Origin of the sequence: Proteus penneri, from assembly GCF_003144535.1 — a bacterium.
Classification (GTDB): domain Bacteria; phylum Pseudomonadota; class Gammaproteobacteria; order Enterobacterales; family Enterobacteriaceae; genus Proteus; species Proteus penneri.
Genome location: NZ_PHFJ01000003.1, coordinates 115,343 through 173,013, shown reverse-complemented (window position 1 = coordinate 173,013; position 57,671 = coordinate 115,343). Strand labels below are relative to the sequence as shown.

56 protein-coding genes and 1 other annotated feature (1 of these 57 cut by a window edge) are annotated in these 57,671 nt (G+C 36.9%); of the genes, 32 read left to right on the top strand and 24 right to left on the bottom strand.

The features are described from left to right. Positions 1–23: 23 nt before the first annotated feature. A complete protein-coding gene (locus CUB63_RS05630) occupies positions 24–404 on the bottom strand; it encodes a DUF2628 domain-containing protein (RefSeq protein ID WP_109400285.1) in 381 nt (126 codons plus the stop codon). A gap of 314 nt (positions 405–718) precedes the next feature. Beyond that, on the bottom strand, positions 719–1,153 hold the full coding sequence (locus CUB63_RS05625) for a universal stress protein (protein ID WP_072062602.1): 435 nt from the start codon (positions 1,151–1,153) through the stop codon (positions 719–721). Between the two features lie 684 nt (positions 1,154–1,837). On the opposite strand from CUB63_RS05625, the gene ftnA reads away from it, so the two are divergent. From ftnA to CUB63_RS05605, 4 genes are all read left to right on the top strand, one after another. Next, entirely contained in the window at positions 1,838–2,341 is a 504-nt protein-coding gene (gene ftnA / locus CUB63_RS05620; RefSeq protein ID WP_006537159.1) for a non-heme ferritin, read from the top strand. 437 nt (positions 2,342–2,778) lie between these two features. After that, positions 2,779–3,171, top strand: a complete 393-nt coding sequence (gene copC / locus CUB63_RS05615) for a copper homeostasis periplasmic binding protein CopC (protein ID WP_109847634.1) — start codon at positions 2,779–2,781, stop codon at positions 3,169–3,171. Next, complete coding sequence (copD, locus tag CUB63_RS05610) at positions 3,171–4,067, top strand: copper homeostasis membrane protein CopD (RefSeq protein WP_072062601.1); 897 nt, start codon at positions 3,171–3,173, stop codon at positions 4,065–4,067. The genes copC and copD overlap by 1 nt, the downstream gene beginning before the upstream one ends. 47 nt (positions 4,068–4,114) lie before the next feature. Continuing rightward, on the top strand, positions 4,115–4,459 hold the full coding sequence (locus tag CUB63_RS05605) for a YebY family protein (protein ID WP_072062600.1): 345 nt from the start codon (positions 4,115–4,117) through the stop codon (positions 4,457–4,459). Between the two features lie 313 nt (positions 4,460–4,772). Here CUB63_RS05605 and CUB63_RS05600 read toward each other — a convergent pair whose 3' ends face one another. The 3 genes from CUB63_RS05600 to yebS all read right to left on the bottom strand — a co-directional run bounded on the left by CUB63_RS05600 (position 4,773) and on the right by yebS (position 8,738). Further along, a complete protein-coding gene (locus CUB63_RS05600) occupies positions 4,773–5,015 on the bottom strand; it encodes a DUF1480 family protein (RefSeq protein ID WP_006537154.1) in 243 nt (80 codons plus the stop codon). 206 nt (positions 5,016–5,221) lie between these two features. Then, positions 5,222–7,540, bottom strand: a complete 2,319-nt coding sequence (locus CUB63_RS05595) for a PqiB family protein (RefSeq protein ID WP_109847633.1) — start codon at positions 7,538–7,540, stop codon at positions 5,222–5,224. After that, positions 7,482–8,738, bottom strand: coding sequence for a membrane integrity lipid transport subunit YebS (gene yebS / locus CUB63_RS05590; protein ID WP_109847632.1), 1,257 nt, complete (start codon positions 8,736–8,738; stop codon positions 7,482–7,484). The genes CUB63_RS05595 and yebS overlap by 59 nt, the downstream gene beginning before the upstream one ends. Positions 8,739–9,016: 278 nt before the next feature. Between yebS and CUB63_RS05585 the strand changes: the two genes are divergently transcribed. From CUB63_RS05585 to htpX, 5 genes are all read left to right on the top strand, one after another. After that, a complete protein-coding gene (locus CUB63_RS05585; RefSeq protein WP_072062597.1) occupies positions 9,017–9,514 on the top strand; it encodes a GAF domain-containing protein in 498 nt (165 codons plus the stop codon). Between the two features lie 95 nt (positions 9,515–9,609). Then, complete coding sequence (proQ, locus tag CUB63_RS05580) at positions 9,610–10,305, top strand: RNA chaperone ProQ (RefSeq protein ID WP_006537148.1); 696 nt, start codon at positions 9,610–9,612, stop codon at positions 10,303–10,305. Positions 10,306–10,324: 19 nt separating this feature from the next. Further along, positions 10,325–12,385 carry a carboxy terminal-processing peptidase gene (gene prc / locus CUB63_RS05575; RefSeq protein ID WP_109847631.1) on the top strand — a complete coding sequence of 687 codons (2,061 nt, stop codon included), beginning with the start codon at positions 10,325–10,327 and terminating at the stop codon, positions 12,383–12,385. A 900-nt stretch (positions 12,386–13,285) separates the two neighbouring features. Further along, positions 13,286–14,638, top strand: a complete 1,353-nt coding sequence (locus CUB63_RS05570) for an OprD family outer membrane porin (RefSeq protein WP_109847630.1) — start codon at positions 13,286–13,288, stop codon at positions 14,636–14,638. Between the two features lie 426 nt (positions 14,639–15,064). Then, positions 15,065–15,943 carry a protease HtpX gene (gene htpX / locus CUB63_RS05565; RefSeq protein ID WP_023582403.1) on the top strand — a complete coding sequence of 293 codons (879 nt, stop codon included), beginning with the start codon at positions 15,065–15,067 and terminating at the stop codon, positions 15,941–15,943. A gap of 85 nt (positions 15,944–16,028) precedes the next feature. Here the strand turns inward: htpX and CUB63_RS05560 are convergent, their stop codons facing one another. The 4 genes from CUB63_RS05560 to hxpB all read right to left on the bottom strand — a co-directional run bounded on the left by CUB63_RS05560 (position 16,029) and on the right by hxpB (position 20,213). Beyond that, positions 16,029–16,892 carry a hypothetical protein gene (locus CUB63_RS05560; protein ID WP_232240048.1) on the bottom strand — a complete coding sequence of 288 codons (864 nt, stop codon included), beginning with the start codon at positions 16,890–16,892 and terminating at the stop codon, positions 16,029–16,031. A 138-nt stretch (positions 16,893–17,030) separates the two neighbouring features. Continuing rightward, positions 17,031–18,422, bottom strand: coding sequence for an L-cystine transporter (locus tag CUB63_RS05555; protein ID WP_072062594.1), 1,392 nt, complete (start codon positions 18,420–18,422; stop codon positions 17,031–17,033). 283 nt (positions 18,423–18,705) lie between these two features. After that, entirely contained in the window at positions 18,706–19,233 is a 528-nt protein-coding gene (locus CUB63_RS05550) for a metal-dependent hydrolase (RefSeq protein ID WP_232240047.1), read from the bottom strand. A gap of 311 nt (positions 19,234–19,544) precedes the next feature. Next, positions 19,545–20,213 (bottom strand): hexitol phosphatase HxpB, encoded by a 669-nt coding sequence (hxpB, locus tag CUB63_RS05545; protein WP_072062592.1) that lies wholly within the window; start codon positions 20,211–20,213, stop codon positions 19,545–19,547. Between the two features lie 199 nt (positions 20,214–20,412). Here hxpB and CUB63_RS05540 point away from each other — a divergent pair, with 199 nt between their 5' ends. After that, entirely contained in the window at positions 20,413–20,952 is a 540-nt protein-coding gene (locus CUB63_RS05540) for a YniB family protein (RefSeq protein WP_006537133.1), read from the top strand. 132 nt (positions 20,953–21,084) lie between these two features. Here the strand turns inward: CUB63_RS05540 and CUB63_RS05535 are convergent, their stop codons facing one another. The 5 genes from CUB63_RS05535 to CUB63_RS05515 all read right to left on the bottom strand — a co-directional run bounded on the left by CUB63_RS05535 (position 21,085) and on the right by CUB63_RS05515 (position 25,621). Continuing rightward, the gene (locus CUB63_RS05535) at positions 21,085–21,957 is read right to left on the bottom strand and encodes a fructosamine kinase family protein (protein WP_006537132.1); all 873 of its coding nucleotides are present in this window, start codon (positions 21,955–21,957) and stop codon (positions 21,085–21,087) included. Positions 21,958–22,111: 154 nt separating this feature from the next. Further along, the gene (locus CUB63_RS05530; protein ID WP_006537131.1) at positions 22,112–22,969 is read right to left on the bottom strand and encodes a metal ABC transporter permease; all 858 of its coding nucleotides are present in this window, start codon (positions 22,967–22,969) and stop codon (positions 22,112–22,114) included. Continuing rightward, positions 22,966–23,877: a metal ABC transporter permease gene (locus CUB63_RS05525; protein WP_072062589.1), complete on the bottom strand. Its 912-nt coding sequence runs from the start codon at positions 23,875–23,877 to the stop codon at positions 22,966–22,968. Before CUB63_RS05525 ends, CUB63_RS05530 begins: the two co-directional genes overlap by 4 nt. Before the next feature lie 2 nt (positions 23,878–23,879). Further along, positions 23,880–24,767 (bottom strand): manganese/iron ABC transporter ATP-binding protein, encoded by an 888-nt coding sequence (locus CUB63_RS05520; protein ID WP_006537128.1) that lies wholly within the window; start codon positions 24,765–24,767, stop codon positions 23,880–23,882. After that, on the bottom strand, positions 24,764–25,621 hold the full coding sequence (locus CUB63_RS05515) for a metal ABC transporter substrate-binding protein (protein WP_229096578.1): 858 nt from the start codon (positions 25,619–25,621) through the stop codon (positions 24,764–24,766). Before CUB63_RS05515 ends, CUB63_RS05520 begins: the two co-directional genes overlap by 4 nt. A 636-nt stretch (positions 25,622–26,257) precedes the next feature. Here CUB63_RS05515 and CUB63_RS05510 point away from each other — a divergent pair. Further along, positions 26,258–26,929, top strand: coding sequence for a transglycosylase SLT domain-containing protein (locus CUB63_RS05510; protein WP_109847629.1), 672 nt, complete (start codon positions 26,258–26,260; stop codon positions 26,927–26,929). Here CUB63_RS05510 and CUB63_RS05505 read toward each other — a convergent pair. Together CUB63_RS05505 and CUB63_RS05500 are read right to left on the bottom strand one after the other, a co-directional pair. Continuing rightward, positions 26,926–27,639: a MarC family NAAT transporter gene (locus CUB63_RS05505; protein WP_072062586.1), complete on the bottom strand. Its 714-nt coding sequence runs from the start codon at positions 27,637–27,639 to the stop codon at positions 26,926–26,928. The genes CUB63_RS05510 and CUB63_RS05505 overlap by 4 nt on opposite strands. A 98-nt stretch (positions 27,640–27,737) precedes the next feature. After that, positions 27,738–28,334 (bottom strand): GNAT family N-acetyltransferase, encoded by a 597-nt coding sequence (locus CUB63_RS05500; RefSeq protein ID WP_109847712.1) that lies wholly within the window; start codon positions 28,332–28,334, stop codon positions 27,738–27,740. A 251-nt stretch (positions 28,335–28,585) separates the two neighbouring features. Here CUB63_RS05500 and CUB63_RS05495 point away from each other — a divergent pair, with 251 nt between their 5' ends. Together CUB63_RS05495 and CUB63_RS05490 are read left to right on the top strand one after the other, a co-directional pair. Continuing rightward, entirely contained in the window at positions 28,586–28,924 is a 339-nt protein-coding gene (locus CUB63_RS05495) for a tRNA-binding protein (RefSeq protein ID WP_006537121.1), read from the top strand. A gap of 96 nt (positions 28,925–29,020) precedes the next feature. Further along, positions 29,021–29,710, top strand: a complete 690-nt coding sequence (locus tag CUB63_RS05490; protein WP_109847628.1) for a helix-turn-helix transcriptional regulator — start codon at positions 29,021–29,023, stop codon at positions 29,708–29,710. A 4-nt stretch (positions 29,711–29,714) separates the two neighbouring features. On the opposite strand, the gene CUB63_RS05485 is transcribed toward CUB63_RS05490, so the two are convergent. After that, entirely contained in the window at positions 29,715–30,155 is a 441-nt protein-coding gene (locus tag CUB63_RS05485) for a PACE efflux transporter (RefSeq protein WP_006537118.1), read from the bottom strand. A 368-nt stretch (positions 30,156–30,523) separates the two neighbouring features. Between CUB63_RS05485 and thrS the strand changes: the two genes are divergently transcribed. The 19 genes from thrS (at position 30,524) to CUB63_RS05395 (ending at position 49,123) form a co-directional block, all read left to right on the top strand. Then, positions 30,524–32,452 (top strand): threonine--tRNA ligase, encoded by a 1,929-nt coding sequence (gene thrS, locus CUB63_RS05480; protein WP_109847627.1) that lies wholly within the window; start codon positions 30,524–30,526, stop codon positions 32,450–32,452. A 3-nt stretch (positions 32,453–32,455) separates the two neighbouring features. Beyond that, on the top strand, positions 32,456–32,995 hold the full coding sequence (infC, locus tag CUB63_RS05475; protein WP_036937410.1) for a translation initiation factor IF-3: 540 nt from the start codon (positions 32,456–32,458) through the stop codon (positions 32,993–32,995). Positions 32,996–33,088: 93 nt separating this feature from the next. After that, positions 33,089–33,286, top strand: a complete 198-nt coding sequence (rpmI, locus tag CUB63_RS05470; RefSeq protein ID WP_004263702.1) for a 50S ribosomal protein L35 — start codon at positions 33,089–33,091, stop codon at positions 33,284–33,286. A 42-nt stretch (positions 33,287–33,328) separates the two neighbouring features. After that, positions 33,329–33,685 (top strand): 50S ribosomal protein L20, encoded by a 357-nt coding sequence (rplT, locus tag CUB63_RS05465; RefSeq protein ID WP_006537111.1) that lies wholly within the window; start codon positions 33,329–33,331, stop codon positions 33,683–33,685. 105 nt (positions 33,686–33,790) lie between these two features. Then, positions 33,791–33,914 (top strand) — a sequence feature (Phe leader region). Further along, on the top strand, positions 33,792–33,839 hold the full coding sequence (pheM, locus tag CUB63_RS17960; protein ID WP_120655563.1) for a pheST operon leader peptide PheM: 48 nt from the start codon (positions 33,792–33,794) through the stop codon (positions 33,837–33,839). Its footprint overlaps the feature before it by 48 nt. A 98-nt stretch (positions 33,915–34,012) precedes the next feature. After that, the gene (gene pheS, locus CUB63_RS05460; protein WP_006537109.1) at positions 34,013–34,996 is read left to right on the top strand and encodes a phenylalanine--tRNA ligase subunit alpha; all 984 of its coding nucleotides are present in this window, start codon (positions 34,013–34,015) and stop codon (positions 34,994–34,996) included. Positions 34,997–35,010: 14 nt separating this feature from the next. After that, positions 35,011–37,398, top strand: a complete 2,388-nt coding sequence (pheT, locus tag CUB63_RS05455; RefSeq protein WP_109847626.1) for a phenylalanine--tRNA ligase subunit beta — start codon at positions 35,011–35,013, stop codon at positions 37,396–37,398. A 4-nt stretch (positions 37,399–37,402) separates the two neighbouring features. Continuing rightward, positions 37,403–37,699: an integration host factor subunit alpha gene (gene ihfA / locus CUB63_RS05450; RefSeq protein WP_023582381.1), complete on the top strand. Its 297-nt coding sequence runs from the start codon at positions 37,403–37,405 to the stop codon at positions 37,697–37,699. 371 nt (positions 37,700–38,070) lie between these two features. Then, positions 38,071–39,081, top strand: coding sequence for a vitamin B12 ABC transporter permease BtuC (gene btuC / locus CUB63_RS05445; RefSeq protein WP_170110781.1), 1,011 nt, complete (start codon positions 38,071–38,073; stop codon positions 39,079–39,081). A 1-nt stretch (position 39,082) separates the two neighbouring features. Beyond that, positions 39,083–39,832, top strand: coding sequence for a vitamin B12 ABC transporter ATP-binding protein BtuD (locus CUB63_RS05440; RefSeq protein ID WP_006537105.1), 750 nt, complete (start codon positions 39,083–39,085; stop codon positions 39,830–39,832). A gap of 134 nt (positions 39,833–39,966) precedes the next feature. Continuing rightward, entirely contained in the window at positions 39,967–41,112 is a 1,146-nt protein-coding gene (gene arnB / locus CUB63_RS05435; protein WP_072062578.1) for a UDP-4-amino-4-deoxy-L-arabinose aminotransferase, read from the top strand. Beyond that, on the top strand, positions 41,113–42,093 hold the full coding sequence (gene arnC, locus CUB63_RS05430; RefSeq protein ID WP_072062577.1) for an undecaprenyl-phosphate 4-deoxy-4-formamido-L-arabinose transferase: 981 nt from the start codon (positions 41,113–41,115) through the stop codon (positions 42,091–42,093). Then, a complete protein-coding gene (gene arnA, locus CUB63_RS05425; RefSeq protein WP_109400313.1) occupies positions 42,093–44,075 on the top strand; it encodes a bifunctional UDP-4-amino-4-deoxy-L-arabinose formyltransferase/UDP-glucuronic acid oxidase ArnA in 1,983 nt (660 codons plus the stop codon). Before arnC ends, arnA begins: the two co-directional genes overlap by 1 nt. Positions 44,076–44,084: 9 nt before the next feature. Continuing rightward, positions 44,085–44,978, top strand: a complete 894-nt coding sequence (arnD, locus tag CUB63_RS05420; RefSeq protein ID WP_109847624.1) for a 4-deoxy-4-formamido-L-arabinose-phosphoundecaprenol deformylase — start codon at positions 44,085–44,087, stop codon at positions 44,976–44,978. A gap of 7 nt (positions 44,979–44,985) precedes the next feature. After that, positions 44,986–46,650: a lipid IV(A) 4-amino-4-deoxy-L-arabinosyltransferase gene (gene arnT, locus CUB63_RS05415; protein ID WP_109847623.1), complete on the top strand. Its 1,665-nt coding sequence runs from the start codon at positions 44,986–44,988 to the stop codon at positions 46,648–46,650. Then, complete coding sequence (gene arnE / locus CUB63_RS05410) at positions 46,650–46,991, top strand: 4-amino-4-deoxy-L-arabinose-phosphoundecaprenol flippase subunit ArnE (RefSeq protein ID WP_072062573.1); 342 nt, start codon at positions 46,650–46,652, stop codon at positions 46,989–46,991. Before arnT ends, arnE begins: the two co-directional genes overlap by 1 nt. Continuing rightward, entirely contained in the window at positions 46,988–47,386 is a 399-nt protein-coding gene (gene arnF, locus CUB63_RS05405) for a 4-amino-4-deoxy-L-arabinose-phosphoundecaprenol flippase subunit ArnF (protein ID WP_109847622.1), read from the top strand. Before arnE ends, arnF begins: the two co-directional genes overlap by 4 nt. Before the next feature lie 148 nt (positions 47,387–47,534). Continuing rightward, positions 47,535–48,026 (top strand): C40 family peptidase, encoded by a 492-nt coding sequence (locus CUB63_RS05400; RefSeq protein WP_036913240.1) that lies wholly within the window; start codon positions 47,535–47,537, stop codon positions 48,024–48,026. 77 nt (positions 48,027–48,103) lie between these two features. Further along, the gene (locus CUB63_RS05395; protein ID WP_109847621.1) at positions 48,104–49,123 is read left to right on the top strand and encodes a lipoate--protein ligase; all 1,020 of its coding nucleotides are present in this window, start codon (positions 48,104–48,106) and stop codon (positions 49,121–49,123) included. Between the two features lie 80 nt (positions 49,124–49,203). Here the strand turns inward: CUB63_RS05395 and CUB63_RS05390 are convergent, their stop codons facing one another. The 7 genes from CUB63_RS05390 to CUB63_RS05360 form a co-directional block, all read right to left on the bottom strand. Next, a complete protein-coding gene (locus tag CUB63_RS05390) occupies positions 49,204–49,572 on the bottom strand; it encodes a helix-turn-helix domain-containing protein (protein WP_109847620.1) in 369 nt (122 codons plus the stop codon). Between the two features lie 513 nt (positions 49,573–50,085). Then, a complete protein-coding gene (locus tag CUB63_RS05385) occupies positions 50,086–50,880 on the bottom strand; it encodes a heme ABC transporter ATP-binding protein (RefSeq protein ID WP_072062570.1) in 795 nt (264 codons plus the stop codon). After that, positions 50,877–51,881 (bottom strand): FecCD family ABC transporter permease, encoded by a 1,005-nt coding sequence (locus CUB63_RS05380; protein ID WP_109847619.1) that lies wholly within the window; start codon positions 51,879–51,881, stop codon positions 50,877–50,879. The genes CUB63_RS05385 and CUB63_RS05380 overlap by 4 nt, the downstream gene beginning before the upstream one ends. After that, entirely contained in the window at positions 51,881–52,696 is an 816-nt protein-coding gene (locus tag CUB63_RS05375; protein ID WP_109847618.1) for a heme/hemin ABC transporter substrate-binding protein, read from the bottom strand. The genes CUB63_RS05380 and CUB63_RS05375 overlap by 1 nt, the downstream gene beginning before the upstream one ends. 15 nt (positions 52,697–52,711) lie before the next feature. Then, entirely contained in the window at positions 52,712–53,761 is a 1,050-nt protein-coding gene (locus CUB63_RS05370; protein WP_170110780.1) for a hemin-degrading factor, read from the bottom strand. 35 nt (positions 53,762–53,796) lie between these two features. Further along, positions 53,797–55,827 (bottom strand): TonB-dependent hemoglobin/transferrin/lactoferrin family receptor, encoded by a 2,031-nt coding sequence (locus CUB63_RS05365; protein WP_109847616.1) that lies wholly within the window; start codon positions 55,825–55,827, stop codon positions 53,797–53,799. A 70-nt stretch (positions 55,828–55,897) separates the two neighbouring features. Beyond that, positions 55,898–57,671: the 3' portion of a TonB-dependent receptor domain-containing protein gene (locus tag CUB63_RS05360; protein ID WP_109847615.1), read on the bottom strand. Its footprint extends 398 nt past the window's final position; only the last 1,774 of its 2,172 coding nucleotides appear in the window; its start codon lies off the right edge, out of view; its stop codon occupies positions 55,898–55,900.

Below are 57,671 nucleotides of genomic sequence, written 5' to 3'. Positions count from 1 at the left end.
AAGGGGCATTGCCCCCTTTATTATTACAGAACACCTTCAAATGGGTTCCAACTTTGATCATTTTTAGTTTCTTTTAAATAATAGGCATAGTTGGCTGTTATGGCCCATAAAATGTTAACTGCAATACCCACCGCATTGATAACACCATTATTTACAGGTAAAAAGCCAATAATTGTGAAAATAGCAATATTAATAGCAAATAATGTTAATGCTTTGCGCCATAAACCTAAAATAAGAAAATAAATAAAACCAAAGAAAAATGCCCAGATATTCATTCCAATAAGAATACGTTTACCAAAGGTAAGCTCTTTATACGCAGCTTTAAATTCTGGTGTTTTAGGTGAACCATATTTATCAAAAAATGAAAAACGTTCTTGCCATTTTTCAGAAAGTTCTTTATTCATTTTAATTCCTTTTACCCTGTTGATTAAAATTAGCTTTAATAGAAAAAGTATCTTTACATAATTTAACATTATGAACAATATAAATTTATTATGAGATGATGAATTTATTGGTTTATATAAAAAGCATTAAAGTGAATGTGTTTTGGTTTTTTTTAATAATTATCTTATTGCTTCAGAATATATTTTTAATCATTACTCTTAAAGATAATAACGATAAAATAAAATACCATTTTGAATTGATTTTATGGTGAAAAGAATAAGAAATCTGGCTTATGAGAAATACCAGATTTCTTATGGAAGATGGAAGTGGGCGATTAGCGCACGACTAATACAGATGATTCTGCGTAACTGACCACAGAAGATGCGGTAGAACCTAGAAGATAAGTTTTCATACCAGGGTTACGAGAACCAATGACAATCAGCTCTGCTTGAATTTTTTTTGCGGTTTCTAAAATTTTATCGCGAGGATTACCTATAGACACATAAAATTGAGTTGTACTATTTGGAATATCAATGTGCGATAAATTTTCTTTTAGTGTGGATAATGCAATTTCAATCCGTTGTTTATCACTTGCTAGTCTGTCTTGTCCTGCGAATGCAAATCCGACAAAAGACTCATAACTTGGGATGACTGATAAAAAATGAATATTCAATTTGTCAGCGACAGACAATGCTTTTAGATGAGACACAACCTTGTCTAATAAACCAAGCTCTGTAAAATCAACGGGTACTAACACTGTTTTTGTCATAGTGGCTCCTAATTAACCTTTTATTATGATTAGGGCTTTAATATTAATTTTTTGTACATACAAATATGAGTTACCTACTAATCTTATCAGTCAAAACGAAAAACTGCACAAAAATTGAAATTATTTTTATTTTTTGAGAGATATGTATTTTTTCATATGAAAAAAAATGAAAAAGAATTGCTGTCTGAAAAAATAAATGTGTCGCAATATCAAATAGAAATTATAAAAAATAGAGAATAATAATAGCTAATGGGTGAATGTTTTATTTTTTTAATAACGATTGTTGTAGATATTGTTTTATATATACTTGTTGATATATGACAAAGCTTATTTTTATATTTTTCATGGGTAAAATATAATTTTTATTTAATATTAATTTGAATTTCTTGGGTTATAAAAAATTCAATAAATATAAAAAATCAAAGCCAAAAAATAATACTTATATATTTCAATTGGTTGCTATATTTACCTTGACAGTTAAATACAAGTTTACTCTTAATGATAATAAGTGTTATTTAGCTTTATAAGAGTATTTAAAACATATTACAAATGAGATTGGTTTTTATTTTTATTACAGGTAATTAATTGAAAAAAACAAATAAATCACACCTAAATCGCTATATTTTTATTTTTAACCGTGCATAATACCCATAATGTTAATTTTCATCGCAAAGGACGTAAAATATGTTACATCAAGATATGATCAATAAATTGAATGAACAGCTAAATTTAGAGTTTTACTCGGCAAATCTGTATTTGCAAATGAGTGCTTGGTGCGACGATAAAGGATTTGATGGCGCTGCTAAATTTTTAAAAGCTCACTCTCGTGAAGAAATGGAACATATGCACCGTTTATTTGATTACTTAAGTGATACAGGTGCAATGCCTTTACTTGGAGCGATTGAAGCTCCACCTGCTGAGTTTTCATCATTAGCTGAGTTGTTCGATAAAACTTACAAACATGAAAAACATATTACATCTGAGATTAATAAATTAGCACATGTTGCAATGACAACTCAGGATTATTCAACATTTAACTTCTTACAATGGTATGTTGCAGAGCAGCATGAAGAAGAAAAATTATTCAAATCAATCCTAGATAAATTAGCAATGGTCGGTGATAGTGGCAAAGCTTTATTCTTATTAGATAAAGATCTGAACACATTATCAGCATCTGCACATGTTTAATTATTAGTAAAGCTTTTAGATAGCTTAAATTACTAAATAACTTATTACGCTCTGCTGTGAATGAATAGCAGGGCGTTTTTTATTCTTTTGTATTGCCTTCTTTACGATTCTTATCTTTTATTTTTTTCCTTACTTATATTGTTTGTTCTTGCCCCTAAAAAAATACTTATTGAATGCTATTTATACAGGGGGATTATTTTACTTTTAGTTTTATTTGGTTATGTATTGAACTGTTTAGACTGTCAATATGGGTATTATATTTTTTCAAAGTGTAAAAATGGGTGATATTTGAAACAGAAACTGCTCTAAATAACATATATTTTGAGTGCTAGTTCACAACCTTTTATTTCTAATATCAAGAAGCAAAGATCTTGACGTAAAATTGCTATAAAATATTTTCATAAATAAAAAAATCACCTGTAATTTAAGAGGTTATTATGTCATTAAATACACTTAAGACATCTTGGGGTAAATTATCGGCTATTGCTGTTTTATTCCTTGGTATGTCATACCAACAAGCATTAGCACATGCACACTTAAAATCACAGTTACCTGCTGAAGGTGCTGCGATTGAACAAGCGCAAGCGCCTAAAGTTATCACGCTAGACTTCTCTGAAGGTATTGAATTAGCCTTTAGTAAAATCAAAGTCACTAATAGTGATGGTAAAGAAATCACCGTAGGAAAGCTGAGTTTAGATCCTGTTAACAATGCGAAATTATTATTGCCTTTAGAAAGTGATTTATCAGAAGGTGATTATTTAGTTAATTGGAACGTTGTTTCTGTTGATGGGCACAAGACAAAAGGTTCTTATCAATTTAGTGTAAAATAATGACACCTGAAGACGTTTATATTTTATGTCGCTTTTCCCATTTCGTGGCAGTCATGTTTATGTTCGGACTGAGCTTCTCGGCTGCCATTCTTGCTAAAGATAAGTTCATTCCTCTTATTCAGGTTCGTTTGCGCCCCGCATTAGCTATTAGCACAGTTATCGTCTTTATTACGACTTATTTATGGATGATTGTGCAATCTGGTATTATGGGAGAGGGTTGGGAAGATGCCTGGTCAATTATAATATGGCGAGCGATCTTAGATACTTCATTTGGTCAAGTTTGGCAATGGCAATTGGTATTAGCAACCGTTGCATTGGCTATTTTATTTATACACCAACGCTATATTCGCAACTTTTCTTTATTAATTATTTCTTCAGTTATGTTGATCTTACATGCATCAATTGGTCATGGTGCCATGTTTACAGGATCAGAAGCCGTATTCTATAAAGTTAATCAAAGTGTTCATCTTATTAGTGCTGCGTATTGGTTTGGTGGTCTATGGCCATTTGTCGCTTGTTTGCAGTTTTTACGGAATAAAGATGAGCTTGCAGATGGGATGATCAAGCCTATCATTGGTACAATGAAGAAGTTTTCACTTTTTGGTCATCTTGCTGTTTTATTGGTGACAATTACCGGTATTATCAGTGCTATTATGTTAATTCCTGGATGGCCGGCAGTACAATTATCATCTGAATACCAAAGCATGTTATGGCTTAAAATTAGTTTAGTGTTGTTAATGCTTGGTTTAGCTGTAATCAATCGTTATGTCTTAGTTCCTCATATTCGTAAGAAAAATAACTTTCAATGGCTGCTAGTAAATAGTTGGCTTGAACTATTATTTGGAACAATGGTTATTTTTACCGTAGCCATCTTTGCGATTAACTCACCTGTATAGATTGCGATATAATTTAAAAAACCTAATTTCTTAAGTGAGATATCTACATGAAACGTTTCTTATTCGCGGGAATGTTAATGCTCTTTACTTTTCAAGCATTCTCGGCGGCACCTATTTCAACGGTCAGTAAGCTTCAATTTGGTGACGATTGGCCATTTACACGTGAAGAAGTGATGCTTAATTGTCGTGCTGATGGAGCTTGGTTTGTGATTAATCCAGCAACACTGATGCAGTATCCTCTTAATGAAATTGCAATGAAACAAATGGAAAGTGGCAAAGTAAAAGCGCAGCTAATTGATGTTATTTTGCTACCAGATCCTCATTCACCTGAAAAGAAAAAATCAGTAGAAGTGATACAGAACGCGATTAAGTCGCTTTGTGAGAACAATTAATCAATTGATTGATAATATAGATAAGAATTTTTTATTTTTATCATGTTGATTTAAATAATAAAAATAAATAACAACGATTTTTTGAGTAGAAAATAGTGTGCTACTAGGCTGTTTACTGGATCTTTACATATTGTTAGCTAATATTTAACAGTAGGTTGTGAGATAGAAAAGTCTGAGAAAGTCTGAGTGAGTTCTCGATTTTTGTTTATGCCGTAAGCAACATTTTACTTTTTAGCGCACGGCTCAAAATGAGCCATTTCCCTAAGCCAGATAAATGATTTATCTGGCTTTTTTTATTTCGCTTTAGCATCTCTTATGCCACTTTTAAGATCCAATGGTGGTTTTCTTTGTCATAAGCATGACGATAAAGCAGAATATTTTGATCTTTCAATTGGGCTGGAATGCTGGTGTTTTCATCCCATCCATCTAATTGCATGCAAAATTCTTTGTCATAATCACATGGTATATGAATATAAGCTAATTGATTATCGACAGAGTGTTTTAAAGTAATATCTTCAATTTCATAGCAAGCAATTTTCAACGTTATCTTTTTCATAATAAAACTCCGGTTTAAGCGATGTTGTGTTCTGTTATGTTTTGTTAGAGGCATTTATTTCAAAGAATGCTTTTTGACCAAACAGAATTAAGCATAGTATAAATGGAATCGATTTCCAAAATTTTTTTTGAAAATAAAAAAAGCGGATCATTTTTTGTGATCCGCTTTAAATAAATCTTCTGAAATAGGGTAGAATTATCTAATTTTTAAGGTTTAGGTATTGCCGTTCCCCATTCATTCCAATCTTTAGGCTCTTTTGCATTTAAAATGAAATTCTGTTCCTGTTTCGCTTTTGATTGTAATGGCGTGGAAGGTGGTGTTGCAAATGTAATGCCTCCACGTATAAATTGTTTAAATGTTCCACTTCGTATAACACCACCCGTTAAACCAAAGGAAAAGTTATATCCAGAGGAAAGCCAGAATTCGGTATTATTTCTAACAAGATATTGATATTTTTTACTGATTCGAATGTGAATTAAGACTCTATCAGACATGTTTCCTAATTCAAGGCCTGTCACAGCACCAACTTCAAGACCTCGATAATAAATAGGCGTACCAATTTGTACTGAGCCGGCTTCTGTAGCATTTAAAACAAGATTTAATCCATCAAGATAGCGAGAGTCTGTAATATTGGATGTTTGTAATTCAAATTTACGATATACGCCCCCATTGCCGGGCTCTGCTTTAATATAAGGTTGAATAAGTGAATCTAAGTTATCTAATCCCGATGCTGTTAACTCAGGAGTAACAACAGCGAAGCGACTGCCTGATCTCGCAAAGGTTTTGACATAATCAGGGTAGAGTACTGCTGAAACAGTCACGGCTTTTCTATCAGGTGAAAGGATTAATGATTCGACTTGTCCAATATCAATGCCTAAATAACGAATAGGCATCCCTTCAGAAAGCTTACTCGCATCGTAAGTTTTTAAAGTGATTTGAGCACCAATAGCCCTAGCACTGGTTTCTGATGAATAGAGTTTGTAACGTGAGGCGTTATTATTGATATTTTCAAAGTTATCGAAGCTAATAGCCCCTTTTAAGGCTCGATTTAATGGTGTCGCTTCAACGGTTAATCCTGAACCATTGACGGAAACTTTTGCCGCACCTTCAGTCCAGAAAACACTTTTTTCAGTAAGAAGGTGGCGATATTGTTTGGAAATATAAATATCAATATCAAACTCATCAATTAATGGCCTGACATCAGTGATTTCACCAACTTGAAATTGATGGTAAAGCACAACAGAGCCTTTTTGAATACCTGGAAGGCTGGAGGCTTTTAGCGTTAATGTCACTGGTAATTCATTACCATTGATGCTTGCTTTAGCAAAAAAATCATTGCGATACAGACGGTACTGTTCTTTAGGGGTACCTTTGTTACCTTGAATAAGATGAATACCGCCTTCAAGCCATTCTTGAGGAGAAGCACCTTGAATATCAATACCATTTAAACCCATATTGACGTTTATTCGGCTATTGGCAACAAACTTGCTGTTTTCATAAATATAATGTTTATATTCAGGGGCGATAATAGCATCGAAGATAACACCATCATCACTTATATTACGTTGTATGACTTGGCCAATAGTTATGCCTCTAAAGAGAATAGGTTGTCCTGCATCGACGCCCCAACTTTCTTCACTGGTTAAAGAAATAATTAACCCATCTTCACCATATATTGCTTTACCCGCCTCAACAGAGGTAGCCGATTGTAAAACAAACTGCTGGTTTTCTTGTGCGGGTTGACTGTTTTCTGGGGAGTCAAAGGCTATCGCACCGTTAATTAAAGCAGAAACACTTTCCATTTTAATGGATACACCACTTTTTAAATTAAAATTACCTTGGAATCCAGATACATTCCAAAAATGGCTGTCTTGACGAATTAAGTGCGCATATTGTTTATCAATACTTAATTCAATAAAAACGCCTTGGTTGTCAGGACGAATTGCGTAGCTATAAACTTTCCCTACGGGAACTTGGCGGTAATAAACTTGAGAGTCAACATTGAGTGATCCTAGTTTATCTGCTGTTAAGGTAATTAATTGCTGGTTTTTATCAATATTTGCTTGAGGGCGAACTTCTTGAGCAATAAATTTAAACTGCTTTTCACCATCACCGGGTAGCATATTGATGTAGTTACCACCTACTAAAGCATCTAGCCCTGATACACCTGATAGGCTCGCTTTAGGTGTAACAAGCCAAAATTGTGTATTTTTCCGTAATGCGGTGGCAAGGTTTTTTCGTACATCAGCTGTAACAATAACTCTGCGTAAGTCATCGCTTAGAGTGACATCTTTAACTATTCCTACATCAACGCCTTGATAGCGGATTGGTGTTCTACCAGAGACAATCCCTGAAGCAGATTGAAAATCAATCGTGATTTGTATACCTTTATCTTGCCAATGTTGGAAAAGCAACCAACTAGCAATAAACATGGCGATAACAGGGAGCAGCCAAAATGTCGAAATTTTACGCTTGCGGCGTATTTGGGCTTGTGTGTCCTGAATGTCGTTTTCTTCTTGTTGCATAAGTATCCCATAATAAACGACTATCCAACCATTCAACGGCAAGGATAGTAAGAATAACCGCAGTACCAAAATAAAAAGCCGCTGGCCCCATTGTAAAAGTCATCAATTGATCTCGATTAATCAATGACATCATCAGCCCAATCACAAAGAGATCAAGCATTGACCATCGCCCTATCCAAGAGACGAAACGGTATAATTTCATTCGAAGTAGGGGATCAATACTAGAATTAAAATGAATGCTTAATAATAAGCCCAGCATAATTATAATCTTAAAAAAAGGTACAAAAATACTGGCAATAAAAACAATAATCGCAATTGGGGTATTGCCTGAATTCACTAACGAAAGTACACCTGAAAAAATAGTATCTTCACTACGTTGACCATTTAAATAGAAAATAGAAATAGGCAATAAATTTGCAGGTATTAGCAGAATTATTGCTGAAATTAATGCTGCCCATGTTTTTTGTAAACTCATTGGCTGCCTTGGGGTATAGCAAGTTTTACAACGTGGGCACTGTGTTGATGGTGTTCTTTTAAAATGATAATGGCAAGAATGGCAAGTTGCAGGACTTTTTTCTATTTCTTTTTGCGGATAAAAGCGTTGCCAAAGCTGGTCCATATTAATGTTAATTAGCATTAATAAGCTAAGTATCATTAAAGAAACAAAAGCAATTAGACCATTGCCAATATAGACGGTTGCATAATCGCCTAATTTTATTGTTGCAACAGCAAGCCCAATTAAATAGACATCTAGCATTACCCATTCTTTTAATTTTCCTAACATTAATAAGACTGGGCGAAGATTAAGGCGTAAGCGTGTTCCTAAATGGAGATATAAAATAGCGATAGGGAGGCTAAGAGGGGCTACGATAGCACAAAAGGCGACCATTGTTGCAGTAAGAGGAGAACCTTGCTCTGACATTATGCGAATGCCATCAACCACATTCGCCGTTATCATTGTACCTAATAGGTGAATTTTAATTAATGGCTGAGTAAATGCTATTGATGCCAAAATGAGCATTGTAATAGAGAGAATAAGTAGACGAGTTAATGACCAATATCGATAAGATGCGAGTTTGGCTTGGCAACGAGGGCAATAAGCATCCTCCCCACGCTTTAATGCAAGAGGTAGTGTCACGAGGTGATCACACTCTTGACAGCGTATTGATTTCTTTTCCTTTGTTGCAATATTGTTCACTATGTTGCTCGTTAATTCGCCTAAGTTGGTTTTTTCAAGAGTTATCGTTTGATTAAGTTAAAAAAAAGTACCTATACTCAATGGTTCACAAGTTATCATTTTTATTATATTTATGCCTTTCATTTTACAATACAAAGTGTCTGATTTTTTTTGTGGGTGTTAAGGAGATATTATCGTTTTTTTGCCCAATTCTTGAAGATAGAGTATTCAACCCCAAGATAAAATAGGCTAAATTACGAGTTTGTTATCTATTTTAGTTACGTAAATAAGGTTTAATGATGCCAAAATCGCTTTTTTATCAGGAGCTCACTGATAATTTGTCAGCCTTGTTGTCTGGTGAAAATGATCTTATCGCATCACTTGCTAATACCAGCGCACTTCTTTACGAGAAGTTAGATACGATAAATTGGGTTGGATTTTATCTTAATGATGGTGATTCATTAGTTCTTGGCCCATTTCAAGGCAAAATTGCTTGTGTCAGAATAGGTTTTGGGAAAGGAGTTTGTGGAACTGCATACTCCGAAAACAGAATTTTAAGAGTGGATGACGTTCATCAATTTAGTGGACATATTGCTTGTGACAGTGCAAGTCAGTCTGAAATTGTTTTACCTTTAAAAGTAAATGGACAAATTATCGGCGTTCTCGATATTGATAGTCCTATTTTTGATCGTTTTGATAAAAAAGATGAAATTGGGCTTAAAGCGTTGTGTGACGTGCTCTGCGAGCATTTAAAAACTTGTCATACAGCAAAATATTGTGAATTTTATGTAAGTTAACAGGCGTTTGCCATAGAAATTGTTGGCAACACTATTATAATGTCGCTTGTTCATGCCTGCGCTGGTTGGCAAAACCGTTGTAATCAGGAAATTTCATGGAAAATCAACCTAAGTTGAATAGTAGTAAAGAAATCATCGCTTTTTTAGCTGAACGTTTCCCTAAGTGTTTTATTGCTGAGGGTGAAGCTCGCCCTTTGAAAGTTGGCATTTTTCAAGATCTTGTTGAAGATCTAAAAGATGAAACTCAACTGAGCAAAACACAGTTACGTTCGGCATTACGCTTGTATACCTCAAGTTGGCGCTACCTTTATGGAGTTAAAGAAGGAGCAAAACGTGTCGATTTGAATGGTAATGACTGCGGCGAACTGGAAGCTGAGCATATTGAACATGCTCGTACACAATTAGCAGAAGCTAAGGCGCGTGTTCAAGCTCAGAGAGCAGAGCAACGTGCTAAGAAGCGTGAAGCTGAGGGTGATAAAGAGACCAGTAAACGTCCGGCAGCGAAAAAGCCAAATAATACGCGTCGTCAGCCACCTAAAGATGGTGAAAAACGACAGCCTCGTCCTCAAAAAGCGACTCAAGCACCTCGCAAAGCACCACCACGCAAAAATACTGAAAAGTTAATTCCAGTGAAAGACACATCAGTTCTTACTGTTGGTCAATCGTTGAAAGTTAACGTTGGTAGTAGCGTAATGGACGCGACAGTGCTAGAGATAGCAAAAGAGGGTGTACGTGTACAATTGCCTAACGGTTTGGCAATGAATGTACGCACGGAACATTTAAAGTTCTGATACGGAGGCCAACCAGAGCATGAACAAACTTCTAAATGTGGCTTTTGCTATCGGATTAACGTTAATAGGCACTTCTGTTGTAATGGCTGAGAAACCAGCCACTCCAGCAATGGTAACCATTGATCAGTTACCCGAATTAAAGCAAGAGCCGCAGCATTCTACCGTGAGCGAGCGAGTAACCTCTCGTTTTGAACGTTCTCATTACCGTCAATTTTCGCTAGATGCGAACTTTTCTGAAAAAATTTTTAATCGCTATCTTAATTTATTAGATTATAGCCACAATGTATTGTTAGCATCAGATATTGCCCAATTTGATAAAGAAAAAACCAAAGTAGGTGAATATCTGAAAAAAGGTGAGCTTCAGCCCCTTTATGATCTCTTTAATTTAGCGCAAAAAAGACGTTTTGAACGTTTTCAATACGCCTTAAACCGCCTAGATAAACCCATGGATTTAACTGGTCAAGATAAATTTGAGTTAGATAGAACAAAAGCACCATGGCCACAGACTCAAGCTGAGCTAGATAAACTTTGGGATGAAAAAGTAAAATATGATTGGTTAACGCTGAAATTATCTGACAAAACAGATAGCGAAATTAAAGAGACATTAACTAAGCGTTATAAAGCTGCGCTACGTCGTCAAACGCAAAGCCAAAGTGAAGATGTTTTCCAAATCATTATGTCGGCATTCGCCCGCGAAATCGACCCTCATACAAGTTATCTATCACCAAGAAATACTGAAGCCTTTGATTCTGAAATGAGTCTATCCTTAGAAGGAATTGGCGCTGTATTACAGATGGATGATGATTATCCTATGATCAACTCTATGGTAACCGGGGGGCCGGCTGCAAAAAGTAAAGAGTTGAAAGTGGGTGATAAAATTATTGCAGTAGGGCAACAAAATAAACCGATGGTTGATGTTGTCGGTTGGCGACTTGATGATATCGTTGCTTTGATTAAAGGGCCGAAAGGTAGCCAAGTAAAATTAGAAGTTATTTCTGATGAGAAAGGCGCTAAACCAAGAACAATTACTTTAGTCAGAGAGCAAATCCGTTTAGAAGACAGAGCTGTTAAGCTAACTGAAAAAGTAATTAACGGTGATAAAGTCGCAATTTTGGATATTCCAAGTTTTTATGTTGGTTTAACTAATGACGTAAAAACGCAGTTACAAAGAGTGGCGAAAGATAATGTTTCATCTTTAGTCATTGATTTGCGTGGTAACGGTGGTGGTGCTTTAACAGAGGCGATTTCACTTTCAGGATTATTTATTCCAAGTGGTCCTGTTGTGCAAGTCAGAGATAACAATGGTCGTGTTCGACAAGATTTTGATAAAGATGATGTCGTGTATTATAAAGGGCCACTGGTTGTTATCGTAAATCGCTTTAGTGCTTCTGCTTCTGAAATTTTTGCAGCAGCAATGCAAGACTACGGACGTGCATTAATTGTCGGTGAGCAAACGTTCGGTAAAGGAACGGTTCAGCAATATCGCCCATTAACTCGAGTCTACGATCAAATGCTAAGTCCTGATTGGCCGGGTCTAGGTTCAGTGCAATATACTATTCAAAAATTCTATCGAATTAACGGTGGTAGTACTCAGCTTAAAGGAGTAACACCAGATTTGCTGTTACCAAGCTTTGATAGTGCTGAAATGGGGGAGAGTTTTGAAGATAACGCGTTGCCTTGGGATAGTATCTCTCCAGCAAGCTATCAGCTATCTGAATATTCAGACAAATTAAAGGCGGCGTTAGTACCGTTAACTGAACAACATACTAAGCGTATTGCAAATGATAGAGAATTTTCATACATCTTTGCAGATATTCAGCGTTATAACGATGCTAAAGCAAAAGGTGAAGACAAATTTGTTGTTTTAAACTTCGCTGAAAGAGAGAAAGAAAACAAAGAGTTAGAAACCATAAAATTAAATCGTATTAATGAGCGTTTTAAATTAGAAGGTAAACCAGCATTGAAGTCACTCGATGATTTACCTAAGGATTATGAAGGTCCAGATCCTTATTTAGATGAGACGGCTAAAATTGCGGTTGATCTCTCAAAAGTGCTTAAACCTAAGAAATTATTAAATTAAGTTATCTTTTATAACAACTGATACTTAAAATCAGCCCCAATAGTTGGATAACCAATTGTTGGGGTTTTTTATATTTATTTTAATCAAGATATAAATTTGTTATTGCTAATCAATATTTATCAAGTTTTCTATTAAAAATTGTTTAAGAAAACCAATAGTATGTTTTTGGATGGGAGCATTCATATTTTTAGTTATTCACTATATTAAGTTACCAGTAATATAAATTTTTTTAATAAAAGGATAGTTAAATTTAGCTTTATGTCACTTTATTTTTAATTCGAAATACATTTTGAGTAAATTTTGTAAGCTATAAAAGAGAATGTTAGGCTAATTTTTAGATAAGAAGTGAGTTTCTTATTTGATAAGTTGAATAAAGAGATAAAGCGACTTTTAATTGTGATTAATATCTCATTTAATGGTGCTTGAATTGTAATAAATGTAACATATTGTGACAACGATCTCTTAAATTGACAAAAAATTACTATAACATACAGATTATGAAGATCTCGCGTCACTTTGGAATATTGACGCATTAGCTAAAATCACTACCTAAATAATGACTCATTTTTATTCTATGAGTCAAAAATGTATTTTTAGAGAAATAATCATAACTAAAATATTATATTTTCAGATTAAGGATCTCTACGTAAGGAATGATGATTAAAGGAAATTGATTTATAATTTTCTTATCGAATTTTATTAAGAAAAATACGTAAATATAAATATGGTGAGATATCCATATTCGTTTCCTGCGCCAAAAAATGACTCTATTGCTTGAAGTTAGTGCAACTTTAAATTAATCAAAGGTTATTTTTTAGCTAAATAAAGAATGGTGCTTTATTAAACTTGCTGAGTATAAATCAGCATAATTTAAATATTTATTAACCAGGTTGCATTAAGATGAAAGTAACAAAATTAGTATTGTTTATGCTGTCTCCTTGTTTCTTAGCAGTAAGCGTTGCTAATGCTGCGAATTGGGAAAATTCAATTAAAGAAAGTGCATTTATTTCAGATTCAGAACTTGAGCTTTCTACAATTAATATGTGGAAGTATTTGAAAACTGAAAACCGTTTTGATAAACAAGAGCAACGTTATAGAAAGCAAGTTGCTAATGCTTGGGGGCAAAACTTCCAAGCTGATTTCAAATCAGGTTATTTAGGTGGCATTCTAGGATTTGATGTTTCTTATTATGGTGGTATCAAATTAGGCGCAAGTAAAGACTTCGCCTCTCGTGCAATTTTATACAATGATGATGGTGAAGCAAAAGGCTATAACAAAATTGGTCAACGTTTCGCAAAAGTTAAATTTGATTTAGATCCTGTGTTAATTAACGGTAAAGCAGGTTGGTTTACATTAAAAAATACCGGTATTTTTACGAACTCACAGCGCTTATCATTAAACAGTTATAATGGTTATGCGACTAATACAGCAATGGGTGATTGGAGCTTAGATTTATTGTTCCTTGACGGTAAAGTAATGCGTCGTGATAGCCCAAATATCGACAGAATGTATTTCAGTGATGGTAATGGTGTTAGACATAATATCGATCATGTTCTTACCGGTGGCATTAACTACAACACTAAACCGTTAAAAGTATTTTATTTCTATGGTCAAGCGGATGATGTATTTCGTCAACATGGTTTAGAAGCAAAATATAAATTAACTTCAGATGTGACCATGGGTGGCGTCTTTTATTATCATGATTATGGTAGTGATGGTAAACGTACATTAAGTGATGCCAATAAGGGTAAGCGTAACTTTGATCATGACGCATGGCACGTTGCAGGTACCCTGGAGTGGCGCATTCCAGAGTCACCATGGACACTGCGTACAGGTGTGACATATACCGATGCTGAAAAAGCTAATGGTGTTGGTCAATTTGCTCGTAATCCAATTGGTAATACCCGTGGGCGTTTTAACTCACCAGCTTACGCAGATATCGACTATGTTCGTGATGGCGAGGTTATGGGCGCATTAGAAGCTGAATACAGAGTTAGTAAAGAGCTGTCTGTTGGTGCGCGTACCAACTATAGTGAATTCAGCTATTCTGGTGAAAGATTAAAACAAGGACAGTTTGGTTTATTTAGCTACTGGAAACCAACCGCAAATCTTTCTGTTTCTTTAAGCGGTGGGATCGGTTGGCACCACCAGCAAGAAAACGACTATACCACACCAAAACTTTATGATGGTCACTCACAACGAGCTCATTCATTATCTGGCTCGATGACAACCACATATCGCTTCAAAATGTAATTTATAGCGGTAATTGAGTCCATTATTACTGGTATAAAATGCACGGCTTGCATATGTTGTGAGTCGTGCATAAAAAACAGAGATAGTTGCTCTATCGAGCACGGTAAATCGTGGCGTCTACATATTACGGTGCTTTTTATGATAAACTTGTTGTCACAATATTAAACGATACCGGTCTTTCCTAAATAAATCCCTTCCGTTTGAAAAAATAGAAAATTCATATCATCTATTATCAATCTTACTTTATACTTAAGTTCTAAATGATGCTTAATATTAGGCGTTCACTGACTATTTTTTTATCAAAATGTAAAGTTATATCGTTTTTAATATTAAATAAGTTAAAAGGCTTGATAAAATCTAAAAAAGCCTTATTTATAAGACAGTTTTAGCAATGTGATAATTAGATAAAATAGGAACAATATCAATATGATGAGAATTGCTTTATTCCTGTTAACAAACTTAGCTGTTATGTTTGTTTTTGGGATCATCTTATCTTTAACAGGCATACAAGGTCGTAGTGTTCAAGGCTTGATGATCATGGCGGGCTTATTTGGCTTTGGTGGTGCATTTATCTCACTATTAATGTCCAAATGGATGGCATTACGTTCAGTGGGTGGCCAAGTTATTGAAAACCCAACTTCAGAAGTAGAACGTTGGTTATTAGATACGGTAAGACGCCAGTCTGAACAAGTTGGTATCAAAATGCCACAAGTGGCAATTTATGATGCGCCTGATATTAATGCGTTTGCAACAGGTGCTCGTCGCGATGCTTCGCTGGTGGCTGTCAGTACTGGTTTGTTAGCCAGTATGAGTCGTGATGAAGCAGAAGCCGTTATTGCCCATGAGATTAGCCATGTTGCTAATGGTGACATGGTAACCATGACTTTACTGCAAGGTGTTGTGAATACCTTCGTTATCTTTATTTCTCGTATTATCGCTCAATTTGTTGCTAATTTTGTCTCTAATGATGAAGAGAGTGAAAATAGCAATGGAAACCCATGGGTCTATATGGGGGTTTCAATGGTTCTGGAAATTGTATTCGGTATTCTTGCCAGCATTATAACAATGTGGTTTTCACGTTATCGTGAATTCCATGCGGATGCAGGTTCTGCAAAGCTTGTTGGTCGTGAGAAAATGATAGCTGCATTACAACGTTTGAAAACGAGCTATGAGCCACAAGAAGAAAGTAGCATGATGGCTTTTTGTATTAATGGCCGTAATAAGTCATTTAGTGAGTTATTTTTATCTCACCCACCATTAGATAAGCGTATTGAAGCACTGCGCAATGGTGAGTACCTGAAATAAGGTTGAGAGTTTAATCGCGAACACTCAAATAAAAGCGCTCAATATGAAAGTATTGGGCGCTTTCTATGTATGAAGAATAGGGGGATTAATTTAAATATTCATCAAAGTATGTTGCCATTTTTTCTTCATCAATTTTTAGGTTGCCTTTCCAGCCTGCCCATGGCATTTCCATATCAGAGCGACCTTTGGTGTTATTAAGTTGATTTTCTGCAATGGTAATATCGCCAAAATTAGCCCAGCTATTTAAAGATAATGGAATATAGGCATTAGGAATAATCCCCACTAAGGCAAGTGAGTGCAAAATACCTCGTTTGGTATATCTATCACCCGAAATTAATTTAGCCTCGTTCAACCGTTTTTCAAATTTACCCGGAGTTTCATCTTCAGGAGCGCTACGTAATAAATGAAGTAATTGCTTAAAGATCTCTTTATCTTCCTGCGTTGGACTAACGGGAGGGGCTGTTAGTAAGTGCTTTAAATTCAAATAAGCATAAGTGGGATTGCTCGTATAAGAATTACCGTAATAGAGGCAATATTGAAAATAGCTGTCATTAATATATTTTTGTTGATTTCTATCACTACAAATCCAACAACAGGCATATTGAGGTTTTTCTTCATAATTATGTAGTGGCAAATTTTGTAGTTTATGAAAAGCACCTAAAACAGAACGACCTCTAAGATAGCTGCCACCCACACCAGCCACAAATCCATCTAAGCAACGCTTTTGGGTGAGTGATGGATTATTTTTTAAGCTATTTAATTTTGAAATAACATCAGAATGATCAGCAAATCTTTCTATAACATTAGGTCGCCAATTGACTTCTGATAACAAGACTCGTTCTTTTTCTGAAAGAGTATCAAGCTGATACAATGAAACTTGGCGTTCAGGATCATACTGACTGTTTTCATACTTATAGAGTTTTCGCAAAATTCGCATAATTTTTTGCACGATTTTACCTTGTTATGTTTATAGGTTTTTAATTGATATTGGTGGGTAACATAAATAGAAGATATGTAACTTAATACAGATACAAAAAAAAGCCAGTTCAAATGATGAACTGACTTTATTAATAGAGGCAGATAAAGTTTATTTTACTGTAAGTTCAGTTTCTTCATCTTGGTTAAAGACAGTTTTATCCGTTTGTCCCATAATTTGACTCGTGATTGTACCCGCTGTCATTGAGCCACTGACGTTTAATGCGGTACGTCCCATATCAATTAATGGCTCTACAGAGATTAATAGGGCAACTAATGTCACAGGTAAACCCATTGCAGGCAGAACGATAAGAGCTGCAAATGTAGCACCACCACCAACGCCCGCAACACCTGCAGAGCTGACGGTTACGATAGCAACTAAAGTGGCAATCCACATTGGATCTAATGGGTTAATTCCCACTGTAGGCGCAACCATAACGGCCAACATCGCAGGGTAAATACCCGCACAACCATTTTGACCAATTGTTGTACCAAAAGATGATGAGAAGCTTGCGATAGATTCTGGCACACCCACACGCTTAATTTGAGTTTCAATATTTAATGGAATACTTGCAGCACTTGAACGACTTGTAAATGCGAATGCTAATAAAGGCCCCGCTTTTTTGAAGAATTTAATAGGATTCAAACCCGTAAAGCTGACTAGTAATCCATGAACCACAAACATTAAGCCAATAGCAACATAGGAGGCAACAACAAAGCTTCCTAATTGAATGATGTCGTGCATATTTGAGCTTGCAACAACCTTAGTCATCAGCGCCATTACACCATAAGGTGTTAACATCATAACAATACGAACCAGTTTCATGATCCATGATTGTAAGCAATCAATTGCAACTAAAACTTTCTCACCACGAGGTTGGTCTTCTTTGAGCAGTTTCAGTGCAGCCATACCTAAGAAAGTAGCAAAGATAACGACGCTAATAATTGATGTTGAGCTTGCACCTGTTAAATCAGCAAATGGATTTTTAGGAATAAATGACAAAATAAGCTGTGGCATCGTTAAGTCAGAAACTTTGCCCATGTAATTTTGCTCAAGTGCAATTAAGCGCTGTGCTTCTTGTTCACCTTGTACTAGGCCTTCTGCTGTTAAGCCAAATAAATTAGCAATAACAATACCTATTAATGCAGAAATAGCTGTGGTGAATAATAGTGTGCCAATAGTGAGTCCACTAATTTTTCCTAGTGATGATGCTTGGTGTAATCGAGCTACGGCACTAAGAATAGAGGCAAATACTAATGGCATAATGATCATTTGTAACAGCTGTACATAGCCATTACCCACGATATTAAACCAAAGAATAGATTCTTTAATAATAGGATCGTGTGAGTCATAGAATGCGTGTAGTGCTAGCCCAAAAGCAACACCAAAAACTAAACCAACAAGAACTTTCTTTGAAAGGCTCCACTGACGTTGACTTAATTTAGCCAAGATGAGTAATAGCACAACAAAGACGAGTACGTTAATGATTAACGGAAAATTCATCTTAACTCTCCAACGAGATCTTTATTTATATAATTTCGACGATTGTATGCGATATGAGTTCTTAGGCAATAAGAAAGGATATAACAGCACCAATGCGATATAGGGTAACAGAACTGTTAATAACTTTTTATAATTAATTATTATTTTATATAATCATTTGGTTATAAAAACAAGGAAAGTTGGTATAAAAAGAAGTAAGAATTTATAAATAAATAGAGAAACGTAGGTTTTTGTCAGGCTGTGTTAAAAATTAGTACGCTTATCGTGGTACATCTGTAACCAGTTATTGATTTGTGAAGGCAGGGTAACAGTAAGGTGAGGAGGTAAAAAAAAGTGCGCCAACAAGGATCAAAACAGAGATAAATCTCTCGCCTTTTTTATTGTTCTTTTTGCCTAAAATGGGTAATGCAAAGCGTATTTTTAAAGGCCACAGGAAAGGAACGCCAGCGGGAGTTAACATATCTGCAATAAGGTGGCTAAGATAACCGAATAAAAGGGCATGAAAGATATCGGCGGAAATATCCCACTGTGGTGAAACTTGTGTTTCCCATAAAATAGCTAAACCACAAAACGCAAGTAAACTATGCGTAAAACCTCGATGACCACAGAGTTTTGATAGAGGCAGTGAGATAATACGGAATAATCGCCCGAGAATAGAGCCAGGGTGGTCTAAGTCAGGTAGAAGTGAGCCTAATAAGACAGCAGGGATCATGTGAAACCAATCACCATGAGCAAGAGCTGGCGTTATTTCAAGTTTCTGCGCTAACACAAGTGTCGCCACAGAAAAAAGTAGATGTCCTTCTGCTGTCATTCCATGTCTGTTTATTTGCTGTTCATTTATACAGTAATTAAAGTATAAAAGGTTTTGACGATAACTAACAGACAAAAAAGATAAAAATTGTCTTAAATATTAAGCAATAACAGGAATATTTTATTTGATTGATTTAAAAATGATCGAATTTAGGATAAGGAACCAAAAAGTAAGATCACGGCGAGAGGAAGCAAAAGAAATATACAAGAGGAATACTTAAAAATAGAGAAGAGGTTAATGAGCTTATGTTTATTAAAAGCAGAATAAAAAGGATATCTTATAAAGTAGAATATCCTTTTTATTTATGGAAATTAGCCTAATAAATGTAGTTGCGTTAGTTCATTGAGTGACGCAATTTTTACATCAGCTAAGCCCCATTGTTTATCATTAAATTGTTCTATTGCAGGGACAACGATAGAGCGCATTCTGGCGCCTTTACAAGCAATCATACCATTGCGAGAATCTTCTAATGAAACACAGTGAATAGGGTCAAGATTAAGCGCTTTAGCTGCATTTAGATAAACTTCAGGGTGTGGTTTGCTGTGTGGTAGCTCATCAGCAGACACGACAGCTGAGAAGTAATGACGAATATTAAACAACTCCAGGACACGCTCAAGCATAAAATCAGGAGATGCTGATGCTAGTGCAATTTTTAACCCTGATGATTTGCAAAGTTCTAAGGCATGCTCAACACCTGGTAATAGTGGTTTTGTTTCTTCAACTAATTTGACAACACGAGAAACCATTTTTTGTTTTGCTTCTTGTTTTGAAACGCCTTGCCAAGGTGATGCTCTATACCATAAATCAATGACTTCGTTTATTCTTAACCCAACCATATCGGGCATTGCCGATGCAAGGGATAGATCGACGCCTAATTCAGCAAAGACCTCATGTTCTGCTTGCTGCCAAAATGGTTCAGAGTCGATTAATAAACCATCCATATCAAATATTGCAGCTTCAATAGGGAATTTAAAAGACATGTTACTCTCCATAAATAAGGTCTATGTTGTCGAGTGGCGATTGTAGCAAGAGTTACAGGGAAAATCTTTTTAATCAGTTTCTTATTTATTTTGTAAAATAAATAGAGAGAATAGCTACTATTAATTTATTGTCGTGTTAGCCGTTAATTAGACTACGATAAACAGATAAATATTGACGAATTCGACTAGTGAGGATGTGATGAGTTATCAATATGCAGGATTATATGCCATTTTAAAGCGTGTACTTGGCTGGCTTATTTTTATTCCTGCCTTTATTTCGACAGCTGTATCATTGATAGGATTGGCTGCAATTCAACGCCCAAGTGGTGATGGTGTAAATGCCGTGATTAATGATTTTTTTCGTGTATTAGCGGAAATGGTGCAATTTAACACACCTTTTTTAGGTTTTTTCTGGCGAAATTCACCTATCCCCAATACACAAATGGGATTTAGCCAAGAAAATATCACTTTTTTTGTTATTTTTCTTTTTATGTTCATAGGATTAGCATTCAGCGCATCAGGATTACGAATTTATCGTCAAGTGAAATATTTAAAAGAAAATATACAAGATCAGCTTATTATTGAACGCGCAATGAAAAGTGGTGTAACGGCTGAAGAATTGCAACAAAATATCAAGTTACCGCGACATACTATATTTACTCAAATTATGGTGCTTTATTTATCACCTCTGATTGTCATTGCAATTGGCTATTTCTTAATGAAATTTTTAGGATGGTAACACTATTTTAAAGTGAGCGAGGACTGTTCACTTATATTAATTGAAAGGAAAAATAAACCTCGCATCACTGAATCTGGCGAGGTTATATTTTTTAGTTTTTTATTATCTCAATACTATTTCACTTTATTCCTATTAAGGTGTTGCTAATAGATCATCAATGATTTTTCTGACTTCTAAATAATTTTCTTCGCCCCCAAATAAATTACAACGGTTGAGGAAGAAATAGAGTTGGTAAATAGGCTGACGTGATAAAAACTTATCGGATAGTGGCCAAACACTTTGGTAACCGTCGAAAATATTTGCAGGTACTGCAGTACAAAGCGGTAACATTGCGATATCACACTCTCGATCACCCCAATAACAAGCTGGATCGAACACGGTACCTTCTGATTGACCAATTGCAGCACAGTTTTTAGGCCATAGATTGCCGTGAAGCAAAGAGGGTTGTGGATTATGATCAGCAAGGCGATGAGTGATAATTTGAGTGACCTCATCGATATCTCCAAAAACCATACCTTTCTCAGAAGCTAGTTGTAGCTGAAAACCAATACGTTTTTCAGAATAAAAGTGATTCCAGCGTTTTTCCCAGCTATTGAGTTGAGGGGTTGTATCGATTTGGGTATCGAAATCAAAGCCATAACTAGGTTGTTCTTCCCACTGATGTAGTCTTGCTAGTTGTTGTCCAAAACAGTAGGCGCTATGAGGTGTAAATGGTTGAACAGGCAAAAATTCAAGGAGTAGAAAGCTGGTATCTTTACTATTACCGATACCAAGAACTCGAGGAGTTCGAATTGTTTGGCTTTTTGCCAGCATTTCGAGTTGTTCTGCCTCATTTTTAAAGTTAGGCAGAAATTCACGCAAATTAGATTTCACAAAAACAGGCGTATCACCATAATAAATTTTCCATGTATGATGAATATCACCACTAGAAAGGTGAATTTTTTCGTTTATCTTTGCTGAAAATCCTAAGTTTGATTCCAGTAAACGACCTATATTCTGCCACATACTTACACCTCGCAAAGTTGTTTACTTAGTAGACCCAAATAAAATAGTAACGAGCGATGTTTATACTATGACAATAACACTTTAATTAAATCAATAAAGTATAAAGCTAAAAAACGGGATGATTATCCCGTTTTTGCGAAGATAAAGAAAATGCTCAGGCGCTAGCGGGTTTTGTTTGTCGCTTTATTTTTGCCAAACTTATCTGATTAGAGAGTAGCGCAATAATAAAGAACACAGCTTGCGTTAGCACAATACAAGGACCTGTTGCTCCATCAATATGGAAACTAATAAATGTTCCTATAACACTAGATGCGACAGAAAATATAATTGCTAACATAATCATGCGTGAAAAACTGCGTGTTAATAAATAGGCAGTGATCCCCGGTGAAATAAGCATTGCGACAACTAAAATAATCCCAACGGCCTGCATTGAAGCAACAATGGTTAATGCCAAAATGGATAGTAAGCCATAGTGCAATAATGTGACAGGTAAGCCAACAATTCTGGCTTGGTTAGGGTCGAAGCAATAAAGCATAAAATCTTTTTGCTTAATAAGCATAATAGTGATGGTGATTACACAGATAATACTAATTTGAGTTAATACATCAGGTGTAATGCCTAAAATATTACCAAATAAAATATGCATTAAATGTTGGTCTGTATCGACACTGGCAAAAATAACCAAACCCACCGCAAACATGCCTGAGAATACAATCCCCATCACTGTATCTTCTTTAATGCGACTGTGATCTTTTAAATAACCGGTGGCAAAAGAGCAAAATAGCCCAGAAAGGAAGGCACCTACTGTTAACGGGATAGCAGTGACATAAGCAAGAACAACGCCAGGTAAAACAGCGTGAGAGATTGCATCTCCCATTAAAGACCAGCCTTTTAATACCATATAACAAGATAAAATAGCGCAGGCGATACCTATGATAATGGCCGCAACAATAGCGCGTTGCATAAAGGGATATTGAAAAGGCTCAATGAAAAATTCCATCAACTCATTCATAGTTTCACCTCTTCTGGTTTTGTTGATCCTTTATGCTGATGAGATTGTGTGATCAACTGTTGTGAACTCTGACGAGCACGACGGCGAGCGGCTAACATACCGTGTTTCGGGGCGAATAAGAAAGCCAACAGAAAGAGTGATGTTTGCATTGTGACAATCACGCCACCTGTTGCACCATTAAAGAAGTAGCTAAGATAAGCGCCTACTGCACTTGTGACTGTGCCAATACAGATAGCAATAATAGCCAGCCGTTTAAATTGATCTGTGAGTAAATAAGCAGTTGCGCCAGGGGTAACTACCATAGCAATGACAAGGATGGCGCCAACAGTTTGAAGAGCCGCAACAGTACAAGCGCTCAAAAGAGTGAAAAAGATAATTTTTAATTTTAATGGTGATAAGCCGATTGATTTTGCATGAACTTCATCAAAAAAAACCACCAGCAAGTCTTTCCAAATACAAAATAAGACGAAAAAAGAAACACCCGTAATAATCACAACTTGCCATACATCTTCATCAGCAATACCTAAGATATTCCCGAGAATGATGGTCTGAACGTTGACGGCTGTTGGTTTAAGCGAAACTAGTAACAGACCAAAGGCAAAAAAAGTGGAGAAAATAAAGCCAATAACGGCATCTTCACGAAGGCGTGTGATATGACGAATAAGTGTCATTGATAATGCCGCGAGCAAACCCGTAAAAAAAGCACCAACTGCATAGGGCAAACCTAATATATAAGCTCCAGCAACACCGGGAACAACTGAGTGGGAAAGGGCATCTCCCATTAACGACCAACCTTTCAAAATAAGATAGGATGAAAGAAACGCACAGACAGCACCGACTAAGGCACTGACCCAAATTGCTTTCACCATATAGTTATATTCAAAAGGTTGTAGGAGTAAATCTAGCATGGCTAATCTCCTTGTTTGCGCTGGCTTTGGTGCGCTGGAGTGTGTTCTTCTTGATGACCATAGAAAACAGCAGCACGTTCATCATCGGTAATAACAGTAAGTGAACGTGGATCGTCATCATCATGAAGATCAGAACCTGAGAGGCTAATGTGACGTAACACACCACCAAATGCGTGTTCTAAGTTTTTCTGTGTAAATGTCGTTTCAGTTGGACCACTATCTAACACCGTTCTATTGATTAAAATAACGTGGTCACAAAATTCAGGTACACTTCCTAAGTTATGCGTTGAAACTAAAACTAAGTGGCCTTCTTCGCGCAAATTGCGTAAAAGCTCGATGATGGCATTTTCTGTTTTAACATCGACACCCGTAAAAGGTTCATCAAGTAATAAAACAGTACCTTCTTGAGCCATTGCTCGTGCTAAGAAAACACGTTTTTTCTGACCACCAGAAAGTTCACCAATTTGGCGATGTCCTAAGCCTGACAAACCAACACGTTCTAATGATGCTTCAACAACTTCATGATCGCGTTTTGAAGGAATACGAAAAAAACCCATTTTTCCATAACGTCCCATCATTACAACATCAGAAACAAGCACAGGAAAATTCCAGTCAACTTCTTCTGTTTGTGGTACATAGGCGATCATATTTTGTTTTAACGCCTGCTGAATCGGGCTGCCGTTTAATGTCACTTTACCTTTAGAGGGCTTTACTAGCCCCATAATGGTTTTAAATAGTGTGGATTTACCACTGCCATTGATGCCCACTAGGGCACAAATAGTGCCACCAGTGATAGAGAAGCTTGCATCAAAAATAGCTGTATGACCGTTGTTGTAAGTTACTGTGGCATTATCAACAGTCAACGTAGGATTAGCTTTTATATTGCTCATTGCCCAAATCCTTTCGCAATTGTATCTACTGTAATAGTAATTAAATCAATATAAGTAGGAACTTCACCACCTTCAGCGGAAAGTGAGTCAACATAAAGAACGCCACCGTATTTTGCGCCAGTTTCTTTGCTGACTTGTTTAGCCGGTTTATCTGAAATTGTACTTTCACTAAAGACAACAGGGATCTTGTGTTCTCTAACGGTATCAATCACATATTTAACCTGTTGTGGTGTGCCTTGTTCTTCTGCATTAATTGGCCATAAATAAACTTCTTTAAAGCCATAATCATTAGTTAAATAACTGAAAGCGCCTTCACTGGTCACTAACCAACGATCTTCTTGTGGGATACGAGACAACCGTTCTCTTAATGGTGCATCAAGCTGTTTAATTTTTTCTGCGTAATTTGCTGCATTTTGATTATAAATTGCTGCATTATCAGGATCGTGTTCAACAAATGCTTTACGAATATTTTCAATATAAATTAATGCGTTATTTGGTGACATCCATGCGTGTGGATTCGGATTATTTTTGTAAGCACCTTCACTAATTGCCATTGGAGTGATGCCTTCAGTTACTACAACCGCAGGAACATTACGTAACTCATTAAAAAAACGTTCGAACCAGCGTTCAAGGTTTAAACCATTCCATAAGATCAAATCAGCTTTTTGGGCTTTTACAATATCTTTTGGGGTAGGCTGATAATCATGAATTTCGGCACCAGGTTTTGTAATTGATTCAACAATCGCTGCATCTCCAGCAACATTCTGTGCGATATCTTGAATAATAGTAAAGGTAGTGACGACTTTAAGTTTATCTTTTGCTTGTGCAGGTGTGGTTAAAAAGACTGTTGCCATAAGGCATAAAGCCGTAAGTGAAAATTTGTTTACAGAGCGAAATATATCCATATTATTATTGCCTTATAGTTGCAGAGGTATTTTCTTAATTGATAATGATTATCAATATCATTTCAAAAAAGTCAAGTTATCTCTGTGTAAAAAGCTTCATTTGATAACGACTAGAAGTAAGATAACAACATGTATTCCAATAAATGTTAAGTAGATTGTCGGGTTTTGTCACAAAAATTAACAATCGTTCGTAACTATTTGTGTAAGAGATGATTTTTATTACGCATAAAAATGCACTTTCTCCCTTATTAATTCAACGTGGGTTATGTCGCTACGATTTTATCGCGATCTCTCAATCTCTTTTTTACATTGCACTAATGCATACCATTTATTCAAAAATAAGTAATGACACGATATAAACTTATTATGGCAGATTCTATTCTGATTAATACATTTGGGAGGCAATCATAGTGAATGGGATAGATTTGAGATAAAACACACGCTAGAAATAGTAATAGATTGATTTATTTCTCGTACTTTGCCATATTTTAGCGTGAATTTTTGTGTGGAAATAGAATAATATATCTCCAACTTGTTGATATATAAACATATCGTTGTACAACCCTTTATGCAAAAGGATAAAACGTGAAAGTAAAAATCATCTTTTCTTTGGCAATTTTGCTTCTTGCTGGTTGTGCTGATAATGCTCATCAACCAATTCAAAAAGACACATCTCGATTTTTAAGTCAAAAGCCGATAAATAGCCGTATTAATAATGCTTCGATCTCCACGGCACAATGGAAAGCAACCCCTTTTGATAATCACATACAGCAAGCCTCTAGCCGTTATAATGTTGATGAAACATTAATTAAAGCGATCATCCAGGTTGAGTCTAACTTTAGACCAGAGGTAATTAGTAAATCAAATGCAGTTGGATTAATGCAAATTAAAGCATCAACAGCAGGAAGAGATGTTTATCAAAATAGAGGAAAAGCGGGGCAACCAACAACAGCTCAATTGAAAGATCCTGCTATTAATATTGATTTAGGTACGGCTTATATTCAATTATTAAGAGAGCGCCACCTTGTTGGTATTGCTGATCCTGAAACACTTTATTACGCCACCATTCTTGCTTATGTGAATGGCGCAGGCGCTTTATTGAGAACATTTGATAAAAATAGAGACAATGCGATAGCTAAAATTAATTCAATGAGTGCGGACGATTTTTATCGTTACGTTGAAAAAAACCATCCGGCAACTCAAGCACCACGTTATTTAGCTAAAGTAAGAGCCGCTTACCATGCAGGGGATAATTAATCTGGCAAATTAGCTGCGGCTTGAGCCTGTTTTAATAAAGCAGGCAAATCTGCAATGATTTCAAGAACACCGTTAATCATAAATTGAACACCCATACAGATTAATAAAAATCCCATTACACGAGAAATAGCATCAATACCACTGTGACCTAAATATTTCATAATGCCGGTGGAGCCACGAAGTGACAGCCAAACAATCACGCTAATTAAAAAGAAGGTCGTTACTGGAGCCACATATAATACCCATTGAGCAATATCAGTACGCGAAGGTATTGATGCTGCGGTACTGATGATCATTGCAATGGTTCCTGGTCCTGCGGTACTTGGCATTGCTAAAGGAACAAAGGCAATATTGGGTTCTTTGGGATTGTGGTGAGGATTATTATCGTCAGAAATAGGATCATCAACATTAGGTGTATTAGGAAATAGCATACTAAAGCCAATAAAGGCCACTATCATCCCTCCAGCAATACGAAGACCGGGTATCGAAATACCAAACGTTGTCATTATGACGCGACCCGCATAAAACGCGATGGTCATAATGAGAAAAATATAGACACATGCCATTAAAGATTGTTGATTACGTTGTTCTTTGGTCATATTTCCTGAAAGACCAAGCCAGAGAGCAACAGTCGTTAATGGATTAGTTAAAGGTAAAAGTAAAATAAGACCAAGGCCAATAGCCTGAAAAAACTGGTAAGCAGAGTGCATGGAATATAAAAGCTCCTATAATAACAGGTAATTAAGGAGTATTTATGATAACAAATTAAACAGCAAAAAGTTATTTTTAAGCATAATAATCTTAATGTTTATTGGTATTTCTTCATTAACCACTCTAAATGTATTTTTACTGAGAGCCAGTCATAATCAGTAATACTATAAACACAGGTATCTCTTTTTTGACCGCCTATTGTTAGTCGGTGGTTACGTAAAATGCCATCGAGTTTTGCACCTAAGCGTTCAATCGCTCTGCGACTTGTTTGGTTTAATATGTGAGTACGAAATTCAACAGCAATACACTGTAACTCTTCTAGCGCATATTTAAGTAATAGGTATTTAGCTTCAGTGTTAATTCCTGTTCTTTGTACTTCTTTTGCATACCACGTTGAGCCTATTTCTAACCTTGGTGTTTGGTTATCGATATTCATAAAGGTTGTTATGCCAACCACACGGTTATTAGTTTTAGAAATAATGGTAAAAGGCAACATTAACCCTTTTTGTTGTAATTGAAGTTTATGCTCAATATCTCGTTGTAACTCTATTACTGAAGGAACAGTGGTATACCAAAGTTCATCTGGCCTATCTTTTTTAATTAGTTCATAGAGTTCTGAGTAATGTTCCATACTTAGGGGGACTAAACGCACAAGTTTTCCTTCCAGTGTTGTCCACTCTGTTATCTTTTTTATCATAAATATTCTCTGGGGTTATCAATAGGAGTGTTTTTAATATATAACAAAATTATGAATTGATATGATTATTTTAAATGTTATTAAAAATAGGCAAATTCAGAATAATGAGAATCAGAGAAAAAAGAGTGTGAGTGATTCTTTCTCAACAGAGAATGACTGCCTCACTACAGGTGAGCTAGCATAATGCGTGCTAATCTATAACTCAGTAATCAAGGTATCACTGTAAATTAAAATAGATTGGTAAAAAAATGACAGATTTAATTGAATGGGATGATTTTCTACGTGTAGAAATGAGAGTGGGAACAATTATCAGCGCAAAAATAAATGAGAAAGCTAATAAACCTGCTTATATTATGGAAGTCGATTTGGGCGAATTAGGCATAAAGCGCTCAAGTGCTCAAATTACGGTAAATTACACTCCTGAAGAGCTTGTGGGACGTCGTGTTTTGTGTGTATGTAATTTCCCTGTTAAACGCATTGCAGGTATAAAATCTGAAGTCTTAATTACAGGGGCACCAGATGAAACGGGAGCAATTGTATTGGCTGAGTTTAACTTGCCTTTACCAAATGGTTCACGTCTAGCATAAATAAGTATCTTTATCTGGCACTCTTAAATAGTGATGTTCTGCTGAGTTTTGATATAGTAATTATTCAATAGTAGGATGGATATAAAGGAGTGTCTTTTGTTATTACCTCAATTGCATTTGCGCTGTTATACACAAGAGACGGTATCTCATCATCATGATAATTTATGGCAGATTATTTTCGGGCTTTCAGGTTCAATGGAAGTTAATTTTAATCGAGAAAATTTTCTGATTTCTAATCAAAACTGTTTGGTTATCCCCCCAACGATTCATCATGCCTTTTCAGGCAATATAGATAATAAAAATCTTATCCTAGAACTTCCTGCAACTTCGCAATGGCAATTAAGTGAGAAAGGTGGACAATTTGCGTTATCACCGGCTGCCATTAGTTTATTAGAGTGGATACATCAATATCCTCAACTTCCAGATCAATATTCAACCATAACACGGCTTTTACTTGCCCAAATGAAAATACAAAAAGGTTGGCGCGATAGTTTGGATGCTTGGTTAGCGAATAAATTACATATACCATTAACAACACATGATATCGCTTTCGCTTTTAATACATCAGCGAGTACACTACAACGAAAAATGAAAGCAGAGGTTGGGGTGTCTGTGATGCAATATGTTACTCAACAGCGGCTTAGCAAAGCCGCTGAATTATTAAAATACACACCACTAAATATTGAAAATATTGCTTTAGCAGTAGGATATGACTCGCATTCTGCATTTAGTCAGGCATTTCGCCAATACTTTAATAAAAGTCCTACTGAGTATAGACAGGATTAAGCGATTATCCCACTTTATTTCCTACTGAATAAATTCGTGGACATAATTTATCGAAGGCAAGCGTGAATAAATAAGTATAGATAAAGAAGAAGATTAATATAGTTATTTCCATACTTATTGCTTTGATAAAACCTACATTATACCACCACATATAAAGTGGAATGGTAAAGAAAAATAAACCTAATTCAAAACTTATTGCATGGATTAGTCGTACTATGACAGTCCGTTTTTTTATTGTTAATTTTAACTCAATTAATTCAAAGAAAGAATTAAAAATATAATTCCAAATCAAAGCAATAACAGAAACCGCAATTGCAACAGGGAGTGAATTATGTGATTGACTTTGGCTTAATATGGTCAGTAAAACAGTGCTTAATAAAATCGCGAGAGTTTCAAAAGTAATAGCGTAAACTAATTTACGAGGGCGGGGTTTTAGATAAAACATGTATATTCCTTTTATAATAAAAGTCTGGACCGCCCCAGAATAAGTTTTTTTAAAGCCGCGGTTTCCGCTTATTTATTATGGTAGACAAATTAAATAAAAATTTCTATCTCTCTGTGTATTAAAAATAAACGTTAAAATTACCTATGAGATAAAGCTATAAATCTTTGCTGTCTGTGATAAAATTCCCCCCGAGTTACGATAAGGCTCAGCGATATTATAGATATTTACTTGATAAGTAAGTGTTCATCTCTATGTGCAAACCTCGCGAGGTAAAGTGAGAAAATTGTCGTAACGTACTGAATACATACGAAATAAAAAGCTTACAAGTGATCTTGCGTATGGGTCACCACTGTAAATAAGGATTTTAAATGCCAATTATTACTCTTTCTGACGGAAGCCAACGTCAATTTGAAAATGCAGTTTCTGTCATGGATGTCGCTGCAGATATCGGCCCAGGACTTGCGAAAGCATGTATTGCTGGCCGTGTTAATGGTGAGCTAGTGGATGCTTGTGAATTAATCGAACATGATGCAAATCTGGCGATTATCACCGCAAAAGATGATGAAGGTCTTGAAATTATTCGTCACTCTTGTGCCCACTTATTGGGACATGCAATTAAACAATTATGGCCACAAACCAAAATGGCGATTGGTCCTGTTATCGAAAATGGTTTCTACTACGATGTGGATTTAGACCATTCTCTCACACAGGAAGATTTAGAAACTCTAGAAAAACGCATGCTAGAGTTGGCGAAAACAGATTATGACGTTATTAAAAAACGCGTAAGCTGGGCTGAAGCTCGTGAAACTTTTGTTTCTCGTGGTGAAGACTATAAAGTTGCTATTCTTGACGAAAATATTAGCCAAGATTCTCAACCTGGTCTTTATCATCACCAAGAATATGTTGATATGTGCCGTGGACCACATGTTCCAAACATGCGTTTCTGCCATAACTTTAAGTTACAGAAAATCGCAGGTGCATATTGGCGTGGTAACAGCGATAATAAAATGTTACAACGCATTTATGGTACAGCTTGGGCTGATAAAAAACAGTTAAAAGCTTACTTAGATCGCTTAGAAGAAGCTGCAAAACGTGACCACCGTAAAATTGGTAAACAGCTTGACTTATATCATATGCAAGAAGAAGCACCAGGTATGGCTTTCTGGCATAATGATGGTTGGACTATTTTCCGTGAGTTAGAAACATTTGTACGTTGTAAATTAAAAGAATATGATTACCAAGAAGTAAAAGGTCCATTTATGATGGATCGTGTTCTTTGGGAAAAAACAGGTCACTGGGAAAACTACAAAGAAAATATGTTCACAACATCGTCAGAGAATCGTGAATATTGTATCAAACCAATGAACTGCCCAGGTCATGTACAAATCTTCAAACAAGGTTTACGTTCTTACCGCGATTTGCCATTACGTATGGCTGAATTTGGTAGTTGCCATCGTAATGAACCATCAGGTGCATTACATGGTTTAATGCGTGTTCGTGGCTTTACACAAGACGATGCGCATATCTTCTGTACAGAAGAACAAATTTTAAGTGAAGTAAATGACTGCATCAAATTGATTTATGATGTATATTCTACTTTTGGATTTGAAAAAATTGTTGTTAAGCTGTCTACTCGCCCAGAAAAACGTATCGGTGAAGATGCATTATGGGATATTGCTGAAGCAGACTTAGCAAAAGCCTTAACTGATAACAATATTGAATTTGAATATCAGCCAGGCGAAGGGGCGTTTTATGGCCCTAAAATTGAATTTACACTTTACGATTGTTTAGATCGTGCATGGCAGTGTGGTACAGTACAATTAGACTTCTCACTACCAGGTCGTTTAGGCGCGTCTTATGTTGCCGAAAACAACGAGCGTAAAGTACCTGTTATGTTACACCGAGCAGTGCTAGGATCCTTAGAACGTTTTATTGGTATTCTGACCGAAGAATACGCAGGATTCTTCCCAACTTGGTTAGCACCACAGCAGGTTGTCGTGATGAATATCACGGATGGACAGGCTGATTATGTACAAAAACTCGTCAAAGAATTGCAAGATGCCGGAATTCGTGCAAAAGCAGACTTGAGAAATGAGAAGATTGGCTTTAAAATTCGTGAACATACTTTACGTCGTGTTCCGTACATGCTTGTCTGTGGAGATAAAGAAGTTGAATCAGGCAAAGTGGCGGTTCGTACTCGTCGAGGAAAAGACCTTGGCAGTATCGACGTTAACGAATTTAAAGAAAAGCTTCTGCAAGAAATTAGAAGCAGAAGTCTTCATCAGTTGGAGGAATAAGGTATTAAAGGCGGAAAAAGAATTCAATCAACGCGTCAGAATCGCATCAATGGTGAGATTCGCGCTCATGAAGTTCGTTTAACAGGTTTAGATGGCGAACAGATTGGAGTTGTTAGTCTGAAAGAGGCTCTTGAGAAAGCCGAGGAAGCAGGTGCTGATTTAGTTGAAATTAGTCCTAATGCCGAGCCGCCAGTTTGTCGTATTATGGACTACGGCAAATTCCTCTATGAGAAAAGTAAGACTCTCAAAGAACAGAAAAAGAAACAAAAAGTTATTCAGGTTAAGGAAGTTAAATTCCGTCCTGGTACAGATGAAGGCGACTATCAGGTCAAACTACGCAACCTGATTCGTTTTCTTGAAGATGGCGATAAAGCCAAAGTCACACTGCGTTTCCGCGGTCGTGAAATGGCACACCAACAAATCGGTATGGAGATGCTTAACCGTATCCGTGAAGATTTGGATGAACTGGCTGCAGTTGAATCTTTCCCTAATAAGATTGAAGGGCGTCAGATGATCATGGTGTTAGCGCCGAAGAAGAAATAGTCGGGCAATTCAAGTAATAGCGTCAGCCTGAATGGCTGATTGCTATTCGCCTCATTATTTTATGTTATTAACAATGCGAAGTGGATTATAGAAATGCCAAAGATTAAAACAGTACGCGGCGCAGCTAAGCGCTTTAAAAAAACTGCTGGTGGTGGCTTTAAGCGTAAACATGCTAACCTCCGTCACATTCTGACTAAAAAATCAACTAAGCGTAAACGTCATTTACGTCCAAAAGGCATGGTCTCTAAAGGAGATTTAGGTCTGGTCGTAGCTTGCTTACCATACGCATAAGTATCATTTTTTTAACAGAATATAGACATTTAGGAGTTTAATATGGCTCGTGCTAAACGTGGTGTTATCGCCCGTGCTCGTCACAAGAAAATTTTAAAGCAAGCTAAAGGTTATTACGGTGCACGTTCACGTGTATATCGTGTAGCTTTCCAGGCTGTAATCAAAGCTGGTCAATATGCGTACCGTGACCGTCGTCAGAAAAAACGTCAGTTCCGTCAGCTGTGGATCGCGCGTATCAACGCAGCAGCTCGTCAGAACGGTATGTCTTATAGCCGTTTCATCAATGGTCTGAAAAAAGCATCCATTGAAATCGACCGTAAGATTCTGGCTGACATCGCTGTATTCGACAAAGTAGCATTCGCTGCTTTAGTTGAAAAAGCGAAAGGTGCTCTGGCTTAATTATTATTAAGCAATGGAAGAGGGAGTTTTCTCCCTCTTTTATTTTGTCTAAATTTGTGGCTTAATGATATAAATTCAATAAGTTAATATTTAAGAGACATTATCAATGTTAAATATCGCTTTTTTCCGTTTCTTTTTTTACTTTAGCGCCTAATTCAAGGGGGCTTTTGCGCGTAAGAAAAGAAACGAAAAGTAGCGCCTGAGCCTCCAATATGGAGGCTTTTTTGTTTTCAGATCTCAATACTGGGTTAGAAACCAAAAAGGCAATTTTATTCGTCATCATTGATAACAACTAATAGACCTCACAGGTCAAAGGAAGAGGAAACGATGCCACATCTCGCTGAACTCGTTGCTCAAGCTAAAGCAGCTATCGAAGAGGCACAGGATGTTGCTGCGCTGGATTCGGTTCGTGTTGAATACTTGGGGAAAAAAGGTCATTTAACGCTTCAGATGTCCACGCTGCGCGACTTACCCGCGGAAGATCGTCCAGCTGCAGGGGCTGTCATTAATCAGGCTAAACAAGAGGTTCAGCAAGCGCTGAATACTCGTAAAGACCATCTTGAATCAGCATTATTAAACGAACGTTTGTCTGCTGAGAAAATCGATGTATCTTTGCCCGGTCGCCGCATTGAAAACGGTGGTCTACACCCAGTAACTCGTACAATTGAACGTATTGAAACTTTCTTTGGCGAATTAGGGTTTTCTGTAGAATCTGGTCCTGAAATCGAAGATGATTATCATAACTTTGATGCGTTGAATATTCCTGCACATCACCCAGCAAGAGCCGACCACGATACTTTTTGGTTTGATGCTAAACGTTTATTACGTACACAAACGTCGGGTGTACAAATTCGTACTATGCAAGATAAACAGCCACCTATTCGTATCATCGCACCAGGTCGCGTATATCGTAATGACTACGATCAGACTCACACACCAATGTTTCACCAAATTGAAGGCTTAATTGTTGATAAAGACATTAGCTTTACCAATTTAAAAGGAACACTACACGATTTCCTGAAAAACTTTTTTGAAGAAGATATGGAAATTCGTTTCCGTCCTTCTTATTTCCCATTCACAGAGCCTTCTGCAGAAGTCGATGTCATGGGTAAGAATGGTAAATGGTTAGAAGTATTGGGTTGCGGTATGGTTCACCCAAATGTATTACGTAATGTAGGTATCGATCCTGAAGTGTATTCTGGTTTTGCATTCGGTATGGGTATGGAACGCTTGACCATGTTACGTTACGGTGTCACCGACTTGCGCTCATTCTTCGAAAACGATCTTCGTTTCCTCAAACAGTTTAAATAAGGTGGGATTATCTCATGAAATTCAGTGAACTTTGGTTACGTGAGTGGGTAAACCCAGCGATTAGTAGCGAAGAACTTTCTGAACAATTAACAATGGCTGGTCTTGAAGTTGATGGCGTTGAAGCTGTTGCAGGTGATTTTCACGGTGTGTTTGTAGGTGAAGTTGTTGAATGTGGACAACACCCTAATGCCGATAAATTACGTGTAACAAAAGTTAACGTCGGTGGTGACAGATTACTCGATATCGTTTGCGGTGCACCTAACTGCCGCCAAGGCCTAAAAGTTGCGGTTGCAACTGTCGGGGCAGTATTACCAGGCGATTTCAAAATTAAAGCAGCAAAACTACGTGGTGAACCATCAGAGGGTATGCTGTGCTCATTTTCTGAATTAGCCATTTCAGAAAACCATGAAGGTATTATTGAATTACCTGCCGATGCACCTATTGGTATGGATATTCGTGAATACTTAAAATTAAATGATAATGCGATTGAGATTAGTGTTACACCAAATCGTGCTGATTGTTTAGGTATTTTAGGTGTTGCTCGTGATATCGCTGTTATCAATAAAATGGAATGCCAAGTACCTGATATGTCGCCTGTTGTGGCAACATCTTCAGCAACATTCCCAGTACGTGTTGAAGCGCCAGAAGCGTGTCCCCGTTATTTAGGTCGTGTTTTCACTAATATAAATGTGAAAGCAAAAACACCTTTATGGATACAAGAAAAGTTACGCCGTGGTGGCATTCGTTCTATTGACCCAATTGTTGATATTACCAACTTAATTTTACTTGAAATGGGTCAACCACTACATGCCTTCGATCTTGATCGTGTTGAAGGTGCTGTTGTTGTTCGTATGGGTAAAGAAGGTGAAAAACTGACTTTACTTGATGGCAATGAAATTACATTAAAAGAAGATGTATTAGTTATTGCAGACGAAAAACAGGCATTAGGTATGGCTGGTATTTTCGGTGGCGAATCATCAGGCGTTAATGAGGAAACGAAAAATGTCTTCTTAGAGTGTGCATTCTTCTCTCCATTATCCATTACAGGCCGTGCACGTCGTTATGGCTTGCATACTGATGCTTCTCATCGTTTTGAGCGTGGTGTTGATTCTGAACTACAATACAAAGCAATTGAGCGTGCAACTAAGTTACTATTAGAAATTTGCGGTGGTGAAGTTGGTGAAGTAATTGATGTCACCAATAAAGCACATTTGCCAAATATTGCACCGGTCAAATTAACACGTAAAAAATTAGACCGTTTATTAGGTCATGTGATCGATGATGCACAAGTTCTAGATTCATTAACTCGTTTAGGGTTCAAAGTTTCTGTTGAAAGTGATGGCTGGTTAGCAATCGTTCCTTCATGGCGTTTCGATGTTCAAATCGAAGAAGACCTGATTGAAGAGGTTGCTCGCATTTATGGTTACAACAATATTCCAGATGTACCATTGCGCGCTGATTTGGTGATGACCAATCATCGTGAAGCGAACTTATCATTAAAACGCGTTAAAACAATGCTAGTAGATAACGGCTTCCAAGAAGCCATTACTTATAGTTTTGTTGATCCGAAGATCCAATCTTTATTACATCCAAATGAAGAAGCATTGATTCTGCCTAATCCGATTTCAGCAGATATGTCAGCAATGAGGCTGTCTCTATTAACCGGGTTATTGACTACGACTGTCTATAATCAGAACCGTCAACAGTCTAGAGTTAGGTTATTTGAAGCAGGTCTGCGTTTTGTTCCTGATAATCAAGCAGAATATGGAATACGTCAGGAACTTATGTTAGCTGGTGTGATCGCGGGCAACCGTTATGAAGAACATTGGAGTTTAGAGAAGCAAACTGTTGATTTCTTTGATTTGAAAGGTAATATTGAATCAATTCTGGAATTGACAGGCCAGCTAGATGAAATTACATTTAAACCAGCTAATCATTCAGCACTTCATCCGGGACAGAGTGCTGGGATTTATCTGAGAAATGAATATATTGGCTGTATTGGCGTTGTTCATCCAGAGCTTGAACGTAAACTTGACTTAAACGGCCGTACGGTAGTATTCGAAATACGTTGGAATGCAATTGCAAATCGCAGTTTACCACAAGCAAAAGCAATTTCTCGTTACCCTTCGAATCGTAGAGATATCGCTGTAGTTGTTCCGAATAATGTTGCTGCAGAGGATATTTTAGCTGAATGTAAGAAAGTTGGCGGAAATCAAATAGTTGGCATAAACTTATTTGATGTGTATTGTGGTAAGGGAGTAGCAGAAGGCTATAAAAGCCTCGCTATTAGCATAATCTTGCAGGATATCGAGCATACACTGGAAGAAGATGAGATTGCTGCAACAGTGAGTAACTGTGTAGCAGCATTGAAACAGCGATTCCAAGCATCCTTGAGGGACTAGACCTATGGCGCTTACAAAAGCTGAAATGGCAGAAAATCTGTTTGAAAAACTTGGTGTTAGCAAACGCGATGCAAAAGACCTTGTAGAATCCTTTTTTGAGGAAGTGCGTCGTTCTCTTGAAAATGGAGAACAGGTGAAGCTGTCTGGATTTGGAAACTTTGACCTGCGTGATAAAAATCAGCGCCCTGGTCGTAATCCAAAAACAGGGGAAGACATTCCTATTACAGCTCGCCGTGTTGTTACTTTCCGACCAGGACAAAAGTTAAAAAGCCGGGTTGAGAGCGCAACACCAAAAGAATAAGATTTAAAAAACATCCAAAACGGCTTTCTTTGAAAGCCGTTTTTTTATCATGATTATCTATATCTAATTTTGATTAAACGTATTGAGATGTTTATATTTATCAATATAGTCTGAATGGATATTTCTATTTGGATGGAATGTTTTTATTTTTTATCATCTTACTTTTTATTCTTATTTTGACTTTTTCTTCTTAATCTCTTGCCTGCATCAACACTGTGATAGTTAATCTCAATTTTTTCTTCATTATTAGAGACAAACTTACATGTTCTAAATTTAGTTTTTCATCATTGAATGTGAACATGTTATGTTGCTAAAAAGTATTTTATAAACAAAAAATAGTAAGAGCTGTTATTGCATGGATAGGGAATGAAATGAATAAAGAAATTAATCCTTTGATTAAATTTACTAAAAAACAGCGCATTGACGACAAAAAAAAGCTGTTTCTAATGGTGCTAGTATTATGTTTCTTGTTTATTTTTTCCCTCTCTGTTGGTGAGATTTCGTTATTTCCACATCAATGGTTAACAGATGAAGCCCATTTATTTGTTTGGCAGATCCGTTTACCCAGAATACTTGCAGTAATGACAGTTGGCGCCAGCTTAGCAATTGCAGGTGCTATTATGCAGGCTTTATTCCAAAATCCACTCGCAGAACCAGGGTTATTAGGCGTAAGCAGTGGTGCGGGTGTGTGTGTTGTATTGCTCATTGTTTTGCAATTTAATTTAAGCTTTTGGTTAATAAGTGGTGCCGCGATATTCGGTGCATTAGGTATTACTCTCTTATTAATGTTTTTTGCTCGAATAAAAAAGCTGTCTAACGCTCAGTTACTATTAATTGGGGTGGCATTAGGCGTTATGGCAAGCGCGATAATGACCTGGCTGGTTTATTTCAGTTCAGCTTTAGATTTAAGACAATTAATGTATTGGTTGATGGGTAGTTTTAGTGGCATTGATTGGCGTCATCAAATCTTATTTTGGACTCTTATACCCATTGTTTTAATTCTTAGTCTACAAGCCGATGTTCTTAATTATTTATCTCTAGGTTCATTTAGAGCAAAGCAATTAGGTATATCCGTTAATCAATGGAGAAATTGGTTTATTTTAGCGGTTGGGTTATTGATAGGGCTAAGTGTTGCTTTAGCGGGTGCTATAAGCTTTGTAGGGCTTGTTGTACCACATTTATTGAGACTATGTGGATTAACGCATTATAAAACCTTACTACCAGCGTGTGCACTTGCTGGAGGTGGATTGCTATTACTTGCTGATCTGCTATCTCGGTTGATTTTAAATGGTGCAGAAGTTCCTATAGGGGTGATTACAGCAACGCTTGGTGCACCTTTATTTATTTGGTTATTGGCAACAAAAGAGATGGGACGTTTGTAATATGACGTTACTTAAATTTGATAATTTAAGTGTTAAAGACCGACTTAACACATTTACAGAACGAGTAAACTATGGCGAACGTGTCCACTTAATTGGTGCTAATGGTGCGGGGAAAAGTACACTTTTAATGGCGATCGCGGGAGAGCTTCCATTTAGTGGGGAGATTATTCTAAACGAAACCTCAATAAGACATTATAAATATAGTGATCTTTCTAGAATGCAGAGCATTGTTATACAACAATTGGAAACTTTGTCATTTATGCCAGTTTTTCATTATCTCTCATTATATCATCAATTGTCGAAAATGGATGTTCAGCAATTAAATATGCTGTTAAATGATTTTAAAATAGATGAATTATTGTCAAAAAACATTCATCATTTATCCGGAGGTGAATGGCAGAGGGTTAGAATTGTTGGCGCATTTATCCAATTATGGTCAAGTGATGATTTAAAAGGAAAATTAATGTTACTTGATGAACCAACGAATAATTTAGATGTCGTACAGTTGGCTATTTTGGACAAGTGGGTTGATAAGTTTTGCCAACAAGGTGGTGCCGTTATTATGAGTACACATAATTTGAATCATTCCTACCAAAAAGCAGACAGAGTTTTACTTATAAAAAATGGATACTTGGTCAATTCTGGCGCATCTGCACTTTTATTGGACGAAAATTTATTATCAACTACATTTAATACAAATATCAAATGCATCAATGATGTTGATCATATTGATTGGTTAGTTTTACAATAATATGGCTATTGTTAAGTTTATCCCTGAGTAATTATTAAGGTTTTTTTAATGTTTTCTTAATAAGACTGATGCTGGTGAACAATAGTTTGTATATAATTGTTTTTTATTCATTCATTAATTAGGCTACATTTTTTATGAGTCACTTCCTTCCTTTCTCTCGCCCTGCGATTGGCGATGAAGAAATCAAAGCCGTTGAGGATGTACTGCGTTCAGGTTGGATTACAACAGGCCCTCAAAATCACCAATTAGAGCAAGATTTTTGTGAAAAATTTGGTAGCAAACATGCTATCGCAATTTGCTCTGCCACTGCAGGTATGCATGTTGTTTTAATGGCGATGGGAATTGGTGCTGGTGATGAAGTTATCACACCATCACAAACTTGGGTTTCAACGATGAATATCATTACGTTACTTGGTGCGGAGCCAGTGATGATTGATGTTGACCGTGATACCTTGATGGTAAGTGCAGAAGATGTCAAAAAAGCGATTACACCTAGAACGAAAGCGATTATTCCGGTTCATTATGCTGGTGCACCTTGCGATCTTGATGCATTAAGAAAAGTTGCACAAGATGCAGGAATTCCTCTTATCGAAGATGCCGCGCATGCTATAGGGACTCGCTATAAAAATGAATGGATTGGTGAAAAAGGAACTGCCATTTTTTCTTTTCATGCAATTAAGAATGTAACTTGTGCAGAAGGTGGATTGGTTGTTACTGATAATGACGAGTTGGCTAATAGAGTACGTTGTTTAAAATTCCACGGTTTAGGAGTAGACGCCTTTGATAGACAGATTCAAGGTCGTAAACCTCAAGCCGAAGTTGTTGAACCTGGCTACAAATATAATTTATCTGATATTCATGCAGCGATTGCCGTGGTGCAATTAAGACGTTTAGATGAAATGAATGCTAAACGAGCCGAATTAGTTGCGCTGTATCGTGAAAAACTCAAAGACTCTCCATTAAAAATGTTGAGTGTCCCTGAATATCCACATTTACATGCAAATCACCTATTTATGGTGAGAGTTGATAAAAATACCTGTGGTATCGATCGTGATGCTTTTATGGAAAAATTAAAGCAGAAAGATATTGGTACAGGGTTACATTTCCGTGCAGCGCACACACAAAAATATTATCGTGAGCGTTATCCTTCTTTATCCCTTCCTCAATCAGAATGGAACTCTGCAACGTTATGCTCGTTGCCGCTGTTTCCTGATATGAATAATGAAGATGTTATTCGTGTTGTAGATGCGATCAATGAAATTCTTTCGGAGCATATTTAAGTGTCAACATTTGATGAAATCAAGAAAGTATCGGTTGTAATTCCCGTTTATAACGAGGAAGAGAGCCTTCCTCAGCTTTTAGAACGTACAATTAAAAGCTGTAAACAATTAGAACAAGAATATGAACTGATCCTTGTTGATGATGGTAGTAGTGACAATTCAGCTAAGATGTTAGAAGAAGCGGCTGCAATTGAAGAAAATCACGTTATTGCAATTATTTTAAACCGTAATTACGGTCAACATTCCGCAATTATGGCTGGTTTTAATCAGGCTGATGGTGATTTAGTGATCACATTGGATGCTGATTTACAAAATCCACCTGAAGAGATCCCAAGACTTGTCGCTACGGCTGAAGAAGGTTATGACGTTGTCGGAACTCGTCGTCGTAACCGCCAGGATTCGTGGTTTCGCAAAACCGCTTCAAAAATGATTAACTCAATGATCACTAAAGCAACAGGTCGCTCTATGGGAGACTACGGCTGTATGTTGCGTGCTTATCGTCGCCACATTGTTGACGCAATGTTACAGTGTCACGAAAGAAGTACATTTATCCCTATTCTTGCGAACACATTCGCTCGTCGTACCATTGAAATTGATGTCGCACACGCAGAGCGTGAATATGGCGATTCAAAATACAGCTTTTTAAAGCTTATCAATTTAATGTATGACTTATTAACTTGTCTAACCACGGCACCATTACGTTTATTAAGCATTGTCGGCAGTGTGATCGCTGTATCTGGCTTTGTCTTAGCCTTATTGTTGATTATTTTACGTATTATTTTCGGTGCAATGTGGGCCGCTGAAGGTGTATTCACACTTTTCGCAATCTTATTTATGTTTATCGGTGCGCAGTTCGTTGCAATGGGCTTATTAGGTGAATATATAGGCCGGATTTATAATGATGTAAGAGCGCGTCCTCGGTATTTTATCCAAAAAGTGGTTGGTGTTAACAAACCCAACGAAGATCAGGAAAAAGACTAATGAAAGCAATAGTATTTGCCTATCACGATATCGGCTGTGTTGGTTTAAAAGCTCTTGAAAAAGCGGGTTATGATATTCAAGCTGTATTTACCCACACTGACGATCCAAACGAAAATCATTTCTTCTCATCTGTGGCTCGTGTGAGTGCAGAAATGGGATTGACAGTATTCGCGCCTGAAAATGTCAATCATCCATTATGGATTGAACGTATTCGTGAAATGAAACCTGATGTCATTTTTTCTTTCTATTATCGTCACATGTTAAGTGATGAGATCCTGAATTTGGCACCTAAAGGCGCGTTTAATTTACACGGTTCTTTATTACCAAAATATCGTGGTCGTGCACCAATTAACTGGGCGATTGTGAACGGTGAAACAGAAACAGGTGTTACTCTGCATAAAATGACAGCGAAAGCTGATGCGGGTGATATTGTTGCTCAAGAAAAAGTTACCATCGCAGACAATGATACTTCTCTGATTTTACATGAAAAAGTAAGAGAAGCAGCGAATAAGTTACTTTCGAGTTCATTACCACATATTGTATCAGGTGATTATTCAACAACTGCACAAGATGAAAGCCAAGCAACTTATTTTGGTCGCCGTTGCGCTGATGATGGTTTAATCGACTGGAATGCAGATGCAAAAACAGTTCACAACTTAGTGCGTGCTGTTACAGAGCCATACCCTGGCGCATTCACTTTCTTAGGTGAACGTAAAATGATTATCTGGCGTTCACGCGCTGTTGCTGATAATCAAGGTAAACGTCCTGGTACTGTTATCTCAACAGAACCTTTAGTCATTGCGTGTGCGAAAGGTGCAATCGAAGTCGTTACTGGTCAAAGTGAAAATGGTCTTTATGTTCAAGGCAGTCGTTTAGCGGCTGAAATGGGCATTGTGACGGATGTTCGTGTTGGGCCAAAAGCAACGGCACAAGTTAAACGTCGTAAACGTGTTCTTATTTTAGGCGTGAATGGTTTTATTGGTAACCATTTGACAGAGCGTCTATTGAAAGATGATAACTATGATATCTATGGTATGGATATCGGTTCTTCTGCAATTGAACGCTTTATTGGTAACCCACGTTTCCACTTTATTGAAGGTGACGTGAGTATTCATACAGAATGGATTGAATATCACATTAAAAAATGTGATGTTATTCTGCCATTAGTGGCTATTGCAACGCCTATCGAATATACCCGTAATCCATTGCGTGTCTTTGAATTAGACTTTGAAGAAAACTTAAAAATTGTACGTTATTGTGTTAAGTATAATAAACGTATTATTTTCCCATCCACATCAGAAGTTTATGGTATGTGTGATGATAAAGAATTTGACGAAGACAACTCACGCCTGATTGTTGGTCCAATCAATAAACAACGTTGGATTTATTCTGTATCTAAACAGCTATTAGATCGCGTTATATGGGCTTATGGAGCCAAAGAAGGTCTGAAATTTACATTATTCCGTCCATTTAACTGGATGGGACCTCGTTTAGATAACTTAAATTCAGCGCGTATCGGTAGCTCTCGTGCAATTACACAATTGATTCTGAATTTAGTTGAAGGTTCACCAATTAAACTAGTTGATGGTGGTGAGCAAAAACGTTGTTTCACTGATATTAATGACGGTATTGAAGCTTTATTCCGTATCATTGAAAACCGTGATAACAAATGTGATGGTCAAATTATCAATATTGGTAACCCAACTAACGAAGCAAGTATTCGTGAATTAGCAGAAATGCTGTTAGATTGCTTTGAAAAACATGAGTTGCGTGGACATTTCCCTCCATTTGCTGGCTTCAAAAAGATTGAAAGTAGCAGTTATTATGGTAAAGGCTACCAAGATGTTGAACACCGTAAGCCAAGCATTAAAAACGCAGAGCGTTTATTGGATTGGAAACCAAGTATCGAGACTCGCCAAACAGTAGAAGAAACATTAGATTTCTTCTTACGTGGCGCAGTTGAAGAATTAGGCACTAAATAGGAATAAATAATGAAGAAAGTTGGTTTGAGAGTTGATGTGGATACTTATCAAGGAACGAAACAAGGTATTCCACAACTGCTGGATGTATTTGCCAGACATAACATTTATGCCAGCTTCTTCTTTAGTGTTGGGCCAGATAATATGGGGCGCCATTTATGGCGCCTTTTAAAACCCAAATTTTTATGGAAAATGCTGAGATCTAATGCTGCATCACTGTATGGCTTAGATATTTTATTAGCAGGAACTGCATGGCCGGGGAAAAAAATTGCTAAAAATTTAGGTTATTTGATGAAAGAAACCCAAGATGCAGGGCATGAAGTTGGGTTGCACTCATGGGATCATCAAAGTTGGCAAGCTAAAGTCGGGCGCTGGTCAACAGAAGAATTAATGCAACAAGTTCGTTTAGGTGTTGAAGCACTGGAAAAAGTACTTGAAAACCCTGTAAAATGTTCGGCAGTTGCTGGATGGCGAGCAGATGAACGTGTATTAACAGTTAAAGAAAATTTTAAATTCGATTACAATAGCGATTGTCGAGGAACGCATCCTTTTAGGCCTATTTTAGAAAATGGTTCTATCGGTACGGTGCAAATTCCAGTAACATTACCAACTTATGATGAAGTTGTTGGTACAAAAGTAAAGGATGAGGATTTTAATCAATTTATTATTGATGAAATCAAAAAAGATAGTGGAATACCTGTTTATACTATCCACACTGAAGTTGAAGGAATGTCAAAAGCCGCTCAATTTGAGCAACTATTGGCAATGATTGCAAATGAAGGCATCGAATTCTGTCCGTTAAGCGATTTATTACCACAAGATAAAGAAACGCTTCCGATGGGTAAAGTTGTTCGATCTGACTTTTCAGGTCGAGAAGGCTGGTTAGGATGCCAACAAGAGGTTTAACGAAACTATGTTGAATAACCGGGCGAGTAAAATCGGGGCCATCCTCTTGGCTCTTTTTTTTGTTCTTACCTACTTATTTCCATTGAACAGCCGGTTATTATGGCAACCAGATGAAACTCGTTATGCGGAAATTAGCCGAGAAATGGTAGTGAGTGGGAACTGGATTGTTCCTCATATGCTCGACATTCGCTATTTTGAGAAGCCCATAGCCGGTTATTGGATCAATAATGTTAGTCAATTAATTTTTGGTCACACCAATTTTGCTGTACGTTTTGGCTCTGTTATATCTATTCTTTTAAGCACATTACTTGTCTATTTATTGGCAAGAATGATGTGGCGTAACCGCCAAGTCGCTTTTGTCTCTAGCTTAATCTATTTATCTATGTTCTTAGTGTTTAGCGTAGGCACTTATAGTGTATTAGATCCTATGTTGGCGCTTTGGATTACCGCGAGCATGGTTTGCTGTTTTTGGGCGCTTAAAGCCACCACAGTAAAAACACGAATATTAGCGTGGATAACTTTAGGGCTTGCATGTGGTATGGCATTTATGACCAAAGGATTTTTAGCATTAGCTATTCCGGTCATTGTTATGATACCTATAACATTGCATCAAAAACAATTCACGCAAATGTTGCTCTATGGCTTACTTGCTGTATTTAGTGCAGCATTAATTAGTTTGCCATGGGCATTAGCTATTGCAAAAGCAGAACCTGATTATTGGCACTACTTCTTTTGGGTTGAACATATCCAGCGTTTTTCGGGTGAAGATGCTCAACATAGTTCTCCATTTTGGTACTATATCCCCGTTGTCTTATTAGGGGTGATCCCTTGGCTTGGATTACTTCCAGGCGCATTAATAGGCGCTTGGAAAAAAAGACGTAAACGTCCTGAATTATTCTTTTTATTCTGTTGGTTTGTCATTCCATTCTTATTTTTTAGTATTGCGAAAGGTAAGCTACCGACTTATATGTTGCCATTTATGGCACCACTAGCAATGCTAATGGCGAAATATGGCGTAGATTGTGCACGTAAATTTAGAATGAAAGCGTTACGTATTAACGGCTATATCAATATCTTTATTGGTGTTGCTGCTGTTATCGCTATTTTAGTTATCCAACTTGTCTCTTCAAAACCTATTTACATGCCTTATGAGTGGTCTAAATGGGTTTTAGCCATCGTCGCATTCTCTTTATGGGGTATTATTGGTTATCTTTGCTCTACACTTAATGGTAAACATTGGTTATGGGCGGCATCTTGCTCGTTAGGCGTGAGTTTGTGCATTGGGCAGGCAATACCTAACAGTAGTGTTGATGGAAAGCTACCTCAAGAATTTATTCGTCAAAATATTAATACACTCAATGCGAGCAAATACATTGTAAGTAACAGTGTGGGTATTGGTGCTGGATTGGCGTGGGAATTACAGCGTAGTGATATTTATCTTTATGAAAGAACAGGTGAGTTAACTTATGGTATTAGAGAGTATCCTGATTCTCAGCATAAATTAATTAAACCTGACAATTTTGCTCAATGGTTAGAGCAAGCAAGAAAAGAAGGTAATGTATCAGTTGTTATTACGTTTAAAGATCCGAAAAAGTTAGCTCAATTGCCAAGAGCTGAAGAGTTGGTGACAAATCATCGAGTTGCTATTTTAACATATGAGAAGCGTAATTAATGTCCTTTGTTTTATTGCTAATCGTGAGCTTTTTGACTTGTATAGGACAAGTATGTCAAAAACAAGCGGTGGTTAGCTGGCAAAGTGATTCATTAACAAAAGCCAGAAAAACGATTTTCTGGCTTTTTATTGCCATTACAATGCTTGGCTTTGGGATGTTATTTTGGTTACGATTATTACAAATCCTTCCTCTCAGTATTGCTTACCCTATGTTAAGTATTAACTTTATAATGGTGACATTAATTGGCCAGTTTGTTTATAAAGAGCCTGTTAATGTGAAACATTGGATTGGTATCGCATCGATTATGGTTGGCATTGTATTGATGAGTATGCAAGCATGAAAGGCTATCTATGGGCAATTGGAAGTGCACTATTAGTGACGGTAGCTCAATTGTTGTTAAAGTTTGGTATGTCCGAACTACCAGATTTACAGCTCGAAAAACAGTGGCTAGATTTCTCATGGTTATGGGCCAATGCAATGCTACTTGCCATTGTGTTTGCTGGTCTTGTCGGTTATGTCCTTTCTATGGTTTGCTGGCTATTTACTTTGCGTACCATTCCTTTAAATAAAGCCTATCCGCTGATTAGCTTAAGTTATGTGTTTGTTTATTTTCTTGCAGTGATATTACCTTGGTTTCAAGAAACACCATCATGGACAAAAACCGCAGGGGTTGCTTTTATTATGATAGGTGTTTGGTTGATTAGCCAGAAACCCAAAGAGTCAACACCACACTAAATTCAGAGTTTGGGTTTTATTTCTTGTACCTTGTTGGTTATTGTGCGATTTATTCTATTAATCTTGATTCATTCACCTTCAATAACTTGTTTTTGCTTAAAAAAGCAGATAAATTTTAAAATCTCTCGTAATAATAATGGTGGATGCAATGAGAAAGTCCGTTTTCTATCCTTTCTTACTCTGTATTATCCTGCTGGCTGGGTGCTCATCTAGTCCATCAAAACGCATTCCACCAGCACCCCCTTTAAAAACACAGCTTTCCGATCCTATTATGGTGATAGTGCAGCTCAAATCACAACTTGAGCAGTGGTATGGCACACCTTATAGTTATGGTGGAATGACATCTTCAGGTATTGATTGTTCAGGGTTTGTCTATAAAACGTATAGTGATCGTTTTGACATTAAATTGCCTCGAATGACTATCGATCAAACCAAATATGGAACACAAATCAGTAAAAGCGATTTAATGCCGGGTGATTTGGTTTTTTTCAAAACAGGTGGTGGTGAAAATGGACTTCATGTTGGTATTTATGATACTGACAACACATTTATTCACGCATCAACTAGTAAAGGGGTGACTCGTTCTTCTCTTGATAATGTCTATTGGAAAAAAACATTCTGGCAAGCTCGCCGATTGTAGTTTCGTGCCATTTAACAGCCTAATATATTGAGAGTTATGGTATCTTATACCTTATTTTCTTCATATAGGTACTCCTTATGTCTGGCAAATTGCGTCTGTTAATTTCCGAGTCTTATGATCCTTGGTTTAACCTTGCTGTTGAAGAGTGTATTTTTAGACAAATGCCGGCAGATCAACGCGTACTGTTTCTTTGGCGTAACGATAATACGGTAGTCATTGGTCGAGCACAAAATCCGTGGAAAGAATGTAATACGCGAAAAATGGATGAAGATGGCGTGAAATTAGCACGTCGTTCAAGTGGTGGCGGTGCTGTTTTCCACGATCTCGGTAATACCTGCTTTACCTTTATGGCGGGAAAACCAGAATATAATAAAACGATCTCAACTAAAATTATACTTGATGGCTTATCGAAGGCTGGTATACAAGCAACAGCATCAGGGCGTAATGATTTAGTCGTACCGCAAGAAGAGGGTGAAAGGAAAATTTCAGGCTCGGCTTATAAAGAGACGAAAGATCGTGGTTTCCATCATGGCACATTATTAATAAATGCTAACTTATCTAGATTAGCCAATTACCTCAATCCAGATCCGAAAAAACTTCAAGCTAAAGGGATCACTTCTGTACGCTCTCGAGTGGCTAATTTGGTCGAACTCAAATCTGATATCACTCACGAAAGACTGTGTGAAACAATCACCGAAAGCTTTTTTGAATACTATGGTGAACGGGTCGATGCTGAGATTATTTCCCCGCAAAAATTACCTGATTTACCTAGTTTTGAAGAGACATTCGCTAAACAAAGTAGTTGGGAATGGAATTTTGGACAAGCCCCTGCATTTTCTCATTTGTTAGATAATCGTTTTAAATGGGGGGGGCTTGAACTACATTTTGATATTGAGCGTGGTAATGTAGTCAGAAGTCAAATCTATACTGACAGTTTAGATCCCGCACCATTAGAAGCATTATCAGATATGCTAGTTGGCAAACGTTATACACCTGAGTCTTTAAAAGAGATTATTCAGCAAATTATACAGCGTTATCCTAATAATAAAGGGGAGCTTAATGAGCTTGAAGAATGGCTTATAACGGCAATAGCTTAGTTTTCTGAAAATAAAGAAAAAACCAGCTTTTTGAAGCTGGTTTTTTTATGATAAGTAATATCAATATGATGCTAAATCAATTAGTGATTTTCGCATGACATGAAACAATGGGTATCAGGCAATGTGCCATTTTCTCTAAACTTAGCAGGTGTAGTATTAAAATGTTTTTTAAAAATACGAGTAAATGTTGCTTGAGAGCTAAAACCATACATTAAAGCAATGTCTAAAATAGACATATCTTTTTCTTGTAATGATTTAGCCGCTTCTAATAAGCGACGTTTGCGGACATATTCGCCTAATGTACAGCCTTTAAAATCTTTAAATATACGTTGTAAGTGCCATTTTGAATAACCGCTTTTACTCGCAATAGTATCGATTTTTATACCTTCGTTACGTTGTAACTGAGTTTCTAACCATTTTAGAATATCATTAACGACATTTTCAGCCATAAAACCCCCCACAAAAATGGTGGGGACACAGTGCCCAAGTAAATAGAATAGTAACGTATGTTATTTATAACCTATTTTAAGCATGGCGAAAATAACAGGTAGGCAAAAAGTGCTTTTTGTTATTGATAATCATTATCAAATTAATAGGTGAAAGCTATATATCTCAAGTAAGGTAGAGCTTAATAGATATTTTTGATTAAAAAAATCGTTTTAAATGATTTTCACTTTGTTGAATTTATTGATTTATTTTTTCTTTGATAATGCTGTTATACCATTTATTCTTTAGATTGTTATATATTTTTGTGTGTTTCACAAGCTAATCAGTGATTAAGGTGTATTTTAAAGTCAATATATTTGACTAAATAGGGAAATTTAAAAATAAGATTTATTAATCAATCAAGGTATGTTACTTAGTGTGTTTTATTTGTAATAAATAAGCATATAAAAATAAATTAACTCAGTCACAATCTAGAAAACATATGCTAGAAGGTAACTGAGTAAAACTAAGATAACTTATGGACGAAGAAAAACTTGTGGATACGAATGCTCTGGATGGGTATCAACACTCACATCTGCGCCATACCATTTTTGTATATTTTCTGTTGTCAGTACATCGAGTGGAGCACCTTCACAAACTAACTTTCCTTGGTGCAATAATAAAATTCTATCGGCATAAAGTGAGGCTAAATTAAGGTCGTGTAGAACGCAACAAACCATAAGATGTTGTGTTTTTGCTAATTGCTTGAGTAAGCGCAAGCTGTGTTGCTGATGGTAAAGGTCGAGTGCTGAAGTTGGTTCATCGAGGAATAACACCGCTTCTTGTGGTGTAGGGTGCCATAATTGAGCTAATACTCTGGCAAGTTGCACTCGTTGTTGTTCACCACCTGATAATTGACGATAGTCTCTATCTTTAAACTTTAAGCAATCCGTTTGTAGTAGAGCCGTTTCGATAGCTATTTTTTTATGTTGCTGTCCATGAGGGGTTCTTCCCATGGCAACCACTTCTTCTACAGAAAACGAAAATGAGAGTTGGCTATTTTGGCGCATAACAGCACGGTTTTGTGCTAATTGTTGGCTATTCCATTGTGAATAGTCTTTTTGTTTAAAATAGCATTCACCTTGTGTTGGTGCCGTATAACCTGTCAATAAACGTAGTAATGATGATTTTCCTGCACCATTCGGACCAATAATGCTAATTAACTCCCCAGCATTAAGTGAAAGAGATACATCATCAATAATAGTTTTTTCACCAATTTGGTAAGTTAAATTCTTTCCATAGAGTAATGACGCTTTTTGTTTTTCAATCATGACATTCTTCCTGCGGGTTGTCGTAAGATAAGCCAAAGGAAATAAGGGCCACCAATTAATCCTGTAATGAGCCCCACAGGGATTTCTGCTGGAGATACCAGTGTTCGTGATAATGTGTCAGCAGCGAGTAATAGTGTTGCCCCCCCTAAAATAGTGGCAGGTAATAGCCATATATGATTACTACCAATACGCATACGAATAAGGTGGGGAACTACAAGTCCAATAAATCCAATAACACCACTTAGTGCGACAGCACAGCCAATTAAGATCGCGCTAAGAAGTAATAAGATAAATTTGGTTCTTCTTACATTTAGCCCTAAATAATGTGCTTCTTCATCACCAAGTTGTAATAGGTTTAATTTATGACTTTGCCAACATGCTAAGGTACTGACAGGAATGATCACAAGGGTTGCAATAGATAAAGTTTTCCAGTCAATCTGGCTTAATGAGCCCATCATCCATAGTGAGAATTGACGTAGCTGTTGGTCAGTACTGATATAACTTAATACACCAATAAAAGACATACATAGTGCATTGATAGCAATACCCGCAAGCAATAACCGTGCTAAATTGCCATCACTCAATTGATGTAATGAGAAAATAATCATAGCCACAATTAAACCGCCAATAAAGGCGGCAACAATATGACTGTAGAATGTAAAGATGGATGAAAAAGAGAAGGGTAGAATAATTACAATGGCAACCATTAATGCTGCACCGCTACTAATACCGAGTAAACCAGGATCAGCTAATGAGTTTCTAAATAACCCCTGCATTATCGCGCCTGATATTGCTAAAGCACCGCCAACAAGAATCGCTAATAAGACGCGAGGTAGACGGATATCTAGCCAAACTTGCCATTTCATATCATCAAAAGAGCTATTCCATAATGTATGAAATGAAAGGGCTAATGCACCGCTATTCATTGAAATTAATGTAACAGTGGTGAGCAAAAAGAGTAAAACTAAAATATTCATCCACGGTGAACGAAAACGAGACATTATTGCTCCAACGCTTGACGAATTTGATGCATAACTTCAGGTGTTGAAAGCGTAAAACCTAACAATCCCATATCATCGACAACGACATAATGTTTATTTTTACCTGCAGGCGTGTACTTTATACCGGGTAAATTCCAAAGCTTTTCAATACCACCAATGCCTTTAATACCTTCTTTAGTCACCAGCAAAATATCAGGTTGGCTTGCAATGACACCTTCTTGAGAAAGAGGGCGATAACTCGTAAAGCCTTGCATTGCATTCTTACCCCCAACTAGTGAAATAATGGTATCTGCTGCAGTATTTTGACCAGCAGCCATAGGAACAACACCACCATGACTCATGATATAAATGACTTTTTTATCTATAGGGGTTGTGGGTATTTGGCTAATAGATAGGGTGAGTTTTTCTTTTAACTGATCACCTTCTTTTTGTTTATTTAAAATAGTGGCAATGGTGTCTATTTTTTCATTAATGGCTTCTAATGAATGTGTACCTGTAATCGTTTTAACAGTGACTCCTGCCTCTTTTATTCGGCGTAGTGCTAAAGAAGGGCGAGCGAGTTCACTGGTTATAATTAATGTTGGTTTGACCGATAAGATACCTTCAGGGTTTAGCATTCGCATATAACCCACATCCGGGAGTGCTTTCACTTGTTCAGGGACTAAACTAGTGCTGTCTCTTGCAATAATTTGTTCACCCGAACCTAACGCGAAAACGATCTCTGTGATATCACCACCAATAGTGACAATACGTTCATTGGCGGAACTGACAAAAGACATGGCGCTACACAGGATCAAAAGAAGCCATTTTTTCATTAACTCATTCTCCGATTAGGCTATTTTTGCAAGAGTATTAACTTGCTCGCGCCATTGTTGTTGCTCTGCAGTGCCTTCAGTTCGTTGTCCATAAAGCTGGGCAATCTGTTGGCCTTTGCTATCAAAGATTTCAAGACTGGTGACAAAACCATCCTGAGTTGGTTTGCGAGTGATCCAACTTTCAGCGATTTCACTTTCAATTAAATGAAGTGTAAATGCAGGGTTGAAAACATTAATCCAGACTTGATCGCTATTCTCAAATTGATGAGGAACTAAACGGTCAATTTGTCCCGTAAAGATTTGTACACAACCACGACTTCCGACAAAAATCATGATCTCATTTTGTGCTTCTTTAGCGAGGGTTAATAAGGTTTTCAGTGCACTGTTATCAACTTGATAAGCAAGGTCATCGGCAACAGCTTTAAAGGCTTGTTGACGACTCAAATTATTTTCTTTTAGTAGTTTGAAAAATTGGTGAACATCGGTCATTGAACGCCATTGTTGTTCAAGTTGCTCTGCCAATTCATGACTAACAGGTGTGTTTGAATAAGGTTCGATAGGGGTAATGTCTAGAGTTGGATTTTCTTCCGATAAGAATGATTGGATTAGTGCATTCCATTCATCCATATTGGTATTGCTAGTTGCATAGACTTTATGTAATGCCTCGCCATGCATATCAAAAAACTGAATGCTATAGCGAGTTCCTTTTGAGTTTTCTTCAGCGAGTGCAAAAATGCTAGACCAATAAGCGAAGAAAAAGCGTAAATCCATTGCACGTGGATTTAAGATTAAACCTGCGTGATCGTTAAAACGTGCATTGGTATATTCACCAAGATGTTCATGAACAGCAATATCATTGCGAGTAATTGCTTTGACTTCACCGACTTTACTTAAGGTTTTTAATAATTCTTGTACATCATTGCGTAGACGTTTTGCATCATACCCAACTCGCGCATGAGTTAGTTCCGCTTCACTGACATTCAAATAAGCGGCTAAATCACGCGCATAAGATGCTTTTTTTTCAATTTTTGCTTGCAGGTAGCTCTCATAAAGAGGTTTAGTCACAGAAACTCCTATTATATCGTTCATTTTATTGTTGATTACCATTGATAACTCACAAGTACTTTTGCATTTCGGCCTTCTTGGGGAATACCAGCAGAAGAATAATAAGTTTTATCAAATGCGTTACTCAGTACAAATGAGGTTGTTAGCCCCTTTAATGAGGCATCATTACCTTCATAGCGAAGGTAAAAATCATTAACGCCGTAACCTGCTTGTTGGCTATTGATTGGGCGATTAAAACGGTTATGTTTAGTAAAGTCCGTTTTTTTGGTAAATTGACCAACCCAACCGACAGAAAAATCGGTACTTGGTACAGGTATATCTAAGCGACTCGTTAATGTATCCGGCTCGATGGATACTATTGAGGCATTAGTCGCATTATCTTTCCCTTTGGTATGGTTGTAGGCTAAATCCCAATTAAAGAATTTTGATTGGTAATTCATAGAAACATCCCATCCCCAAATAGTTGCTCTTGGAATATTTGTTGATTGTGTATATCCCTGAAAAATAGCGACATCTGCATCAATATAATCTTTTGCGCGAGTATTGAAATGGGCAGCTTTAATTTTCAGATTATCATTATTAGATAATAAGTCGTCGAATTGAAAACCAAATCCATATTCAGTAGTTGAATTGGTTTCGGGCTTTAAATTGGGATTTGGACGCCAATAGTTTGTTGGTGCGCCAGGGAAAGGGGCATCAAAATGCTTAGCATCGTTATACATCTCACCTAAAGTTGGTGCTCTAAATGCCTGAGAGTAAGAGGTATAAAGCATTAACCAATCCGTTGGCGTGATACTGATTGCGCCTTTTGATGACCATTTATCAGCGGTAATATCATCATAACGATCGTTTTGGCTTTTATATTTGTCAAAACGCGTTCCTAAAATAAAGGAAACAGGTAAATCACGTAAAGTGACTTCATCTTGCAACCAACCTGACATAAACTGGATATCGGCTTGTGGGAAGCTTTCTGCATTTTGGCGTGGTGATTGTTTTTGTTTATAAATCTCGCCACCATAAGTCAATCCATGTGATGCAAAGCTGTATGTACCTACTTGTGAGCGGTTTTCGAGTTTTACGCCATAAGTTTTTTGTTCTCGACCTTCAAACCCTTTTTGTTCCGTCTTGGCATTGATATCAACTTCACTGTAATAAGCCTGTGTTTTCAAATTAATCCATTGTGAATTTGAAGGATCAAATTGATACGTTAACTGAACATCTTTTTGTGTCGTGGTGCGATTAGTTTCTACATTAGCAAGTGTAGGATTTGAGGGAACTTGAGGGTTTTTGGGCTGATTTGTATTGTTATGATAATAACGAAATTGTCCGCTTAATGTATTGCTATCATCAATAAACCAACGCCCTTTGGAGAGTAGGTTAATAATGGTTTCATCATTTTGTGCACGATAACCACCACCATAACGAATATCACCTTTATCACGAGCTGATAATGCCACGAGACCATCAAGATTATCGTGTCTACCAAAAGCAGTAACACCTAAACCTTGGCTATGTTGCGCGGTATTACCAAGACCAGTGACACGCACACCGCCTTGTTCGTTTTTTGAAAGTAGATCGCTTGCATCAACGGTATCGTAAGCAATAAGACCGCCAAGTGCTCCACTACCATACAACAATGCAGAAGGACCCCGAACGACTTCAACTTGTTTTATAAGAAGAGGATCAACAAAAATACTGTCAATATGGCCAGTGTCAGTTCCTTGACGTACACCATCTACAAGTGTCAATATTCCATTATTACTGTATCCACGCATACTGATGGTTTCACCATTAGTACGACCTGCGCCAGAAATAGAAATTCCTGGCACATGGCGAAGTAATTCAGATGCACTACCTGCGGTTGCTGACAACGCATTGTTATTTTTAATAACGGTTGACATTATAGGTAACGTAAAATTATCACGTTCATTACCAGTCGCATAAACGGTAAGTACTTCTGTTTTTTTCTCCTCGCTAGTCTGTGTTTTCTCTTGTGCTGACACACAAGCAGAAGAAACAGTAACAGCCAGTAAACTAAATTTAAATAATAGGGATGACTGAGACATGCAGATGGATCTCCGTTATTTAATGGGCTGTTAAAAACAGCCCTTTGTTATATAAATCATTGCTCCTCATCTACCAGCGATAACTGACGGACATTTTGATATTTCTACCTTCTTGTGGAACACCTAATGCTGAGAAATATTCTCGGTTAAAGGCATTTGCGAGTACCAATGCGGCTTGAATATCTTTATTGTTTTTAGATTGATAACTGATTGAAAAATCATGAATGCCATAGCCCGGATATTGAGTAATCAGCTCTTGCATTCGATTTGTTGTTTTGCCTTTTACGTGAGGTGCTCGTCCTTTGTGTGTGCCTTTATTTTCTGTTGCACTGGCAAATTTGCCTGACCACCCTAATGAAAAAGGCGTTTTGGCAATAGGCAGTTGAATAAAGGTTGTGAGTACTTCAGGGCGAACAGGCGAAATGGTTTCATGCGTAGTTAATTCAAGGGTTTGAGTACGGTTATAGCCTAATCCAATAGAAATTAATGGATGGGAATAACGTAAACTAAGATCAACGCCTTCAATAAGGGCTTCAGGAATGTTGAAAGCTTGTAAGTTAAGCATGCCTGCCATGGATTTATTATGCCAAGGACCATAAGTGATGTAATCCTTTGATTTTGTGTCAAAATAAACGGCATTTATTGATAACTTATCTTGCTTAGTAAGTAAGTTTGAGAATGCAAGTTGACCACCATATTCCCAAGTACGATTTTTTTCTGGTTTTAAATTAGGATTAGGAACCCAATGCGCATTAGTGAAGAGTAATTTAAAATGAAATGAATCATTAAACATTTCACTTAAAGTTGGAATGCGAAATGCAGTTGAATAAGTGGAATAGAGCTGTAACCAATATGTTGGTGTGAATGTTAGTGTGATACTTTCAGTTGTACCTCGGTAACTTGATGGGTGTTTTTTGGCTTGTAATGATTTAGTTGAAAACTTACTAAAGAAAGGATCAATCCCTTTACCAGGTATATTTTTGTAATAGTGATAACGTATACCAGCAGTAAGGTTAATTGGGAATAATGGTGTACTGAGCGAACTTTGTAACCAACTTGCAATATAATTCGTTTTCGCTAAAGGAAAGTTTTTTGCTTGCTCATTTGACAGCATTTTTTGCTGATAAGCTTCTGAGCCTATCGTCATTGATTGTTTGAGGGTATCAGTCCATAAAATATTAGCGTGATCTTCTAGTTTTATACCATAGGTTGATTGTGTTCGTGATTCGTATCTACCTATTTTTCCTTGAATATTTTTTTTTAATTCGGATGCTGTTAGTTTAGTATCGGTTAAAAAAGTTTGATCAATGTTAAACTGCGAATAGTAAAGATGAGTGGTTAAATCTAACCATGAGCTAGTGTCAGAAATATAATGGTGCGTGATAGAATAGTTTTTTTGCTGAGTATCACGTTGTACTTGATTGCTTTCGTTCTTACCAAATCCGCCCATACGATGCAATACTTCACGTTGTTCACCTGAATTATCATAATGGCGAGCTGAAAAAATAATTGTTTGATTTTCAGTTGGATAGAGATATGCTTTTGCAAAAAAGTTTTTAATATGCTCATTGTTTTCCATCTTTTCGCCATTGGCTAGGCGAATAGGACCACGTTGACGTTGAGTATAAGCCAATAAGCCTTCTGCAATATCATGTCTAGCTGCAACAATGCCACCATAAGAAAAATGACGATCTGCTGATGAAATCGAACTAAAGAGTTTCGCACCTAATTTTCTATCAGTTGTTAATATTGATCGAGGATCAAGGGTATTAAAAGAAACAACCCCTCCCATAGCGCCTTCGCCATGTAATACTGCAGAAGAACCATGTTTAACATCAACGCGA

What these genes read in the sequence shown, in the direction of transcription:
- CUB63_RS05630 (WP_109400285.1), bottom strand. Translation starts at nt 404, where the DNA reads ATGAATAAAGAACTTTCTGAAAAATGGCAAGAACGTTTTTCATTTTTT.
- CUB63_RS05625 (WP_072062602.1), bottom strand. Translation starts at nt 1,153, where the DNA reads ATGACAAAAACAGTGTTAGTACCCGTTGATTTTACAGAGCTTGGTTTA.
- ftnA (WP_006537159.1), top strand. Translation starts at nt 1,838, where the DNA reads ATGTTACATCAAGATATGATCAATAAATTGAATGAACAGCTAAATTTA.
- copC (WP_109847634.1), top strand. Translation starts at nt 2,779, where the DNA reads ATGTCATTAAATACACTTAAGACATCTTGGGGTAAATTATCGGCTATT.
- copD (WP_072062601.1), top strand. Translation starts at nt 3,171, where the DNA reads ATGACACCTGAAGACGTTTATATTTTATGTCGCTTTTCCCATTTCGTG.
- CUB63_RS05605 (WP_072062600.1), top strand. Translation starts at nt 4,115, where the DNA reads ATGAAACGTTTCTTATTCGCGGGAATGTTAATGCTCTTTACTTTTCAA.
- CUB63_RS05600 (WP_006537154.1), bottom strand. Translation starts at nt 5,015, where the DNA reads ATGAAAAAGATAACGTTGAAAATTGCTTGCTATGAAATTGAAGATATT.
- CUB63_RS05595 (WP_109847633.1), bottom strand. Translation starts at nt 7,540, where the DNA reads ATGCAACAAGAAGAAAACGACATTCAGGACACACAAGCCCAAATACGC.
- CUB63_RS05585 (WP_072062597.1), top strand. Translation starts at nt 9,017, where the DNA reads ATGCCAAAATCGCTTTTTTATCAGGAGCTCACTGATAATTTGTCAGCC.
- proQ (WP_006537148.1), top strand. Translation starts at nt 9,610, where the DNA reads ATGGAAAATCAACCTAAGTTGAATAGTAGTAAAGAAATCATCGCTTTT.
- prc (WP_109847631.1), top strand. Translation starts at nt 10,325, where the DNA reads ATGAACAAACTTCTAAATGTGGCTTTTGCTATCGGATTAACGTTAATA.
- CUB63_RS05570 (WP_109847630.1), top strand. Translation starts at nt 13,286, where the DNA reads ATGAAAGTAACAAAATTAGTATTGTTTATGCTGTCTCCTTGTTTCTTA.
- htpX (WP_023582403.1), top strand. Translation starts at nt 15,065, where the DNA reads ATGATGAGAATTGCTTTATTCCTGTTAACAAACTTAGCTGTTATGTTT.
- CUB63_RS05555 (WP_072062594.1), bottom strand. Translation starts at nt 18,422, where the DNA reads ATGAATTTTCCGTTAATCATTAACGTACTCGTCTTTGTTGTGCTATTA.
- CUB63_RS05550 (WP_232240047.1), bottom strand. Translation starts at nt 19,233, where the DNA reads ATGACAGCAGAAGGACATCTACTTTTTTCTGTGGCGACACTTGTGTTA.
- hxpB (WP_072062592.1), bottom strand. Translation starts at nt 20,213, where the DNA reads ATGTCTTTTAAATTCCCTATTGAAGCTGCAATATTTGATATGGATGGT.
- CUB63_RS05540 (WP_006537133.1), top strand. Translation starts at nt 20,413, where the DNA reads ATGAGTTATCAATATGCAGGATTATATGCCATTTTAAAGCGTGTACTT.
- CUB63_RS05535 (WP_006537132.1), bottom strand. Translation starts at nt 21,957, where the DNA reads ATGTGGCAGAATATAGGTCGTTTACTGGAATCAAACTTAGGATTTTCA.
- CUB63_RS05530 (WP_006537131.1), bottom strand. Translation starts at nt 22,969, where the DNA reads ATGAATGAGTTGATGGAATTTTTCATTGAGCCTTTTCAATATCCCTTT.
- CUB63_RS05525 (WP_072062589.1), bottom strand. Translation starts at nt 23,877, where the DNA reads ATGCTAGATTTACTCCTACAACCTTTTGAATATAACTATATGGTGAAA.
- CUB63_RS05520 (WP_006537128.1), bottom strand. Translation starts at nt 24,767, where the DNA reads ATGAGCAATATAAAAGCTAATCCTACGTTGACTGTTGATAATGCCACA.
- CUB63_RS05515 (WP_229096578.1), bottom strand. Translation starts at nt 25,621, where the DNA reads ATGGCAACAGTCTTTTTAACCACACCTGCACAAGCAAAAGATAAACTT.
- CUB63_RS05505 (WP_072062586.1), bottom strand. Translation starts at nt 27,639, where the DNA reads ATGCACTCTGCTTACCAGTTTTTTCAGGCTATTGGCCTTGGTCTTATT.
- CUB63_RS05495 (WP_006537121.1), top strand. Translation starts at nt 28,586, where the DNA reads ATGACAGATTTAATTGAATGGGATGATTTTCTACGTGTAGAAATGAGA.
- CUB63_RS05485 (WP_006537118.1), bottom strand. Translation starts at nt 30,155, where the DNA reads ATGTTTTATCTAAAACCCCGCCCTCGTAAATTAGTTTACGCTATTACT.
- thrS (WP_109847627.1), top strand. Translation starts at nt 30,524, where the DNA reads ATGCCAATTATTACTCTTTCTGACGGAAGCCAACGTCAATTTGAAAAT.
- rpmI (WP_004263702.1), top strand. Translation starts at nt 33,089, where the DNA reads ATGCCAAAGATTAAAACAGTACGCGGCGCAGCTAAGCGCTTTAAAAAA.
- rplT (WP_006537111.1), top strand. Translation starts at nt 33,329, where the DNA reads ATGGCTCGTGCTAAACGTGGTGTTATCGCCCGTGCTCGTCACAAGAAA.
- pheS (WP_006537109.1), top strand. Translation starts at nt 34,013, where the DNA reads ATGCCACATCTCGCTGAACTCGTTGCTCAAGCTAAAGCAGCTATCGAA.
- pheT (WP_109847626.1), top strand. Translation starts at nt 35,011, where the DNA reads ATGAAATTCAGTGAACTTTGGTTACGTGAGTGGGTAAACCCAGCGATT.
- ihfA (WP_023582381.1), top strand. Translation starts at nt 37,403, where the DNA reads ATGGCGCTTACAAAAGCTGAAATGGCAGAAAATCTGTTTGAAAAACTT.
- btuC (WP_170110781.1), top strand. Translation starts at nt 38,071, where the DNA reads ATGAATAAAGAAATTAATCCTTTGATTAAATTTACTAAAAAACAGCGC.
- CUB63_RS05440 (WP_006537105.1), top strand. Translation starts at nt 39,083, where the DNA reads ATGACGTTACTTAAATTTGATAATTTAAGTGTTAAAGACCGACTTAAC.
- arnB (WP_072062578.1), top strand. Translation starts at nt 39,967, where the DNA reads ATGAGTCACTTCCTTCCTTTCTCTCGCCCTGCGATTGGCGATGAAGAA.
- arnA (WP_109400313.1), top strand. Translation starts at nt 42,093, where the DNA reads ATGAAAGCAATAGTATTTGCCTATCACGATATCGGCTGTGTTGGTTTA.
- arnD (WP_109847624.1), top strand. Translation starts at nt 44,085, where the DNA reads ATGAAGAAAGTTGGTTTGAGAGTTGATGTGGATACTTATCAAGGAACG.
- arnT (WP_109847623.1), top strand. Translation starts at nt 44,986, where the DNA reads ATGTTGAATAACCGGGCGAGTAAAATCGGGGCCATCCTCTTGGCTCTT.
- arnE (WP_072062573.1), top strand. Translation starts at nt 46,650, where the DNA reads ATGTCCTTTGTTTTATTGCTAATCGTGAGCTTTTTGACTTGTATAGGA.
- arnF (WP_109847622.1), top strand. Translation starts at nt 46,988, where the DNA reads ATGAAAGGCTATCTATGGGCAATTGGAAGTGCACTATTAGTGACGGTA.
- CUB63_RS05400 (WP_036913240.1), top strand. Translation starts at nt 47,535, where the DNA reads ATGAGAAAGTCCGTTTTCTATCCTTTCTTACTCTGTATTATCCTGCTG.
- CUB63_RS05395 (WP_109847621.1), top strand. Translation starts at nt 48,104, where the DNA reads ATGTCTGGCAAATTGCGTCTGTTAATTTCCGAGTCTTATGATCCTTGG.
- CUB63_RS05390 (WP_109847620.1), bottom strand. Translation starts at nt 49,572, where the DNA reads ATGGCTGAAAATGTCGTTAATGATATTCTAAAATGGTTAGAAACTCAG.
- CUB63_RS05385 (WP_072062570.1), bottom strand. Translation starts at nt 50,880, where the DNA reads ATGATTGAAAAACAAAAAGCGTCATTACTCTATGGAAAGAATTTAACT.
- CUB63_RS05380 (WP_109847619.1), bottom strand. Translation starts at nt 51,881, where the DNA reads ATGTCTCGTTTTCGTTCACCGTGGATGAATATTTTAGTTTTACTCTTT.
- CUB63_RS05375 (WP_109847618.1), bottom strand. Translation starts at nt 52,696, where the DNA reads ATGAAAAAATGGCTTCTTTTGATCCTGTGTAGCGCCATGTCTTTTGTC.
- CUB63_RS05365 (WP_109847616.1), bottom strand. Translation starts at nt 55,827, where the DNA reads ATGTCTCAGTCATCCCTATTATTTAAATTTAGTTTACTGGCTGTTACT.